The organism is Waltera intestinalis (genome assembly GCF_009695995.1).
In the GTDB taxonomy this organism is placed as follows: domain Bacteria; phylum Bacillota; class Clostridia; order Lachnospirales; family Lachnospiraceae; genus Acetatifactor; species Acetatifactor intestinalis.
On the sequence record NZ_VUMU01000021.1, the window covers coordinates 1 to 47231 of the forward strand.

The window sequence follows — 47231 nt, forward strand, 5'->3', positions numbered from 1 at the left end:
CAAACATCCTGATATCCATGATTTTGGGCCTAGGGGAATGGCATAGACTTAGATAACATCTCTATGAAAAAAAGAAAATGTAAGAAAAAGCGAGTTAACAAGAGAAAAACAAAGATTATTATGGGAGGAAGGATATGCATTATGTTATCGGGGATATACATAACGACCTGAAGAAGTTGAAACAGATCCTAAAGCAGATCAACATCACCAAGGACGATGAGCTGATCGTTCTTGGTGATGTTTTCGACAGGGGAGGGGGAAACGCCGATCCTTTCGGGGTATATTGTGCCCTTGCCGGCTTGCAGGGAAAGTGCTCCTGGATCCGAGGCAACCACGATGACTGGCTGGCAAATTACACTTATGAGTATTTTAATACTCCGGAGAAAAAACGGCACAAATTAGCTCCTTACGGTTACAACAGTTTTGAACTGTTGCGACAGCGCATTACCGAAGTAGACATGATGAACATTGCTGATCTGATCAAGGGACTGCCGCTACAGAAGGAACTGGAGCTGGAGGGAAAGAAATATCTGTTTGCTCATGCCATGACTTCCTATCCGGATGTCCGGGAAGATGACCGGTATTACATACGGGGGACGATGGATATAGACTGCTTTTTCTTTGAGGGTATCGATGGATATATCTCCATGTGCGGTCATACGCCCACGGACAGCATTGTGTGGAAGAAGGACAGAAGATATCTGGACGAGCCGGGCAATTCCATCTGGCACAACGACAGACATAACGTATATCTCTTAGATTGTGGATGTGGCTTTGCCGGTGGAAGACTTGCCTGTCTCTGTCTGGAGACGAAAGAGCGATTTTACGCCTGAAAACGGGAGGATATTATGCGCAGAAATTATTTCTACAGAGAGGATCTTCAGGTAGAACTGACACAGTTACAGTTGGAAGAAGAGGATGAAAAAGAGCGGTTTCTTGAGGGAAGCGCTCTTTTTGAACAGAAGCCGGAGAATCTGTTTGAAATTGGTCTGGATTACAGAATTTCGGAAAACCTGGGAAGTAAACATAAGAGGTTGGTGCCCGGTTATGTTGTGTTGGAAATCACAGGAAATATCTGTAGGATATCTCCGATACTGTATCCGGAGTTTCGGGGGAAGGGATACTGGAAAGAAGCCAGAGAACTTTTGTTGGAAAGAATCTTTAAAGGAAGCTTTTTCACAGAAGAAAACGGAAGACGTGTCCCTTACCGGATCGACCGGGTGGAGATCGGTACAACAGTGGTCACAAAGGAGGAATTTCTACAGACCTATTACAAGGATGATATTTATGTTGTCATGTATGCTTATTATAGTGACTGGACGATATACGGATATTTTACAAGGAAAAGCGACGCGGAAAAATACTGCACCGCCCATCCGGAGATGGACCTGACGGTGGAAACATTACATTGTCTGGATCACAAACAGGACCTGTCAAAAGTTTCAGTGAAATATCAATATCTGGTCAGGTTTCGCCTGCATGACAAAACCTGGTGCCTGGATCCGTCATTCCAGTCGGAAGAAGCAGGTGAACCGGAAGCGGTTGGAGAGAAAACGAGCCGTTATGTTATAGAGATGGGACCGGACCCGGAAAATCCCCGGTGGATCAGAATAAAAGTCACATTAGAGAGAGCAGACCGGTCCATTGCGGAGAAAACAGCGCAGGATTTATTCTATCAATATCTGAATTTCTGCGAAAACCATCCGAATCATAAGAGTGCGGCCGATTTTCTGAGTCAATTGTAATGAGTAACAATGTAACTGTGGTCAACGAATCGATACGAGGGAGAAAACGAATGAAAATTTATTGCATGAGTGATATTCACGGATGTTTGGCAGAGTTTGAAGAGGCACTGAGCCGCATAGAGGATCGTCTGGAAAGCGAGGATACCCGTCTGGTACTTCTGGGGGACTACATTCACGGCAGACAGGATGGTCGGTACGTGCTGGATAAGATTATGGAGCTGCAATACAAGTATGGCAGAGACAAGGTCGTTGCATTGATGGGAAATCATGAGGAATTTGTACTGCTGGGATACTCCACGATTGCCGAAATGAATCCTACTTACAGTGAGGAGCAGGAGGCGGACGACGATAAATACGTCCGGTGGATAGAAAATCTGCCCAGGTACTATACAGAAGGCAATACGATTTTTGTACACGCCGGTATTGATGAAGAGGCCGGGGATTTGTGGGAATGGGGAACCGGAGAGGAGACTTTTGTAGGAAAATTCCCTGCACAGACCGGAAAAATAGAAGGAATCGAAAGCAAGGTCGTAGCCGGACATGTGGGTACTTCCGATATTTCGGGAGATCCCGGATATCATGATATCTATTATGACGGAGCTTCCCACTACTACATCGACGGAACGGTGTTGAGCAGCGGCGTGATCCCCATACTGATGGTAGATACCGACACGGATAAATATTACAGAGTCACGGAATCGGGGAACTGGCTGATCCTTCCTTATGATGAGGAAAATTAGTAAATCTTTTATAACGGTGAGAGGAGGCCACAACTATGGCAATTGGTTTTGAAGAGATCAGAAAGTACATTGCTCGTGACGTGAGGATATCCGTATGTTTTCAAGATGGTTACTATCATAATTATCTAATGATTTCGGATATTCCGGAACATAAATATGATGGTCTTTATGTATATGGTATAGGTATGGTGAATGTGGAGTTTTCCCGGGATGTTTATTCAGTGCCGAAGGAACAGGAGGGAATTATCAGAGGAACGGAGGATGATATTCTGGCATCGGCGTTGGAAATTGTGCTGTATCCCCAACCAAGAGAGATTGCACGGAGTACGGAAGAAGCTCTTTTGTTCAGGGATCTGAAACCATATTTACAGATATTCGGAAATATCTCTGTGGTAAACAGGGAGGATTGGTCTTTTAAAACTTACGAGTACAGAGACGACATTCCGGGGGAATATGACGAAAACTATGTGTATGGTGTGGGAATGGAAGACAACCCGGATGTGAAGGCATCATTAAAAAATCTGGAATATGACACATGTCTTAAAAAGCGAATGGTGGTCGTTCTGTCAAAGGACGATTTAAAAAAGAAGGAGACAAAAATGTGATCGAACTGCTGATCCATTATCCGGGAGATCGGAGATTTCTGAGTTCTCCGATCTGCGGATGCGACGAGAATCAGATTTAGAATCCTTCCTTCTTACGAACTAATCTTAACTCTCTTCTCTTAATGGCATTATCCCACTCCATGCGCTCCCCCTCGTTCTCTAAGATGAGACCGGGAACCGGGGTGGGTTTTCCATTGTCTCCCATAGCGACCATGACAAAATAAGCCCGGTTGATGGGGTGCCTGGTGCCGTCCTGCTCTTCGCGGTAGGTATCCACGCGTACTTCCATAGAGGTATGTCCCACATGGGTGACTTTACCGATCAGCACAATAATGTCATTCAGATAGGCACCAGATTTGAAATACAGGTTGTCGATGGCTACGGTGGTGGCGTCTCTGCCGCAGTGACGTCTGGCGGTGGCACCGGCTACTTCGTCGATCCACTCTAACAGTCGTCCGCCGAACAGGCGCCCGAAACCGTTGATATCCGGATGAATGACCACATGCAGCTGATGTGTCTCGGAATCTGAGACTTTTTTCGCGGGAAGTGCACTCGTCTTTTTTTCTGTATTTTCAGTCGTATCTGCTGTATTCATAGTTGTAAAACCTCACATATATTTTGAAATCTAAAATTCTTCACTCAAAACGGCGCAAACAGTAAGTGGGGCAGCGTCTGCACATATATAAAGATAGTATAGCACATTTTGGAAAAAAGTGCCATCCGTATATGATTTTCTGTTTTGGGATATTCTATTGTGTGCAGAAAAAGATCATTTGCAGATCCTTTGCTAACTGCCGGAAGCGAAACTTTACGAAAGGGGAACGGGAATGCTGATCAGACAATTATTGCTTATAGCAGCAGGAGCCAGTTACGGTCTGCTGTCGGCGGCGGGAGTGTTTACGGTGCTGGTGGCGGTGGGACTGATTCCAAGATTTGCAGGGAAAACGCACACGGCCCGTTATGTATTGTTGTATGAAGAAATGGTGATCTTCGGGACGCTGGCAGGGTGTTTCGCTACTGTTTTTCCGGAATACAGTCAGTGGGGGAGCTTTTTGCAGGAGCGGTTTCCGGAGAAAATGAGGCTGTGGATGGCAACGGGGGTAGCGGCACAGGCAGTCTTCGGATTTTTTTCCGGGATGTTTATCGGATGCCTGGCACTGGCTATCGCGGAGATGCTGGACAGTATTCCTATTTTTGCGAGAAGGATTTCGTTCCGGCATGGTCTGGGATGGGCAATCTTAGGTATGGCTGCGGGGAAATTATGCGGTTCCCTGCTGTATTTTGCAACAGAATTTTACAGGACGGTGCAATAAGTATGAAACAGCAGTTGGTTTATCTGAAATGTGACAGAAATGCGGAGGTTCAGGCACAGGATGTATTGCTGAAGGATGTAGCGGAGGTCCGTTGCCGGGACAAAGTACTGTCGGCAAAATTAAATGCCATCAAGGTCTGCCATTTTCCGAAAGAAGGCGAAAAACGCTGCGTGATCAGCTGCCTGAAGCTGGTGCGTCTCATGGAGGAACTCTGTCCGGAAATAGATGTGCAGGTGGTAGGAGAGACAGATGTACTGGTGGAATGGATCAGTGTGGATCGGTACAAAGGCTGGTGGCAGTGGAGTAAGGCTGCGTTCGTGTGCCTGATCAGCTTCTTCGGGACGGCATTTACTATTATGGCATACCATAATGATGTGGGGATCAACGAAGTATTTACCGGGGTGTACCGAATGTGCATGGGTGCGGAACCCGGAGGAATGAATACGCTGGAAGTGGCATATTCTGTGGGACTGGCGGCAGGTATCATTGTGTTCTTCAATCATATCGGAGGCAGGCGGTTGACGAAGGATCCGACACCCGTGGAAGTGTCTATTAAAAATTATGAGACCGATGTGGAGAAGACGCTGATCGAGCAGGCGGGAAGAGAAGGCAGGGAGATCGAGGGAGATAGTTAGGGAAGCTATAAGAGCAAAAGGAAGATATAGGAAATGTCCGGAATGGGTTGACATAGTAAGAGGTGGAGGCTATAATCAATATCGTGATGTAATAAATTTGTAACAAATTCGTAAAAGGAATTTAACTGAAAGGTTTTTATGATAAAAAATAAGAAAAACAGACAGATAAGAATAATTGCAATGGGAATGGCACTTTGTGTACTGGTATCTCCGATACCGGCATCGGCGGCAGAAAGCAGCGCTCTGATGGCATCCGGTGGTGTGGCGTCGGTTTTGGAAATGGAACGTTCCCTGGAAGAATACATTCAGATCGCCCAGGATGCGCAGGGAGCTTCCTGGGGATATACGAATATCGGTGTAGCCAATGTAGAGTCCGGCAATCTGAATATCAGAGCAGTGCCCTCTACAGACGGTAAGCTGGTGGGTAAGCTGCCCAAGGATGCTGCATGTGAAGTCATCGAGACGAAGGACGGCTGGTGCCATATCAAGTCCGGTGAAGTGGAAGGCTATGTAAGCCGGGAGTTCTTACACACAGGACCGGAGGCTACGATCCGTGCGGCACAGCTGGTACATACGGTGGCAATTGCCAATACGGACGGACTGAATGTACGTCAGGAACCCAACACCTCCAGCGAGATCGTGACGCAGGTAGGACAGGGCGAGGAAATGGAATATGTGGAGACCGGTGCAGACGGTTGGGTGAAGATCTCCATCGATGGCGAGGATGCTTATGTGTCCCAGGAATTTGTCACAGTGGAGGAGAAGCTGGATACCGCTATTACCATGACGGAACTGCTCTACGGCCAGGGTGTATCCGATGTGCGCGTAGACCTGGTGGAATATGCGAAACAATTCGTGGGTAACCCTTATGTCTGGGGAGGGACCAGCCTGACCAAGGGTGCTGACTGCTCCGGTTTTGTACTGGCAGTGTTCAAAAAATATGGTATTACCCTAAGTCATTCTTCCAGAGCGCAGGCGAATGAAGGAACGAAGATCAGCGCTTCGGATTTAAAGCCCGGAGATCTGATCTTCTACGGTAACGGCAAAGGTAACATCAACCATGTAGCAATCTATATCGGCGGAGGACAGGTCATCCATGCCAGCAGTCCGAAGACCGGTATCAAGATCAGCAGCTATAAATACCGTACTCCCGTGAAATGTGTCCGCGTAATTCAGGATTGATATAGGGAAAAATTTAAAGTGTAAAGGCATTGTGCGTCTGGTGGCGGGCAATGCCTTTTTGGTATCCCGAAGATGGATATCCGGAAGCGCTTTTATAATTGCGTTTCCATGGGAACTGTGATACTATTTTTATGTGTCATAGATGATGCTGAATTGGATATAACAGCAAATAGAATGAAACTAATTGGGTGATGGGTATGCGTAAAGTAGCTTTGATCACGGACGGTTGGAGACGTTTGTTCACATATGCATGGCCGGCGGGAATTCTGCAGAGGATTCAGGAGACCGGAGAGGATGTCAATCTGTACATTTTCAATAGTACAGGTAACTGGAGCCGGGATGCCGGATACAATAGGGCAGAGTACAATATTTACAATCTGCCGGAGCTGTCCGATTTTGACGGAATTATTCTGGAATTAAATAATATCAGTTCTTCGGCGGTACTTGCAGAAGTGATCAGCAATGCAAAGCGATCGGGACGTCCGGTGGTATCTATTGCCAATGAACTGGAAGATTTTTATTATGTGGGGATCGATAATTATTCTGCCATGAAGCAGGTTATCGCACATCTTCATGAGGTGCATGACTGCAAAAAGTTCTGGCTGCTAGTGGGAGCACAGAATAATTATGAAAGCAGCTGCCGTCTGCAGGGAATGCTGGATTATGCCAAAGAACATAAGATAAAGATCGGCAAGGACGATATCTGGTACGGTTCCTTTGATTATAGGAGCGGACTGGAAGGTTATAAACATCTATGGAATCTGCACAAGGAGCTTCCGGATGCTATAATCTGCATTAATGACAATGTGGCGGTCGCGGTATGTGAAGCCGCGGCACAGATGGGATTTCATGCACCGGATGATTTTTGTATCACCGGATTTGATAATTTTGACAAGGCTGGCTTCTACACACCCAGCATTACAACTGTGGGACATATCCGGGAAGAAGCTGCTTACCAGGGGATGGATATACTCCTACGGCTCTGGGCTGGGGAGAATGTACCAAAATACAATTTTACCGAAACGGAAATGCTGTGGCAGGAGAGCTGCGGCTGTGGAAAGGGCAGCAGCCGGGATGCCAGGGGGCATCTGAAGGATCAGATCATGTACAGTGTGGAGAGCGAAGAATTCGATGAGGAAGTACTCTCCATGGAAGCGGAAATGATGCAATGCAATACGGTGGAGGAGATGATGTATTGTATCCCTCAATGCATTCCTTCCCTGAAATGCGATGCTATGTATCTTGTATTGGATGATCATCTGAATGCTTATAAGAAAGAGGCGGAGAAGAGTATTCACCTGGATGCGGCACCTTCTGACGAAGGCTTTTATATACACGGTTATCCGAGACAGATGCAGATGACCTTTGCCTATGAGAGAGACCAGAGGCTGGATCTGGACAGACAGGAAGTGGACGGAATCTTCCCCACATTTGACTATCCGAAGCCGGGACAGGATTTTCTGTTCCTGCCGCTGCATTTCGGAGAGCGTACGGTGGGCTATGTGGTCATCCGTAATGCGGTCTATCTTATGGAGAAGCAGTATTTGTTCCAGATCATGAACGCATTGACCCGTTCCATGGAGAACCTTCATAAAAAAGAAATGCTCGAATATATGAATAAAAAATTATCCTCGCTGTATATCATGGATACCCTGACCGGTATATACAATCGAATGGGATACCAACAGTTAGGAGAGAAAGCCTTCCGGATCTCAAAACGGAATCATCGGAAACTGCTGATACTGTTTGTGGATCTGGACAGGCTGAAATATATCAATGATACGTTCGGTCATGAATATGGCGATATGGCTATCTGTGCGGCAGCCAGGGCACTGATGCAGTGCAGTAGCCGTGATGCGGTGCCTGCCAGAACCGGCGGCGATGAATTCGTCGTGGTGCAGACGCATCAGTCCGATGAAGCCTCGAGAGATCTGGTCCATAGGATCCGCAGAACACTGGAGGCGGAGGGAAAAGCACAGAATCTGCCATTCCCGCTGACCATGAGTATCGGAACTGTAGTGACGGATCCGGACAGCAATCTGACCTTTGCGGATTATGTAAAACAGGCCGACAGCCTGATGTACGAAGAAAAAGTACAGAAACGTGCTGCCAGAAAATAAAAAGTGTATTTACAACAGAAGATTATTGTGCTATATTGAAACAGTATGATTAGCCGATGCTCAGATTACGGACACTCCGACCTTAGTCTTAGTATCAGGCGGTTAAAAAACAGGAGGAAAAAGAAATGATTTCTAAGGAAAAGAAAACAGCCATCATGAACGAGTATGCAAGAACCCCCGGTGACACCGGTTCACCTGAGGTACAGGTAGCAGTCCTGACTGCAAGAATCCAGGAGCTTACCGATCATCTGAAGGAGAACCCCAAGGATCATCATTCTCGTCGTGGTATGCTGAAGATGGTAGGTCAGAGACGTGGTCTTCTGGATTACCTGAAGAAGAAGGATATCGAGAGATATCGTGCATTAATCGAGAAGCTTGGCTTAAGAAAATAATGCTGACTGGTGAGCGGGGTCTGCCGATTACATCGGCGCTCCGCTTTCTCTGTGTATGTGATGATAGATACTCTGTCATTGCTTTGGGTAACAAGCGGTATGGAAGTGAGCCCCGAGACCGCTGAAAAGGGTATGTTGGGAGCAACAACATGAATTTTTCAGTAGTTTCGGTAATCCTCCAGACCGTGGAAATATTTATTAAATTATTTATATCGTAGAGTGATAAGAGTGTCCCATGAGGAACACAAAAGATAAAGTCACGTACGATGGATAGGAGGAATTTATGTATCAAAGTTACAAGATGGATCTTGCAGGCAGACCTCTGGTGGTTGATATCAACCGTGTAGGTAAGCAGGCAAACGGATGTGCATTCATGCACTATGGTGATACCACTGTTCTCTGTACTGCAACCGCTTCCGAGAAGCCCAGAGACGGTATCGATTTCTTCCCTCTGAGTGTAGAGTACGAAGAGAAAATGTACGCTGTGGGTAAGATCCCCGGCGGCTTCAATAAGAGAGAGGGCAAGGCAAGCGAGAACGCTATTCTGACCAGCCGTGTCATCGACAGACCTATGCGTCCCCTGTTCCCCAAGGATTACCGTAACGACGTAACCCTGAACAACATGGTAATGAGCGTAGATCCCGAGTGTCGTCCCGAGCTGGTAGCAATGATCGGTGCTGCTATCGCTACCTGCATTTCTGATATTCCTTTTGATGGTCCCTGCGCTATGACCCAGGTAGGCATGATCGATGGCGAGTTCATCATCAATCCCAGCCAGGAGCAGTGGAAGAAGGGCGATCTGAACCTGACCGTTGCTTCTACCAGAGAGAAAGTGATCATGATCGAAGCAGGTGCTAATGAGATTCCTGAGGCTACCATGATCGAAGCTATCTACAAGGCTCACGAAGTGAACCAGACCATCATCGCTTTCATTGACAAGATTGTAGCAGAAGTCGGCAAGAAGAAGCACGAGTACACCAGCTGTGCTGTTCCCGCTGAAATGTTCGAGGCTATGAAGGAGATCGTATCTCCTGCGGAGATGGAAGAGGCAGTATTTACCGATGACAAGCAGACCCGTGAGGAGAACATCCGCGTGATCACTGACAAGCTGACCGAGGCTTTCGCTGAGAACGAAGAGTGGCTGGCTATCTTAGGTGAGGCTGTATATCAGTATGAGAAGAAGACCGTTCGTAAGATGATCCTGAAGGATCACAAGCGTCCCGATGGCCGTGCGATCACCCAGATCCGTCCTCTGGCAGCAGAGGTAGATATCATCCCCCGTGTACATGGTTCCGCTATGTTCACCCGTGGACAGACCCAGATCTGTAATGTATGTACTTTGGCACCTCTGTCCGAGCAGCAGAAGATCGATGGTCTGGATGAGAACGAAGTAAGCAAGAGATATATGCATCATTATAACTTCCCTTCCTATTCCGTAGGTGAGACCAAGCCTTCCCGCGGACCCGGAAGACGTGAGATCGGTCACGGTGCTCTGGCTGAGAGAGCCCTGATCCCCGTACTGCCCAGTGAGGACGAGTTCCCTTATGCAATTCGTACCGTATCTGAGACTTTTGAATCCAACGGATCTACCTCCATGGCTTCCACCTGTGCTTCCTGCATGTCCCTGATGGCAGCAGGTGTACCCATCAAGAAGATGGTAGCAGGTATCTCCTGTGGTCTGGTAACCGGCGAGACCGATGACGATTTCGTACTGTTGACCGATATCCAGGGACTGGAAGACTTCTTCGGAGATATGGACTTTAAGGTAACCGGTACTACCGAAGGTATTACCGCTATTCAGATGGATATTAAGATCCACGGTCTGACCAGACCTATCGTAGAAGGTGCTATCGCAAGATGCCGTGATGCAAGACTGTTCATCATGGATACCTGCATGAAGCCTGCAATCTCTGCTCCCAGAACAGAGGTTGGCAAGTACGCTCCCAAGATCATCTCCATTCAGATCGATCCCGACAGAATCGGTGATGTAGTAGGTCAGCGTGGTAAGACCATCAATGAGATCATTGCACGTACCGGTGTGAAGATCGATATCACCGATGACGGTAAGGTATCTATCTGCGGTACCGATAAGGAAATGATGGATAAGGCTCTGGAGATGGTGAAGATCATCACAACTGACTTCGAGGAAGGTCAGATCTTCAAGGGCAAGGTAGTAAGCATCAAGGAATTCGGTGCATTCATCGAGTTCGCACCCGGTAAGGAAGGCATGGTACACATCTCCAAGATCGCTAAGGAGAGAATCAACCATGTAGAAGATGTCCTGACCCTGGGAGACGTAGTAACAGTAGTATGCCTGGGCAAGGATAAGATGGGAAGAATCAGCTTCTCCATGAAGGATGTGGCTCAGCAGTAAGCTGAGAGAAATAAAACCGCTGTGGGCGCAAGCCTGCAGCGGTTTTTGCGTGGTAACTTTCAATTTACCTTACTTCTTCCGTGATCAATTCTGCCCACGCCACAGCGAATCCGGCGCGGTGTGCTACCCGTTGGGAAGCAATGTGGGACATGCTTGTTCCATAATAAGGAATTGTACCTTGAGCCAAAATATCCTGAGCCAGAAGTCTTACTAATGTCGATCCCACATGCATTTCTCTGGCGTGGGGAGCTACATTGATCCCAATCTGCCAGAACAGGGGACTGTCAGCGCTGGCGCCAGCCATACCGAGAATCTCACCGTCCTTTACCGCAGCCATGCCCAAAACATCCGGTGCATCCGGATCGAAAGCAAATGCTTGATCAAAACGATCATCACCACGAAATTGTAGAATAGCATCCTGATCATATCGTATCAGTTCAAAATCCCGGGCATCAGGTAGCAAAGCCGAAGGAAGGTCAGAAGAAGCTATGCCACCAGACTCCGGCAGAAAAAAAGGATGTACCTGTGCAATATGGGCACCGAAGGGAGCCAGCAATTCCTCCAATTCCCGAAGCCGCTTCATGTCAAAAAACCATTCTCCCGTCACATCAGCATAACGTTTCCGACATTCTGCCACAATTTCTTCGGAACCGGTAACTAATAATTTCCCATTGACGACAGCAATCTTTAACCTGCAAACCGTCTGTTCCTGAAAACGGCGGCGTCCCTCCTGCGGTACATAAATTGTAAAATGATTTTTTGAATCTGCCACATCAGCAGGACTGCAACAGTAGTCCAGTGCCAGCTGGCGGGACAATGCTTCCTGATACATAGATGTCGGAACTCCTTTCACAACGGATTACATCAAACTCTGTGGTTCCCATCCTTTCATTACATGTTTCACGGTATACTCCGCAGCCTCCGCATCCGTCAGCTGGTGGGAAAAGTCAGCGCGGGTAGCAGGGGAAGCACCGGGACCGTAGGAAGCGTATTCTCCGTAATAGAAATGTCCATGGGGTTTCTTCCAGTCCTGCCAGCCGACGGGATGGATGTGTGCCCCCAGTTCACAGTGTAAGAATACGGTCTTCGCCCATTCTCTCCAGGGACGTCCCAGGTAGATGGAATGGGGAGGACAGTCGCTCTCCAGGCTGCATTCATGGAAGACATAGCCGTAGGGTTCTTCCATGGGAGTGGAGGCTGCGGTCACATAGCCGTAGATCACTTCATCCTCCGGACTTTCCGGAGGGACCCGGTCTCCGGGAAGCTTCGAGTAGATCGTACAATGCTCAAACCAGGCGATGCCGCTGCCGAAGATGAAATCCACATCTCCCTGAATAAAACAGTTTTCATAATAATGACGTCCAATCGTGCGGGGCTTGAATTCTCCGGGCCCCTTGAAGCCTCCGGGCTGCGCCTCTTTTAACGGCAGAGGTGCATCGAAGACCGTGTCCTGGCTGCCAAGAAAACGGCAGTCATAAAAAGCATTGCGGTCACCGTCTACATAGACCGCCAGCGCCTGCCCTACGGTATGTCCGAAACCGGAATCATTCTGAAAAGTCAGATGTTTTGCAGTAAAATCATGGGTGTCGATCCGGACGGAAGCGGTGCGGAAGGTTCCGCGTTTATCTCCCTCAGGCATAAGATCAAAGGCGGCATCTCCGTAGACGAGAATAGTCTTGTCTGCACCGGCCCCTTCGAAGGTGACATTTGGTCTGGTGATGATTAATTTTTCCCGATAAATACCCTCCCCGATGTGTACGATCACAGGAGGCAGATCAGAAACGGGAGCCGGGAACTGCTTTTCGCATGATAAGCAGGATGAATCCGTCAGGGCGGTCAGTGCTTCAGTAATAGTAGAAAAAGAAGTGCCCGGAAGGGTATTTCCGGGCATATTGACATAATAATGCAAGGAAGTCTTGTCTGACATAAATAACTCCATTCTGTAGATGCTGCTTTTATGGAAAGAAACGCTGCATGCGACATCTACAACACAATGCAGCCTAAAGTCCTGTATGGCTGATACCTGAATAACTTAAAGCAGACGCACAATCTCTAAATCCGGCTGGTCCGCCAGGTTCACATACTCTCCGCCACATTGTACGACAGGCCGGGAGAGCTTGTCTTTGTTGATATAAATGATCGTCCCTTTCCGCCCATCGCTTAACAGACAATGGTTCTGCAGACAGGAATTGACCACATTTTCCAGAAAAGGAAGCAGGATGGAGACATCGTATTTCTGGAAGCCTTCTGCCTCGAACATCTCGATGACACGGAATGGACACAAAGGTCCTCTGTAACAGCGGGCAGCGGTCATGGCATCGTAGACATCGGCAATAGCCACGATTCTTGCATAAGGGTCGATCTGATTGCCTTTTAATTTCAAAGGATAACCGCTGCCGTCGCTACGTTCGTGATGCATGAGAGCAGCATTTTTCACATGATCATCCACATCCTGGGACAGGAGAAGCTGGTAACCCAGGGTGGGATGCTTTTTGATCGTTGCAAATTCTTCCTCGGACAGCTTTCCCGGTTTTGAAATGATAGAATAAGGTATCAGCAGTTTGCCGATATCATGGAACAGACCACAGGCAGTGGCCAGCTCAACTTTCTCGTCAGACAGCTTCAGCCATCCGGCCAGTATGTTGCAGATCAGGGCAACATTCAGACTGTGAGTGTAGGTGGAATCATCATATTCACGCATGTTCTGAAGCATGTCCAGAATGCTGATGCTGCCGGAATGATTAGCCACGATGGCCATGGTGTTCTTCAATAGGGTATTCACATCTAAAGAGGTATTTTTTTGAATCACGAGATTCATATTTTCCCGGAACAGTTCAACATCATTTTCAAAATCTGTCTTGAACAGTTGAAATTCCGGAGAACTCTTAATGCGCTCGGAGTAAGAGAGCTCAGTGTCAGTGGAATCCTCAGCAGGCCGCACGGGTTGTATGATATCCTCGGCAAAAATGGTGAGGATACCGTACAGATCCAGCTTGGTGATCAGTTTATCCGTAAGGATGGTCCCTTTTTGTATCAGAAGCTCATGGTCCAGATCATAGACGTCTTCGGCGACGGTCATGCCGGGAACCAGTTGGGTGATAGACAGCCTTTTCATAAGTATTACGCTCCTTGTCATGAAAAGAAATTAACTGAATTCATTATAATAATTTTCAGCAATACTGTCAATTTTGGCAGTCAATGCGCAGCCCACATCCTGTTCATAAAATTTTTACAGTCTTTTCACGCCTATGGGCACATTGAAAGGTTGAAACATAGAGGAAAATCTGCTACAATAACCTTTGAATTATGCGAAGACCCATGGACATTTTATTGTCAAAAGGGTGTGGAAACGAGGAAAAAATGAGCGTTATTGAGAAGATATTTGGCACGCACAGTTCCAGAGAACTGAAGCGTATTGAACCTCTGGTAGACAAGATCGAGGCACTCCGCCCTACAATGCAGGCACTTTCCGATGAGGAACTGCGGGGTAAGACCGAGGAGTATAAGAAGCGTCTGACCGAGGGAGAGACTCTGGACGATCTGCTTCCGGAGGCTTATGCAACCGTAAGAGAGGCTGCAAAGCGTGTTCTGAACATGGAGCACTACAGAGTACAGCTGATCGGTGGTATCATCCTGCATCAGGGACGTATCGCAGAGATGCGTACCGGTGAAGGTAAGACACTGGTGTCTACCCTTCCTGCTTATCTGAATGCTTTGGAAGGCAAGGGGGTCCATGTCGTTACCGTCAATGACTATCTGGCGAAGCGTGACGCGGAGTGGATGGGGCAGGTACATGAGTTCCTGGGACTGAAGGTCGGTGTGGTACTCAACAGCATGACCTCCGAGGAGAGACAGGAAGCTTACAAGTGTGATATCACTTATGTTACCAACAACGAGCTGGGATTTGATTATCTGCGTGATAACATGGTTATTTACAAGGAACAGCTGGTTCTGCGTGGACTGCATTATGCCATTATCGATGAGGTGGACTCCGTACTGATCGATGAAGCGAGAACCCCTCTGATCATTTCCGGACAGAGCGGCAAGTCCACAGCTCTGTACGAGATGTGTGATCTGCTGGCACGTCAGATGAAGCGCGGTGATGATGTACAGGAACTGACCAAGATGGATGCCATTATGGGTGTGGTACAGGAAGAGACCGGAGACTTCGTCGTTAACGAAAAGGATAAGATCATCAACCTGACCGCAGCAGGTATGGAGAAGGTTGAGAGATTCTTCCACATTGATAACTTCGCTGATCCCGAGAACCTGGAGATCCAGCATAATATCATTCTGGCATTGCGTGCCCATAATCTGATGTTCCGTGATAAGGATTACGTGGTAAAAGATGACCAGGTACTGATCGTCGATGAATTTACCGGACGTATCATGCCGGGACGCCGTTATTCCGACGGTCTGCATCAGGCAATCGAAGCAAAAGAGCATGTAAAGGTGAAGAGAGAAAGTAAGACGCTTGCATCCATTACCTTCCAGAACTTCTTTAATTTATTCGATAAAAAGTGTGGTATGACCGGTACAGCTCTCACTGAGGAGACCGAGTTCCGTGAGATCTACGGCATGGATGTTGTTGTGATCCCTACGAACCGTCCCGTTATCCGTAAGGATCTGCAGGATGCTGTATACAAGACGAAGAGAGAGAAGCTGAACGCTATCGTGAATGCGGTAGAGGAAGCACATGCCACAGGACAGCCTGTACTGGTAGGTACTATCACTATCGAAGCCAGTGAGGAACTGAGCAGAATGCTGACTAAGCGCGGCATCCAGCACAAGGTCCTGAATGCAAAATTCCATGAACTGGAAGCAGAGATCGTAGCCGATGCCGGTGTACACGGTGCGGTAACCATCGCTACCAACATGGCAGGTCGTGGTACGGATATCAAGCTGGATGATGAAGCGAGAGCCGCCGGCGGACTGAAGATCATCGGTACCGAGCGTCATGAGTCCAGACGTATTGATAATCAGCTGCGTGGTCGTTCCGGACGTCAGGGAGATCCCGGTGAGTCCAAGTTCTACATCTCTCTGGAAGACGATCTGATGAGACTGTTCGGTTCCGAGCGCCTGATCAGTATGTTCAATACCTTAGGTATCCCCGAAGGACAGGAGATCGAGCACAAGGCATTGACCAATGCCATCGAATCCGCACAGAAAAAGATCGAGAGCAATAACTACGGTATCCGTAAGAATCTGTTAGAGTATGACCGTGTCATGAGTGAACAGAGAGAGATCATCTACGAGGAGCGTCTGCGGGTACTGAACGGCGAGAGCATGCGCGATGTGATCTACAAGATGATCACCGATATTACCGAGAACTGTGTAGATATCTGTATCAATGACGACGCAGATATCTCCGACTGGGATTTCAATGAGTTAAATACCCTGCTCATTCCTACGATCCCGTTACAGCCTCTGACACCGGAGCGTGTGAAGAAGCCCAAGAAGAACAGCTTGAAGCAGCAGTTAAAGGAAGAAGCTGTGAAGCTGTACGAAGCAAAAGAGGCCGAGTTCCCCGAACCCGAAGCCATCCGTGAGCTGGAGCGTGTGGTTCTGCTGAAGGTTATCGACCGTAAGTGGATGGATCATATCGACGACATGGAGCAGCTGCGTCAGGGCGTGGGCTTACAGGCATACGGACAGAGAGATCCTCTGGTAGAGTACAAGATGAGCGGTTACGAGATGTTCGATGAGATGACCCAGAACATCCGGGAAGAGACTGTGAGACTTCTGTTCCATATCAAGATCGAACAGAAGGTAGAGCGTGAGCAGCAGGCGAAGATCACCGGCACGAACAAGGACGATTCCTTACCGAAGGGACCTGTAAAGCGTGAAAATGCAAAGGTGTACCCGAATGATCCCTGCCCCTGCGGAAGCGGTAAAAAATACAAGAACTGCTGCGGACGGAAGGCCTAATGTTTTCTGACGACAGCGGAAGACAGTGCGGCAGCGCGGACAGACGGTGTGCCTGCCGTAAAAAGTGAGAATTACGATAATAGAAAATAATAGAATAAGAAAGTAGGTGACGTTAAGTGGTTGAATTAGATCAGATGAAGACAGAAATTCTGTCCTACGAAACACCTTTAGCGGAAGTGAGGGATTCACTTTGACCTTGCTAACAAGGCAAAGCGGATCGAAGAAATGGAACGTGAGATGGAGGCTCCCGGATTCTGGGATGACCCGGAGCGTTCCAACCAGAAAATGAAAGAACTGAAGAACCTGAAGGATACGGTGGGAGAGTGTGATAAGCTTTCTACACAGTACGATGATATTCTGACTCTGATCGACATGGGATATGAGGAGAACGATGAGTCTCTGATCCCGGAAATCCGCGGAGAACTGGATGAATTCATCAGGGAATTCGACGAACTTAGGATCGGTACCCTATTGTCCGGAGAATATGATAAGAACAATGCGATCTTAAAGCTCAATGCCGGTGCCGGCGGTACCGAGAGCTGTGACTGGTGCGGTATGCTGTATCGTATGTATACCCGTTGGGCGGAGCGCAAGGGCTTTACCATTGAAGTACTGGACTACCTGGATGGTGATGAGGCCGGGATCAAGTCAGTGACTTTCCAGGTCAATGGTCAGAATGCCTATGGCTATCTGAAGTCGGAGAAGGGGGTACACCGTCTGGTGCGTATCTCTCCTTTCAATGCCCAGGGCAAGCGTCAGACATCCTTTGTATCTCTGGATGTTATGCCGGATATCGAAGGAGATCTGGATGTGGATATTGATGAGAAGGATCTGCGCATTGATACTTATCGAAGCAGTGGTGCCGGTGGTCAGCACATAAACAAGACATCATCTGCTATCCGTATCACCCATATCCCGACGGGAACAGTAGTGCAGTGTCAGAACGAACGAAGCCAGTTCCAGAACAAGGATAAGGCTATGCAGATGCTGAAAGCCAAGCTGTATCTGTTAAAAAAGGAAGCAAATGCCGAGAAGCTGTCGGATATCCGCGGCGAAGTCAAGGAGATCGGCTGGGGCAACCAGATCCGTTCCTATGTATTACAGCCGTACACACTGGTCAAGGATCACCGTACCGATGTGGAGACAGGTAATGTGGACGCTGTGTTGGACGGCGGACTGGATATCTTCATCAATGGCTATCTGAAATGGCTCAGTGTGCAGGGAGATAAGAAGACAGAGAATTCATAGTAGACAAAATATAAAACACATTCCATAGGCGTTTGACTTATGGAATGTGTTTTTGCATACATTATAATCATAATAAATATCCGTTATTGGCGTTCGTTCTGCATCAGATCCAGAAAATATAAGGTCTGGGTCATGTTCATATATGGCACCAGCCATAGGCTCCCGATACCAAAGCTCAGCAAACACAGAAATCCCAGTGGCAGGAAACTCATTTGTAAGCAGAACAGCTCCCATTTATGTCCCTTCATAATGCGGAAGCTTAATTTCATCAGCTCCATGGCATTATACTGGGGGAAATCCAACAGTAAATAGTAAGCCTGGGATAAACCAAGGGATAACGGAATATAGATACACATACCGATGACCATAAGCACAATGTACAGGATTGCCATGGTTATGGTATCAAAGCCTTTCCCTGACCGCAGGAGAAAATAGCAAATATCAAAAGGAAGTGTACATGCCGTATTCAGCAGGATCAGTACTGCGGAGATCCCAAGCGATTTTTTGAATAAGTATTTGAAGCCGTAGAATAGATTGGCGGTTACAGCAGGCCTGTTGCAGGCAGTATTCAGATAGAATAATGTAATGCCGGTCTGAAACACTCCGGCAAAGATCGACAATAAAGTCGTAGTCGCCGTCAAAAGCAGATATTCCGTCAGAGATGTCTCTGCGCTTCCTCCCATAATTGTCCGTACGGTAAGGATCATAGTGAAGGTCATGCTGACGGTAAAGGTGAGGGAAAATACGATCAGACTCCGGCAGATGGACAGCAGGATGGCATTGCCGTAATGCCCTGCCATCTGATCTCTGGCTTTTTCTTTGAGTTGGGCTCTGGATGTATATTGTGTCATAGAAATCCTCTTTTCTTTTTATTATTTCGTTCTATTGGTTATTCCGGCTGGTCCGGGGTCCGATTTCGTAACCACAGAATCCATCGGAAAATACCGGCATGTCTTACAGGTACGACTGCCAGAATCCTTCCATATCGACACCGTACATCTGCTGGTACATCTGATCCAGCATATTCCTATAAGAAGGATCGGTAAATACCGTGACAATGCTGCTGATCGTGATGAAGATACCGAGCGCCAGTCCCACACAGGACAGCCAGATCCCGGCGACACACATACTGCTCATACGCTGTCCCTTTTTTCTGGTAAGCATTGCGAAGAGAATGCCAAGAGCACCGGCAGGGATGGACAGCAGTCCTGTGCAGCATAATATCAGGGAACAGATGCCGCAGACCATAGAAGCGATCGATAAACCCCTGTATTTCGGATCGATCTGCGGTATATTTTGATTCATTTCGTTGTTCTGATTCTGATAATAATCCATAGAAAGCCTCATTTCCGGGCGGCATGTGGTGAATTTGTCTGCCGCGCTTATATTAAGTACTGTACCATTTTTTCCTGTAATAAGCAAATGAAATAAAAATGAAAAGATTGAGAAAACTTCCGATTTCCAGTATAATATACCCATGCGCAAAACAAAATGGCAACAGGCCATCAGGAGGAACTATGGATATTATACAGAAAATCAAAGAAGAACTTCAGGTAGAAAAATGGCAGGTGGAAGCTGCGGTGAAGCTGATCGATGAGGGAAATACCATCCCTTTCATCTCCCGTTATCGTAAGGAGGTCACCGGGTCTCTGAACGACGAGCAGCTGCGTAATCTCGATGAGAGACTGACCTATCTGAGAAGTCTGGAAGATAAAAAGGAGCAGGTGCTGAAGAGCATCGAGGAACAGGGAAAACTTACCGATGAGTTAAAGGAGAAGATTCTGGCAGCTCAGACGCTGGTAGTGGTAGAGGATCTGTACCGACCCTATCGGCCCAAAAGAAAGACCCGTGCCAGTATTGCAAAGGAGAAGGGACTGGAACCTCTGGCAGAATACATTCTGCGCCAGGAGGCAACAGAACCGGTGCTTAACGAGGCGGCCAAGTATGTTTCCGAAGAAAAAGAAGTAAAGACTCCGGAGGAAGCATTGCAGGGAGCACAGGATATTATTGCCGAGATGATCTCCGACGATGCGGATCATCGTCTTTACATCCGTAATATCACCGTAGAGGAAGGCATTGTGACCGGTACTGCGAAGGATGAGAAGGCTCAGAGCGTCTACGAGATGTATTACAATTTTGAAGAGCCTGTGAAGAAGATTGCAGGTCACAGAGTACTGGCATTGAACCGTGGAGAGGCAGAAAAAGTACTGACTGTAAAAGTCAATGCGCCGGAAGAGCGTATTCTGCGTTATCTGGAGAAAAAGCTGATCACGAAGGAAAATGAGTATACCACACCGGTAATCTGTGCTGCAGTGGAAGACAGCTATGATCGTTTAATAGCACCCGCTATTGAAAGAGAGATCCGTAACGATCTGACAGAAAAGGCAGAGGACGGAGCTATCAATGTCTTCGGCAAAAATTTAGAGCAGCTGCTGTTGCAGCCACCTATCGCAGGAAAAGTGGTCTTAGGCTGGGATCCGGCGTTCCGTACCGGCTGTAAACTGGCAGTGGTAGATGCTACCGGAAAAGTGTTGGATACAAAAGTGATCTTCCCTACAGCACCTCAGAATAAGGTGGAGGAGTCAAAAGCCGAGCTGAAGAAACTGATCAAAAAATATAATGTGGATTTAATTTCTGTAGGAAACGGTACAGCTTCCAGAGAGTCCGAGCAGGTAATCGTAGAGCTGTTGAAGGAACTGGATCGCCCGGTACAGTATGTGATCGTCAACGAAGCAGGTGCTTCCGTATACTCCGCAAGTAAGCTGGCGACAGAAGAATTTCCTAATTTTGACGTGGGACAGAGAAGTGCTGCATCCATCGCCAGAAGATTACAGGATCCCCTGGCAGAACTGGTGAAGATCGATCCCAAGTCCATCGGTGTCGGTCAGTACCAGCATGATATGAATCAGAAAAAGTTAAGCGATGCCTTAAGCGGCGTGGTAGAGGACAGCGTTAATAAAGTCGGCGTGGATCTGAATACCGCATCCGCATCTTTACTCGAATATGTCTCCGGTATTAACAAGACGATTGCGAAGAATATCGTGGATTATAGAGAAAATAACGGACGTTTTGTAAACAGAAAACAGCTGTTAAAGGTACCGAAGCTGGGGCCTAAGGCGTATGAGCAGTGTGCCGGTTTCCTGAGGATCCCGGATGGCAAGAATCCGCTGGATGCCACAAGTGTCCATCCCGAGTCCTATGAAGCTGCAGAACAGTTGATGGAGAAGCTGGGACTGACCATGGAAGATATTAAGGAAGCCCAGAAGCAGGCGGCTGCAAAAAAAGCTTCCGGCAGGAGCAGCGCTGCGCAGGCAGACGGACAGAAGAATGGTAACGGCACAGTCAATGCACCGAAGAAGCGGGAAGAACAGAAAGGTAAAGCAGTTCGGGTACACAATACCAATACCGCTATGGGCAAGGCTCTCGCAGCGGCCATGGGCGGTGTGACTTTTGACAATTCTGCGCAGACCTCTGCAAAGCAGACGGCACCTGTAGCTAAAAATGCAGTAAATGATGCAAAGGATATGTCCGGTCTGGAGAAGCGTATTAAAAATAAGAAGCTTTTAGCAGAGGAACTGGGCATTGGTGAGATCACGTTGACAGATATTCTGAAGGAACTGGAGAAGCCGGGCAGAGATCCCAGAGACGATATGCCGAAACCGATCCTGCGCAGTGATGTCCTGGATATGAAGGATTTAAAACCCGGTATGATCTTAAAGGGAACCGTGCGTAATGTCATTGACTTCGGTGTGTTCGTGGATATCGGTGTCCATCAGGACGGACTGGTGCATATCTCCCAGATCACAGATCGTTACATCAAGCATCCGTTGGAAGCTGTCAGCGTCGGAGATATCGTGGATGTGCAGGTACTCACCGTAGATATGGCAAAGAAACGTATCGGTCTGACCATGAAGATCCAGAAGCAGTAAGAATATAGAATGATGCCAGGGGGCTATATGCCAGTGGTACATGTCTGGTACGGAGCATCCGTAGGTATTAAAAAACAGGGACAGCAGATAACGGCTGTCCCTGTTTTGATTTCATCAATTATGCTTTTTATGCTTTGTGACCGGTCTTGATGATGGGGCTTAACGGTTTGTAGATCAGCAGTGTTACGACAGACACCAGCGTTCCCTTGATGAGATTCATGGGAGCCACACATGCCACCACGAAGCTTACAATGCTACCTTCCTTTGCCAGTGGATTGACCTCGGCTCCCATTGCCAGAATGGCATCCAGAGGCATTCCGTAGAATTTGGAGAACGCGGGAAGCAGATATACGGCATTGAATGCGGTGCCAAATACGGTCATGACCAGAGTACCCACAATGCAGGCGATGATTGCGCTTTTCTTTGTCTTCTTAAAAGAGTACACAGCGGAAGCGGGGATGATCAGGCTGCAGCCCACCACGAAGTTCGCCAGATCGCCGATGAAGGCGGTAGAGGTACCTTTTATGCATAGCTTCAACAGTATCTTCACGAATTCCATCATGACACCTGCTACAGGACCGAAAGCAAAGGAACCGACTAAGACCGGCAGCTCACTGAAGTCCATTTTATAGAAGCCGGGGGCAAAAAAGATGGGGAAGTCCAGCACATGCAGGATCATGGCGATGGCGGAAAACATACCGATCATGGCAAGCTTTCTCGTATTGAAGATCGGCTCCGAGATGCCGTTTTTCTTCTGTGAGCCCTTTTCCAGCACCACAGCCACCAGGAAACAGCCCACGATGACCGTCAGGAAGATGACTACATAGGCCACATTTTCAGTTACAGTTTGCATTAATTTGTTCATTTCAGAACTCCTTTCCTATGAGAAAAATCAAGGAAAGCCTTCAAAAAAAGCCCCGGAATACAAGCTTCCGGGGCATGGGTATCACAAAAAAATATAAGTGATACGTCTTCTTCCATCCAGACTGTACTGTTGGTCCCGGATTCACACCGGATCAGCCGCAGAATTGCATCTGCGGGTCGCGGACTTAAGGATGACCTATTACCGCCAGTAGGGAATTACACCCAACCCTGAAGAACTTTACCTTATGGATGGAATATATCACTTTGTGAAATAAAAGTCAATATAGAAAATCTTTAGAATTTTCCCAACATTTTTTTGGGATTTCCCTGTTATAGTAGCTGTAATAACTATTCAGAACCGCATGCGCAAAAACGCCCTTCCAGAGTTTTCCTTTTGCATGGCTCTGAATAGTTGCAAATACTTATAAAAATGTGTTGACACTCAAAAAATATTATTGTATTATGCAAACAGTACAGTAACACAAAGATGAATACACAAAAATGTAACAGAAAATGGGAGTATGTGAGGAATGAGTGCATTAGTAGAGATTAAAGATGTGTGCAAGGTTTACAATCCCGGGGAAAATGAAGTGCGCGCCCTGGATCATGTCAGTCTGACCATCGACGAGCAGGAATTTGTGGCTATCATCGGGCATTCCGGAAGCGGAAAGTCTACACTGATGAATATGCTGGGCTGTCTGGATGTGCCTACCAGTGGGGAATATTGGCTGCATGGACAGGACGTGTCCGCATTATCTGACAATGAATTGTCCGACATCCGGAACCGAGAGATCGGGTTTATCTTTCAGGGTTTTAATCTGATCCCTAATCTGACGGCATTGGAAAATGTGGAGCTGCCTCTGATCTATAGGGGAGTATCCAAAAGTGTGCGGGAAGAGCTGTCCGTGGAGGCCTTGAAAAAGGTAGGTCTCGAACATCGTATGGATCATAAGCCTTCGGAGATGTCCGGCGGTCAGCAGCAGAGAGTGGCGATAGCCAGGGCCATAGCCCAGGCACCTCCGGTGATCCTGGCGGATGAGCCAACGGGTAATCTGGACTCCAATTCCACGAAAGAGATCATGGATATTCTAAAAGGATTACATAAAGAGGGAAGAACCGTCATACTGATCACACATGATAATGAGATCGCAGCACAGGCGAAGCGAGTGATAAAGATCAAGGACGGCAAAGTAGAATCCGATTCCGGACAGATCGTTCCGGTGGAGGAACTGCAGACGGCAGGAGCCTGATGCGGAAAACAGATTTTTCACATGCAGCGAATGAAAAGACATAAGTATAAAATAGAAAGGATCATGAGTGAGAGATCATGGAACAGCAGGAAAAAACAGAACAGGCACTGAGTGCAAAAGAAATCAAAAAGAAAGAAAAGAGAAAGCGTAAAAAAGCACCTGTTATCATTGCGGTGATCATCATCGTACTGATCATAATCCGTCTGGTAAGCTGTGCGTTTTTCGGTAATGTTGGAGTGCAGGTAAGCACGACCAATGCGTTTCGTGGAGATATCGAAGAAAGTGTCAGCACCAGCGGCAAGGTAGTCAGTGAGGAGAAAGTGGTTCTCTTTGCGCCGGTAAGCGGCAGATTAAACGAAGTCAATGTGGCAGCCGGAGATGCTGTGAAGGCAGGGGATGTGCTGATGACCTATGACATGGAGCAGATGGAGGAGCGTCTGCAGGAGGCAACCTTGCAGCAGACCAAGAGCAATGCTTCCTATAACAGTACCATGACAGAGAACAGCAAGAGTCAGGCCAAATTAAACGAAGCCAACACGAACCTGGCAGTGTTGGACCAGCAGTTGACGGATTACAAGGCTTATCTGAAAGAACTGCAGGATAAACTTGCCAAGAGTCAGAGAGAAACCCAGAGACAGTTATCCGAAGAAAGCTATGAATTATCCAGAAAATCCGCTGATTTGAGCAAGGAACTGCAGGATTCCGCTACCAGTGCAGACCGTGCGAAAGAAATCAATAAGGAACTCCAGGATATCAGCGCCAGCCAGGCGAGAAATTCTTATGTGCAGTCCATTGCAGGATCCAGCGATTACGTGGTAAATATGCAGAATGAGATTGCTTCCGTACAGGAACATATTGAGGAATGTGAAAATTATAAAGCGAAGATGCAGGCACAGAAGGATGCCGGTGAAGGATCAATCCTCAACGGTTATCAGTCCAAAGGGTACGCTGCTGACAGAGATCTGGCACAGCTGACCTACAAAGAGGCGGAGGAACAGTATTATTCTGCGAAGAAAGGCATTGTAGCTGATTTTGACGGTATCGTAACGGAATGCACCGGTGTATCCGGAGCCAGTGTGGCGGAGGGCGCACAGCTGATCACACTGGAGAGCAGCCAGAATGTGAAGGTTTCCTTTGATGCTTCCAAGTCCGATGTGGCAAAACTTGCCATCGGGCAGAAAGTAGATATTACCATCTCCGGCAATAAATACGAAGGCGAGATCAGTAAGATCAATCGTATGGCAACACTGAACGCATCCAATACGCCCATGGTAGGGGTAGAAGTACATATGACTAACCCGGATGACAAGATCATTCTGGGACTGGATGCAAAGCTGACCGTACATACCAACAGTGCACAGGATACATTGTTGATCCCGGTAGAAGCGATCAATGCGGATAAAAACGGAGATTTCCTCTATGTGATCGAGAACGGCATGGTAGTTAAGAGGGCAATTACCTGCGGAATCTCCTCCGATGAATACACAGAGGTCCTGGATGGCATTACCGAGGAAGACCAGATCATTTTGAACAGCCTCACAGGTATCAGCCTGGAGGAGGGCATGGCAGTAACGGCTGTGCCCATGGAACAGTAGGAGGCGGATCCATGACACAAGTATGGGAATACATCAAAATTGCATTGATGAATATCCGCAGTAATAAGGGACGTTCGATCCTGACCATGCTGGGCATTATCATAGGAATCTCTTCGGTGATCATGATCATCTCCATAGGTAATGGTGTGAAAAGTGGGATCAACGGAGAACTGAATTCTATGGCGGGCGGTCAGATCGCCGTTTATAGCAGCAATACCGCGGAAAACGGAACAGAGGTGGTATTCACGGAAGAGGATATGGATGCCATTCTGGAGAAAGTTCCAAATGTCAGGGCGGTAACACCGTCCTGGAGTTTCAGCGGAAGCGCCACCGGCAGAAAGGGAACCTTTGATGCTGCTGCAACTTTCGGCAAAGCAGGATTGGAATATTGCAGCCAGGATCCGATCATCAAAGGACGTTATTTTACAGATTCCGATTACTATACGGCGAACAAAGTCTGCGTCATTACGGAGAGCAGTGCGAAAACGCTGTTTGGTAATACCAATGTGATCGGAATGAGCTTTGATTATACGTTGTATGGAGTGACACAGGAATTTACGATTGTTGGTATCCGTAAGGACAACGCATCGAAGCTGTTCGGAATGGGAGGAGACGGTACGGTGACCATGGAGGCACCTATCTCCACGATATCGGACGGATATGGATTCTATGTGGAGTATACGGATCTGCTGATCGTCAGTGATGGTGCGGAAAATGCCGCTCAGGTGGCGAAGGATGTGGTGAGATTGTTGGAGAACCGCCACGGTGTCAGAGGACAGAACGCCATCTTAGTACAGAACTTTAATGATATTATGAGTCAGATGGATCAGATCTTAAGCTATATCACTATCTTTGTGGTGTTCGTAGCAGCCATCTCCCTGCTGGTAGGCGGTATCGGTGTTATGAACATCATGCTGGTATCTGTCACGGAGCGTACCAGAGAGATCGGTATCCGGAAAGCACTGGGAGCGAGAACCGGATCCATTCTGCTACAGTTTTTGTCGGAGTCGGCTATCATCACCCTGCTGGGAGGTCTGATCGGTATTACCATCGGAGTGGCAGGAGCTTTTGGCATCTGCAGTCTGATCGGTTTTACCGCAAAAGTAAGCGCAGGAACGGTACTGGGAGCCAGCCTGTTCTCCTCCGCCGTGGGCATCTTTTTCGGTATCTATCCGGCGAAAAAAGCGGCAAAACTAAGTCCTATCGAAGCTTTACGGCATGAATAATCATAAAAATTAAATCATAATTAAATAAAATACATAAATAAAGAACCGCAGGTGACAGATTATAAATCCCTGCGGTTCTTTACTTGCTTTTTCATGGGAAAAAATTTATAATGTTTTCTATAGTATGCAGTTTTATGCGCAGACGGAGCCCGGGGCCTTTTAACCGCCTATGAGCAGGCTCATGTGGGGTTAGCCCTTTTGCCCCTGGCATCATATATTATTATAGAGGAAAGAACACGTTATGGTAGAATTGGATGTGAAGATTACATCGGGGGACTTATATGATTTTTTATTACGGCACAGCTATAACAGCGTGTCCGGACTTTTGGGAGCGGTGATCGGAGCACTGGGTGTTATTGTGGGAATTTCCAGACAGTACTGGATCTATCTGATCCTGGGAGTGGTGATCCTGTTATATCTCCCCTGGACGCTTTTTATCAAAAGCAAACAGCAGGTAGCGAACAATCCGGTCTTCAGGGAACCACTGCATTATGTCCTGGATGAGAACGGAATTACTATTTCTCAGGGAGACAGTTCGACCTGCCAGGCATGGGCGGATTGTCTGAAAGCAGTCTCCACCGGGCGCAGCATCATTGTCTATACGGCAAAGAATAATGCAACGATATTTCCCAAAAGCCAGATGCAGGATAAGACAACGGATGTTATCGAAATGATTTCCACGCATATGCCCCCTGCAAAGGTGAAGATCCGCAGCTAGAAATGCCATAGAGCAGAGAGCTTTTCCGGAAAGTAACAACGGCCATTACGGTGTCTATAGAAAGCGTAAGAAAAATGACAACAGGTGATTCAACAGCAAACAAAGAATTTAAAAAAGAAATTATAGAGACTCACAGTGCGCAGGAGACTTTTGCACTGGGACAGCGGATCGGCTTAGAAGCACTTCCCGGGCAGGTCTATACCCTGATCGGTGATCTGGGTGTGGGCAAGACAGTATTTACCCAGGGAGTGGCAGACGGTCTTGGAATTACGGAACCGGTCAACAGCCCCACCTTTACCATTGTGCAGATCTATGAGGAAGGCCGCATGCCTTTTTATCATTTTGATGTGTACCGCATCGGAGATGTGGAGGAGATGGAAGAGATCGGCTACGAGGACTGTTTTTACGGTGAGGGATTGTGCCTGATCGAGTGGGCGAATCTGATCGAAGAGATCCTGCCGGAGCACTACAAACAGGTGACCATAGAAAAGGATCTGGAGAAGGGCTTCGATTATCGCCGGATCACGATTGAGGAGATGACTACAGTATGAAAATATTAGCTTTGGACAGTTCCGGACTGGTGGCAAGTGCAGCCGTCGTGGAAGACGATGTCCTGATTGCAGAGTATACCACAGATTATAAGAAAACACATTCCCAGACATTACTTCCGATGTTGGACGAGATCCGGCAGATGATCGACCTGGATCTTCACACCATTGATGCCATTGCTATCTCCGCAGGTCCCGGATCCTTTACCGGACTGAGAATTGGGGCAGCAACCGCGAAGGGACTTGGTCTGGCACTGAATCTGCCGTTGGTAGAGGTGCCGACACTGGAAGGACTTGCATTTAATCTTTGGGGGACGGACAAGCTGGTCTGCCCCATTATGGATGCCAGAAGGAATCAGGTATACACCGGGATCTATGAATTTTGTAAGGCAGAAGCAGAGGCTGGAAGTTGTGAACAGCAGCTTGTGATGCATTGTGTTAAGGATCAGTGCGCATCTCCTGTGGACGAACTGGTGGACGAACTGAACCGCCTGGGACGTGAAGTGATCTTTTTGGGAGACGGCGTGCCGGTATACCGGAGGCAGATCACAGAAGGAATGAAGGTGCCGTTTTCCTTTGCTCCCGCAGCCAATAACAGACAGCGGGCAGCCAGTGTGGCTTCTCTCGGAGCCATTTATTATGCACAGGGTAAGACAGTGAGCGCCGCGGAGCATGAACCCGAATATCTGCGTAAGAGCCAGGCAGAGCGGGAACGGGAAGAGCAGGAGCGAGACGCAAAAGAGGCACAGGTATGAAGATAGAGGTTCGTCCCCTGCGGGATACAGATATCGAAGAACTGAGCCGTATCGAAGCTGCATCCTTCAGCATGCCCTGGTCTGCGGAGGATTTCAGAGGATTGCTTCTAAGAGACTATTGCCTGTATGTGGTGGCGGAGACTGATGGAAATATCGCCGGCTGTGCCGGACTGACGGACAGTTTTCATGAGGGTAATATCGACAACGTGGTAACGGCACCGGAGTACCGGAATCTGGGAGTGGGAAGCAAAATGCTCGAAGAACTGCTCCGACTGGGGGCAGAGCGCGGCATTACGGCATATACTTTGGAAGTCAGAGTGAGCAATGCACCGGCGATCCGTTTATATGAAAAGTTTGGTTTCGTCTCGGAAGGGATTCGTCCCGGATTTTATGAGAAACCTACCGAAGATGCCATGATCATGTGGCGCCGTTAACAAGTATTACCACCACCATCCGGCGATTTATTTGCTATGATAGTGAAAGAGGAAACTGTTTTTACGATCAGAAAGGTGGAAGGTAAGATGCGAAAGTCAGAAAACGGTAAATTAACACAGATAATATGTAACGCCTGCGGCAGAGAATTAAAAGCAGAAAAGGAAATCATCCGGGAGGGATATTTCACCGCAGATGTCCGCTTTGGATATTTTAGCAGGAAAGACGGTATGAGACATGCCTTTGATCTGTGTGAGGACTGCTACGACAGTTGGATCGGCAGATTTGTCATTCCGGTGGAAGAAGTACCGGAGACAGAATTATTATAGATAGAACAACAGATGCTGTGAAGGCAAGATTGCGAGGAAGAATGTTAGACGTTTGCTTATTGGGAACAGGAGGAATGATGCCGCTGCCTTACAGATGGCTGACTTCCCTGATGATGCGATATAATGGAAAAAGTATTCTGATCGACTGTGGAGAGGGAACCCAGATCGCCATGCGGGAAAAAGGCTGGAGTCCCAATCCTATTGATATTATCTGCTTTACTCATTTCCATGCGGATCACATCAGCGGTCTGCCGGGGATGCTTCTGACCATGGGAAATGCAGAGCGGACAGAGCCTCTGCTCCTGATCGGCCCCAGGGGGCTTACCAAAGTGGTGGCTTCGTTGAGGGTGATCGCACCGGAACTTCCCTTTGAAGTGAAATGCATTGAGATTACAGAAAATGCCCAGACTTTTTCTTTTGAAGGTTTTCGGCTGGAAGCTTTCAGGGTCAACCATAATGTACTCTGTTATGGGTACAGTATGGTGATTGACCGGGCGGGTCGATTTGATAAGGACAGAGCCATGGAGCAGGAAATCCCCATGAAATTCTGGAGCCGTCTGCAAAAAGGAGAGACCCTGGAAGAGAACGGCAGAGTATTTACACCGGATATGGTATTGGGAGCGGAGCGCAAGGGCCTGAAAGTAACCTACAGTACCGATACCCGACCTACGGAGAGCATCCGACAGAATTCCAAAGGATCGGATCTGCTGATCCTGGAAGGTATGTACGGAGAGCCGGATAAACTGGTGAAAGCCAGAGAACACAAGCACATGACCATGTATGAGGCGGCGAAGATTGCAAAAGAAGCGGAAGTACCGAAATTATGGCTGACCCACTACAGCCCGTCCATGACCAGACCGGAGGAATTCATGGAGGATGTGCGGAAGATATTTCCGGCGACTTATGCGGCGAAGGATGGTTGGACCATGGAACTGAAATTTGATGAGGGAGAGTGAACGATCTTATGAAGAAAACCAACACATCCGTGACTAAGATTACAGTCTTTTTCATCTTCTTACTCGTGCTGGTGGTAGGATATTATGCGTATCTGTCCGGAACGCATCGCACCGAGCAACAGGAAGCGGTGATGTCGGAAATCGACACCGCACTTTCCCGAAACCTCGAGAACAATTATCCTTCGACACCGAAGGAAGTGGTCAAATATTATAACGATCTGATGAAATGTTTTTATAATGAAGACTGCACGGAGGAAGAACTTCAGGAACTGGGGAAAAAGTCACTGCAATTATTTGATGAGAAACTCAGGGAGAACAACGAAGAAGAATCCTACCTCATCCGTCTGCAGGGAGAAGTGCAGAATTATAAAAACAATAAGAGAAAAATAACGAGTGTTTCTCTTGCATCAAGCACAAATGTGGACTATTATACAGCGGATGGATATTCCTTTGCACGAATATCCTGCGGTTACACGATGACGGAAAATGGCAAAAAAAGTTCTACCGCCATGGTATATCTGTTACGCAGAGATGACAATCGCAGATGGAAGATATACGGTTGGGAAACGGCGGATCAGTTGAACAGTAAGCTGGAACAGACAGACAATAATTAGAACAAAGCAGGCAGAAAAATGACAGAGACAGAAAAACAAAAAGACATTTATATTTTGGGAATTGAGAGCTCCTGTGATGAGACAGCGGCATCGGTGGTAAAAAACGGCAGAGAGGTACTTTCCAACGTGATCTCCTCTCAGATTGCCTTACATACGTTGTACGGCGGCGTGGTGCCGGAGATCGCATCCCGGAAGCACATCGAGAAGATCAACCAGGTCATTGAGCAGGCACTTGCCGATGCCCATGTGACACTTGACGATATCACGGCGATTGCGGTGACCTACGGACCGGGACTGGTGGGAGCACTTCTGGTGGGGGTATCCGAAGCCAAAGCCATCAGCTTTGCTACCGGTATTCCTCTGGTAGGTGTTCATCACATTGAGGGACATATCAGTGCTAATTTTATAGAAAATAAGGAATTGGAGCCTCCTTTTATCTGTCTGGTGGCTTCCGGCGGACATTCGCATCTGGTGGTGGTCAAGGATTACGGAGAATATGAGATCATCGGCCGGACCAGGGATGATGCAGCGGGTGAGGCTTTTGACAAGGTGGCGCGTGCCATCGGGCTGGGCTATCCCGGTGGACCTAAGATCGATAAGGTATCGAAGGATGGCAATCCCGATGCGATTCATTTTCCCAGAGCGGCAGTGGCGGAAAATGAGTATGACTTCAGCTTCAGTGGTCTGAAATCAGCGGTGCTGAATTACTTAAACGGCTGCCAGATGAAGGGAGAAAGCTACAATCAGGCAGATGTGGCTGCTTCTTTCCAAAAAGCAGTGGTAGATGTGCTGGTAAGTCATTCACTGCATGCTGTAAAAGCCTATGGCCTGAATAAATTTGCCATTGCCGGCGGCGTGGCATCTAATTCCTCTCTGCGGGCAGCCTTTGAAGAAGAGTGCGGCAAACGAAATATTGCATTTTATCATCCTTCTCCGATCTTCTGCACTGACAATGCAGCGATGATCGGTGTGGCGGGTTATTATGAATATATCAAGGGTGTCCGCAGCGGCTATGACCTGAATGCGGTCCCGAATTTAAAATTGGGAGAACGCTAAGGAGTATTAAAATGATGTCGGGGACAAAAGCCCCCGACTTTGATACCTACGGATTGCTTCGTGCTACGCGCTACTGCAATCCTACCCAATATTCGCATATCGTGGGATTATCATCCCACTTTTATGCTCATATCGGGGCGGGCCCCAAGGCCTTTCACCCACTTATGAGCAAGCTCATGTGGGCTTAGACCTTTTGCCCCTGGTATCTTAACATAGAAGACATTATAGAAAGACTGACATGAATATGATAGACAGAGTAACAGAAGAGTATTTCACAGAAGATTTTGCGGCATATAAAACAGAAAAAGAGGATGGAAACAAGGAAAAACCGCGTTGTACTGCCATTATCCTGGCAGCGGGCAGCGGAAGCAGGATGCACTCCGCAGTGGCGAAACAGTTCCTTCCGTTAAAGGGCAGACCTCTGATCTGGTATGCATTGCATGCGGTAGAAGAGTCAAAGATCATTGATGACTGTATTCTGGTGACTTCGGAACAGGATATTCCCTATGTCCGGGAAGAAATCGTGCAGAAATACCATTTTATGAAGGTGAATATCATTACTTCCGGCGGAGCGGAACGGTATCTCTCTGTGAGCAGGGCATTGCAGCTGATCGCGGACGGACGCCTTAAGTGTCCGAATGAGCATGGTTATGTGTTTATCCATGACGGCGCAAGACCTTTCCTGACGGAGAAAATTCTGGAAGACACCTATGCGGCTGCTGTACAGTATCAGGCGTGTGTGGCTGCGGTACAGAGTAAGGATACCGTGAAGATCAGCGATGGCAATGGCTTTGCACTTTCCACACCGGACCGCAGGAGCGTCTGGAATATTCAGACACCGCAGGTATTTGAGACCAGCCTGATCCTGCAGGCGTATGAGCGACTGAAAAACAGGCTTCCAAAGCTGCAGGAGCAGGGCATTCAGGTAACAGACGATGCCAGCGTGGTGGAGATGTTTACCGAGTCCCGGGTGAAGCTGGTGGAAGCATCCTATCAGAATATTAAGATCACAACACCGGAAGATATGAAGACAGCCGAGGCATTTCTGGAGGATTAATTCCTTCGTGCCCCGGCTGTTTTATTATTATTCTATTTCTCCCGCATGGCACTGGGAGTTACTCCGTATACTTTCTTGAATGCACGTCGGAAAGTATTGGAATTATTATATCCCACAGCGATATACAGCTCATTTAAGCTGATATCGGTCTCCTGGATCAGTCTGGCAGCCTCCGCCATACGGATATTCTCCAGATAAGTGGAGAAGTTGACCCCGGTCTTTTCCTTGAACATATGGGAAAAATAACTCTCGGAGATCTGAAATTCATCTGAAATCTTGTTTAATCCCAACGAAGGATCTTTATAATTGTCTTTAATATATTTCTCGATGGTAGAGGATAAGGTGTTGTCGTCCTCTTTATTACTGAAGAGATTGCATAGGGATAATGCAAGATCTTCGCACAATTTGAAGGTAAGGTGCTCATTGAAACGTTCATCCAGTACCTTTACAGCTTCGGGATCCGCATCCTGAGGCAGTGCAAATCTTGCTTTTAATAAAGTGTTACGGATATCTGACAGCAGGTACTTTAACAGGTTGACCGGCAGGGTACGTTCCTCGATATTTTCCTGATGGATCAGGTTGAACATCTCCAATACCTGCGGCGTATTGCCCGTGGAGATGAAGTGGATCAGCTTCGTTGAGATCTCCGGCGGATAATAGAACACGTTGGAATCCTTCTTGATAAATTCATACGGGAAGAAAATATAGTTCTTCGTCGTATAACTTACGGCTTCGGAGGCCTGCTGGTAGCATTCCCATACATTCATCAGGGAATCCGTATTGCGACCGATACCGGCGAAGAGCCAGATGTCGTAAGTATCCAGCAGATAATCATGAAGTCGTAAAATACAATTGTTGATCTTCAGGATCAGATCATTTCCCTCTTCTTCGGAACAGTGCAGCAGAACGGAATAGGTCCGGTCCGAAGGGCTGAAGTAGAAAAGTGGTGTACCGAAGAAATTCTCCAGTGCGGACTCGATGATCTTCTCCAGCTCCTCGACAGATTCCACGCCGCCGGGAAGAGCGTTTTCTACATTATCGCCAAAGTTATTATAGTACACAATATATAACACATTATAATAAGAAGAAGCAGTGATTCCCAGATAGTTTTCCATATAAGCCACCTCATCTTCGGATGTGGCGGTACCGGACAAAAGCTGTCTGACATAAGAGGTACAGATAATCGGACGCTGGCTGTCTACTACCTCCTGCAGATTCTTCTGGACTTCCACAGCAGTCTGCAGCTCCTGACCGAGTTCAATAATAGGCTGCACATTCCGACGGGAAAAATAATATACCAGAGAACCGCCGATCACCAGTGCAGACATTGCCAGTAAGATGAAAAATAACTGTGTGCCTCCAAGCCCCCCGGCCACTTTATAGGGAGGAAAACTAAAATAATAAGAATAATTGGTATTATCAGAAGTATATTTCCCTAAAGTAAAAGTCTGTCCATTCAGACGGATCTGGGCATATCCTTTATTAAAGTCCAGGGAATCCAGCATTTCTGCGGAAATGCTGTCCGGGGTATTTATCGTAAGCACAGTGGAATCATCTTCCGCGGTTACCACCAGAAAATTATCACCATCCATCTGTACACAGTCGAACAGATCTGCCATTTTATCCTGTTCGAAGATAAAGCAGACCTTCGCGTTGGCATCCATATAGTAGAGATCGTTCAGGTCGATGATATACATATAGTATTTTTCACTGTAATTTGGCATGAACTGATCCATAGGAAGAAAGCGGTTCTTGTATTCCGGTTCCGTCATGTAGGAGTGCCACAGTTCCTTTTCGGTAGAAGGGTATTTCTGAATCCAGTTATAGAACCGCTTTGCGGATATGAAATAAGTAGGATTCAATACATAGTCCGTCTCCGGAAAATAGACAAAGGACTCTTTTAAAGGAAGAAGTGCTTCCGCATACACATTTGTTGCCAGAGAATTCTGTAATTCATTCCCCATCTCCGTAAAAGGATAGTAGGTATTATGATAATTCATGACCTTACGGAAGGTGTCGTTCTGCAAAAGCTGCCGGCAATACACCTCCATAATGTTCAGATCGCTTTCAAACAGCTCTGCATTGCTGATCAGGGTTGTCTCGTTCTGCTGATCATAAGAATCACGCGCGTTATTTATCGTAGAACGGTATAAAAAGATGAACAAAACCAGAATGATCATCAGGAAAATACTGTAAGAGGTTACCATTTTCAGCATTAATGTATTGTTGTGGCTTGTATAATTTGTATCATTAGGGGCTTCTTTTTTATTAAAAATCATTCATGATCACTCCCATGTCTCAATTTTTTTAGATAATATACCGAATAAATCATGTCTATTGTATCAGTTACTTACAAAGGAAGCAAGATGTAACCCCTTTCAAATTTAAAAATACCAAATGTAAGTGCTTTCAAAGAATGCAGTAAAATCAAGGGTTTGCAGAACCGGTGGTCAAAATTTGCACCCGAACGCAAAAATTGTAACTTGTTTTTCCCGGTGACGGATGGTAAGGTGAGGGCAAGTCAAGGGAATGACCCCATGACAAATCATGATTCCAAATTTTTAGGGAGGAACAAAATGAAGAGAAAAGTATTATCCGTACTTTTAGCGTCTGCTATGGTAGCTTCCTTAGCAGCATGCGGAAGCAGCAACGATGCTCCTGCACAGAGCGCAGCAGCAACTGACAGCGCAGCAGCTTCTACCGAGGCTTCCACCGAAGCTTACAATCTGGAGGAGATTAACGTAGTAGTTAATGGTACTCTGACCGCAACCGTTGATAACGGCCAGGCTGAATTCGTTCAGCAGTGGGATGATGCAGTATCCGAAGCAATCGGTCATCCTATTAAGATGAACATCCAGCAGTTAGACCACTCCGGTTATACCGATGCAGTAGGTCGTCTGTTCGCAGGCGGTGACTATCCTGATGTTATGATCATGAGTGCAGATATGTTCAAGCAGTATGCACCTACCGGTCTGCTGTGGGATATGTCTGAAGCATATGCAAACGCTAAGTTCCAGTCTCATATGATTCTGCCTGAGATCAACGAGAACCTGAAGGATGAGGAAGGTCATCTGTATGGTTTCGCTCCTACTTATGGTAACGGATGTGTTACTTATGTTAAGCAGGCATGGTTAGATGCAGTTGGCCTGAAGGCTGAAGACATCAAGACCTATGATGATTACTACAACATGCTGTTAAAGTTCCACAACGAAGATCCCGATGGTAACGGCGTAACCGGTGATACTTATGGTGTTATCGCAGCTGGTTTCGTTGGTAACGAAGCTCCTTACGTAAACTATCTGCCTGAGTTCTGGCAGGATGCTTATCCCGCAATCCTGCAGGATGACAACGGTACCTGGTACGATGGATTCCAGACCGATGCTACCAAGGCAGCTCTGTTAAGATTACAGCAGGCTTACAAGGATGGCGCTATCGATCCTGAGACCCTGACCGCTTCCACCAAGATCGCCCGTGAGAAATGGTTCTCCAACGATCAGACCGGTTCTTCAGGTGTATTCACTTACTGGGCAGGTTCCTGGTATCAGACTCTGACCGATAACCTGATCAAGAACGGTGTTGACGAGAAGCTGGTTGAGCTGGCTCCTATCGCTGAGGTTGGCGCTTACCTGAACAGAGAAGCTCCTGTATGGGTTATCATTGATGACGGTGACGGAGACAACTCCCGTGAGCAGGCTATCTTCGATGCATTCATCGAGACCATGATGGATGGCGATAAGGTTCAGACTCTGTGGACCTATGGTGCAGAGGATGTTCACTGGTCTACCAAGGCTGAAAGCTTCACCATCAATGCAGGTACTGACAAAGAGAAGTCTTACGAGTACGAAGACGGTACGTTCCACTTAAAGCAGTCTCCTAACGATCCTAACTCCGTATGGAAGAAGAATGCTATGGATCCCGCTCTGGTTATCTGCTCTCTGGACAACGGCTTTAACGATATTTCCAGCCTGGCTGCAGAAGGTAACAAGTTCTTCACCGAGAACTGTAAGGATGCTCCTCAGTCTCCTACCTCTGAGACCTACACCAACGAGTCCGGTACCATCTATGATGCTAAGCTGGCAGCTATCACTGCTGTAGTAGTTGACGGTGGTGATGTAGATGCAGCTATGCAGACCTACGTTGACACAGTTGGATCCATTGTCGATCAGTGCTTAGCTGAGCTGAATCAGTAATAATATCTGCAATATCGTAGTAGAAGCTACAAAAACATGATATCATTATCCTGTCCCGCCGGGATGCAAAAACCCATGGGACAGGATATTTTAGAGAGAAAAGAATGTGTGAGATGAAGTCGAAAGGAAGAGGGATGGTATGAGCAAGAAAAAGAAAATCACCACATCCACCGGCGTAGAAGTACGTCACAAGCCTCTTGGTCTCCGGATCTGGAATAACAGAGGTTATTATTTGATGTTCCTGCCTGTATTTGTGTTCATTTTGATCATGTATTACTGGCCCATGCTTGGTATTCGTTATGCATTCTACGATTACAAGCCCGTAGGTGCACCCACTTTTGTAGGATTGAAGCATTTTTACAGTATGTTTAAGACCGATGCGTTCTGGAGTGCATTCAGGAACACATTGGAACTGAGTATTATGAAGTTATTGATCACAACCTTCACTGCGGTCATCGTATCAATCTTCTTAAATGAAATGGGAAATCTCTTTGCAAAGAAAACTTTGCAGACTATCATATATCTGCCCCACTTTATGTCATGGGCAGTAGTTGCATCTATCTTCAGCCTGTTTCTGTCGCCTTCCTCTACCGGTCTGGTAAATGGATTGCTGCGTGACTGGGGCATTCTGGCACCGGATGCCAAGGGAATTTATTTCCTGGCAAGCACTGCATGGTGGAGACCGATCTTCTACCTTATCAATATCTGGAAAGAGACCGGTTGGGGAACCATTATCTTCCTGGCTACTCTGGCAGGTATCAACCCGGAGCTGTATGAAGCAGCCGATATCGACGGTGCAACCCGTATGCAGAAGATGCGTTTTGTAACGCTGCCTGCACTGTCCAATACTATTATCACTGTATTGATCCTGAACCTTGCTAAGGTTATGAATATGTTTGAGTCCGTATTCGTATTGTACAACAATGCGGTATACAGTGTGTCTGATGTTATTTCTACTTATATTTACCGTCAGACATTCGCGATCGCTCTGCCGAACTATGGTTACTCTACAGCAGTTGGTCTCTTCAAGTCCCTGGTTGGCTGTGCCCTGGTACTGATATGTAACTGGGCTAGTAAGAAGACCCGTGGCCGTGGCATTGTATAGGAGGTGTTAAACGTGGCAAAGACAGCTTATCGTAAACCTAAGAAAAAGGTTCATGTATTCGATATTGTAAACTACATCGTATTTATTCTGATCGGCCTCCTGGTACTGGTACCTATCTGGAAGGTAGTAGTAGACTCCTTCAATGCTGTGGGTGTATATCAGTTCAGACTGTGGCCGGAGGATTTTACCTTAGATGGCTATAAGACCATCATTCATACCCAGAGACTGTACAGACCTTTCATCAACTCCGTTATCACTACGGTGCTCGGTACTTTCCTTGGGCTGCTCCTGTCCACCCTGGGTGGCTATGTACTGATCCAGTTTGATATGCCCGGACGTAACTTCTTCGCATATTTCCTTCTGTTTACCATGATCTTCTCCGGTGGTATGATCCCCGAGTACCTGGTAATGAAGCAGTTACACCTGGTTAACAGCATGTGGATCCTGGTGGTGAAGCACGGTATGAACGTGTACAACCTGGTACTGATGCGTAACTTCTTTGAAGGAATACCTGCCAGCCTGTTCGAGGCGGCTGAGATCGACGGATGCTCCCCTATGGGAATCTTCTTCAAGATCGTGCTTCCTCTGTCCAAAGCAGCGTTGGCTTCCATCGGTCTGATGTTCGCAGTTACCGTATGGAATGACTATTCTACCGTTAAGATCTATATTACCAATCCTGATCAGGTTAACTTCCAGTATCAGTTACGTAATATGATCATGGATGGTGATACCCCTACTACACAGTATTCGGTATCCCAGAACACTCTGTACTATGCAGCGATCGTATGTGCAATCCTTCCTTTCATGGCACTGTATCCTTTTCTGCAGAAATACTTTGTAAAGGGTGTTAATATCGGTGCTGTTAAGGAGTGATTTTCTTCTCGCACGTACTTAGACTTAGACAAGGGAAACTTCGGTTTCCCTTGTGTTGTATATGCAGGTAAATTCCGCGAGAAAAGATGCGCAGGGGAAGCGCAGAAATGAGGGCAGAAATGAACAGAATTTTTTGGGCTGCAGATTCCACGGTCCAGACCAATGACTACACGACTTATCCGCAGACAGGTATTGGTCAGGTATTTCCTTTATTTGTAAAGCCGGAATATCAGGTATGCAATCATGCCAAGAACGGCAGAAGCACCAAGAGCTTTATGGACGAGGGGAGACTGAAAGCCATAGAGGAGAGAATTGGTGCAGGAGATTTCCTGTTTATCCAGTTTGGACACAATGACGAGAAAAAAGAGGATCCCACCAGATATACAGAGCCTTTTTCCACTTACATGGAGAATCTTGAAACCTTTATCCGTGTGGCAAAAGATCATAGCGCCTATCCGGTGCTGATCACTCCCTTAGAGCGCAGATGCTTTATGGATGAGAAACACTTGGGGATCGGAGCACATTCCGATTATGTGGCTGCTATGAAGCAGACCGCGGAGAAAAATAATGTTCCTCTGGTGGATCTCTACAGCATGAGCCGTATGGAGTTAAAAAAAGCCGGAGAGAAGAACAGCAGAAGATGGTATATGTTCTTCCCGGAGGGCGAGTATAAGAATCACCCGGAGAAATCAGAGGACAATACCCACCTTCGTTATGACGGTGCTGTGAATTTTGCATCTCTGATCGCCAGAGGATTGAGAGAACTTGGCGGTATCTATGCAGACATGTTGTTAGATGATATGAATCTGTAAAAATTAAAAAATAAAATCCTATTCCGAACGACAGAAAAGCCGCCGGAACAGGATTTTTTGTTTTATAAAGATTAGGAAGTGTATTTGTTCAGAACCGCTGCCACGGCACCGGGACCGGCAATCAACCCTTGGAAATACCGACAGACTATGGTATCCATACCGAGGGCTTTCAGGTCTACGCCCCAGATGGAAGCATCCGACAGCACATTATCAAGAACTGCTTCTACATCAGTGGAAGCTCCCAGAGAAATACCACTGACTATAGCAGTTAACTCCTGCAGGCGGGGATCGGAGCTTAAAGTAAATGCCTTGCCGTTATCATCTACTCCCATGAGATATCTTAACCACCCGGCAAATACCAGGGGAATGAACTTCAGATCCCCTACATTCAGCTTCGGATCCGCAGCGTAGGCTTTGATGGTCTCTCCAAAACGGATCGCCAGCTTCTGTGAGGTGTCTGTGGCAATTCTCTGGGGAGTATCCGGCATGAAGGGATTGGGGATACGTACATTTAATACGGTATCCAGGAATTCCTTAGGGTCTAAGATGCCGGGATTTACAACTACAGGTAATCCTTCGGTATATCCGATCTGCTCTACCAGCTTCTTCAGACTCGGATTTTTCATTTCCTCTGAGATCAGAGTATATCCCATAAGGCATCCGAACACAGCCAGAGCAGTATGTAGCGGGTTGAGACAGGTGCAGACCTTCATCTTTTCCACTTTGTCCACAGTCTCTCTGGTCGTGAAGATAAGACCGCCTTTTTCTAATGCCGGACGACCATTCGGAAAATTATCCTCAATGACCAGATATTGACATTCCTCCGCATTAACAAAAGGTGCCACGTAAGTATGTTTACCGGTGATGACTGGATCTAATTCCTCCACACCATCTTTTTTCAGGAGTGCTTCGATAGAAGCATCCGGTCGGGGGGTGATCTTATCGATCATGGTCCAAGGGAAAGAGACCTTGCCGCTTGTCTTGATATAGCTTTCGAAATCTTTATCTGCCAGACCGTTCCGAGACCAACCATCAGCAAAAGCACCGATGGCTGCTGCAAGTTTATCACCGTTATGAGAGCAGTTATCCATGCTTACCATGGCAATCGGCTTTTCTCCTGCAAGAAATCTTGCATATAATAGAGATGCTACTTTTCCAATATAACTGATGGGAGCCTCAGGACCAGCAGCCAGATCTGTAGCGACCAGGGGAGTAAACTTACCATCTGCACCATAGAGATTATATCCTTTTTCTGTAATGGTGAAGGAAGCCATCTGTAAACTGTCAGCGGAAAAAATCTCCTTCAGACGCTGAAACTGTTCTGCGTTATCAGAATCCAGTGCCAGAGACTCTACAACACTGCCGATGATCGTCTTTTCCACCGTACCGTTAGCTTTTAATGTCACAAGGATACTATAATCATCATGTGGATGATTCATTTTTTGAATAATCTCATAATCATAGCCTTCCGCTACCACCAGACCTCTGTCGAGGACTCCCTGATTCAACAGATCCTGAACGACATTAGCCTGAAATGCGCGGAAGATGTTACCGGCACCGAAATGAATCCAGAAAGGGTTCTCGCTGGTTGCTTTTGTAACGGTTTCACGATCATACTCCGGCAGAGAATAACCTGCGTTTTCCCAGGACTTTCTATCTTTTAAACCTTCATTATTTAGTCTCATAGCGAGCAGCTCCTTTCTCAATAGCCTCCCACAGACCGTTCAGATAAGTTGCACCAAGGGCACGATCGTACAGACCGTAACCGGGCATTGCCACCTCACCCCAGATCATACGACCGTGGTCGGGACGGATGGGACCGTCGAAACCGATCTCATACAGAGCACGCATGATCTCGTACATATCGAAGGTGCCGTCAGAGGACAGATGCGCCGCTTCCTCGAAATCAGTGGGACTGTTGAACTTCAGGTTGCGGACATGGGCAAAATGAATGCGCCCCTTCAGGGAACGGATCATATCCGGCAGGTCATTTCCCAGATTGGTGCCGTAGGAACCGGAACAGAAGGTGACACCGTTATGAGGATTGTCTACCATCTGCATCATACGCAGGATGTTTTTCTTATTAATAATGATACGAGGCAGACCGAACACACTCCAGGCGGGATCATCGGGATGAATTGCCATGTTAATATTGTATTTATCGCATACCGGCATGATCCGCTCCAGGAAGTACTTCAGATTCTCGAATAATTTTTCATCATCGATATCCTCATACATTGCAAAAAGCTCTTTGATATGCGCCATGCGCTCCGGTTCCCAGCCGGGCATTATGGTACCGTTGGTATCTCCGGCGATGGAAGCGAACATTTCTTCAGGATTAATAGCGTCTACCGCTTCTTGGGTATAAGCTAAGACTGTGGAACCATCAGGACGTTTTCTGGCAAGCTCGGTTCTCGTCCAGTCAAAGACCGGCATGAAATTATAGCAGACCAGGTGAATATCTTCTTTTCCCAGATTTTCCAAAGTCTGAATATAGTTGTCAATGTAGAGATCACGGTCGGGAGCACCTGTTTTGATCGCATCATGTACATTGACGCTTTCGATTCCGGAGATATGCAGTCCGGCAGCGGCTACCTCCGCTTTCAGAGCGGCGATACGTTCTCTGCTCCAGACCTCTCCGGGGGCAGTATCGTATAAAGTAGTGATAACTCCGGTGACTCCCGGAATCTGTCTGATCTGAGATAAGGTTACGGTATCGAATTTGGATCCGTACCATCGTAAAGTCATTTCCATAAGGGGAATTACCTCCATTCATTTAATAATTTTATTATATTTTTTTCATGGAAAAAACAAAGTGAAAGAATTGTTACATATATTGCAAAAGTTGCTGTGCTGATTTATTATGAGATAAAAGGATGCTGCTCCAATATGCAATTCTGTCAGAAACTGAGGTCCGGTATGAAGAAAAAATTGCAGACTGCCTTTACCACAAGACAATACATGCTTTCCAAAGACTTTGAAATCTACTATTATAATGAAAAATATACCTCCAAGATCGAGATACATACCCATAATTATTATGAATTTTATTTTTTCATAGAAGGGGATGTCCAAATTCAGATTGAGAACGAGATCTATCCGTTAAAATGTGGAGACATGGTGATCATACCTCCGGGACGCAGGCACAGAGCCGTTGTGGAGCAGTCAAACTGTCCCTATCGCCGTTTTGTATTCTGGGTCAGCAGGGAATACGCAGGAAACCTGATGGAACAGTCTGCGGAATACGGTTTCCTGATGCAGCAGGCCCAGGTGCAGGGCAAGCTGATCTATTCTCATGACGTGGTGGAATTTAATACGATACAGTATAAAATTTTCCAGCTGATTGAAGAGACCCAGATGGAACGATACGGAAGAGAAGCCAGGATACCGCTTTTAGTGAGTGATCTGATCCTTCATCTTAACCGCGAGATCTACGAAAAGGAACATCCGGTAAAAATCAAGGAGGAAAACCTATATCAGAATCTGATCTATTATATAGAACAGAACCTGGAGGAGGATCTCTCCCTGGAAAAACTGTCTTCCGTATTTTTTGTGAGTCGATACTATATCGCACATATTTTCAAGGAACAGGCAGGAATTTCCGTACACCAGTACATCCTGAAGAAAAGAATGCAGGCATGCAGGGAAGCAATCCTGGGCGGTGAAAATATCAGTAAGGTTTACGAGCGCTACGGATTTCAGGACTATTCCAGCTTCTACCGTGCATTCCGGAAGGAATACGGGATGTCACCCAAGGAGTATCGGGAGGAACAAAAAGTTATTTTTAAATGATAATCGTTAAAATGAGAGAAAACGGAACCCGGAAGAAAAACGAGGTGGCATAATGTCGGGGAAAAACTTTATTTTACATCAGACAACCAGTCTGCAGCGCGAAATACAAAATACAAAAGCGGTAGAATGTGCCTGCGCCAGATTTAAGAGAGATATGGAAATGACACTGGAGGCTTCCGCCCAGGAGGGCGGTACTGTGATATTGCGACAGAAGAAACTGGAGCCGGAGGCATATGAGATGGAAGTATCCGAAGATACGGTCGTAATCTATGGAAGTAATGACCGCTCTTTTATCTATGCACTCAATGAACTCAGTGAAAAATATCTGGGGATTCTGCCGTTCTGGTTTTGGAATGACCAGGAAATCAAAGTAAAACCTTATGTAAAAATTCCGTGTGGACATTATCAGTCGGAAGAAAACAGAATCCGTTATCGCGGCTGGTTTATCAATGATGAAGTGCTGATCAGTCACTGGACAGCAGGCGTGTCGAAGGAATATCCCTGGGAAATGGTATTTGAAGCGCTGCTTCGCTGCGGTGGTAATCTGGTGATTCCCGGAACGGATAAAAATTCAAAAATTTATGCTCCCATTGCATTGGATATGGGACTGATAATCACGCATCATCATGCGGAACCTTTGGGGGCGGAAATGTTCCTGCGAGCTTATCCGGATCTGGAGCCTTCCTATCTGAAATACAAGGATTTATTTGAAGGGCTGTGGAAGGATGCCATAGAGAGACAGAAGAATGAGGAAGTCATCTGGAACATCGGATTTAGAGGACAGGGAGATGTCCCTTTTTGGGAGAATGACCCTGCCTATGATACTCCTGAAAAACGTGGAAATCTCATCAGCAGCATCATGCAGGAACAATATGACATGATCAGAGAGCAGATCCCGGGGGCAGTGTGCTGTACTAACCTGTATGGGGAGATTTTGGAATTGTATCGCGACGGTCATCTGCAGATCCCTGAAGATGTGATCATGATCTGGGCAGATAATGGTTATGGCAAGATGGTCTCCAGACGTCAGGGTAATCATAATCCAAGAGTGCCAGCGTTGCCGGAAAAAGGCGACAAAGGTCTGCAGGGAATCTATTATCATGTATCGTTCTATGATCTGCAGGCAGCCAACCATATCACCATGCTGCCAAACTCTATGGAATTTGTGGAAAAAGAATTGAACGATGCCATGGATCATGGAATTACAGATCTGTGGGTTATCAATGCTTCCAATATTAAGCCTCATGTATATCCGCTTTCTTTTATAGCCAACTTGTGGAAAAAGAAGGCACTGACAGCCGGAGAACACAGAAAAATTTATATCCGGGAGTACTATGGAGCGGATTGCACGGAGGATCAGCTGACATGCATGGAGCAATGCATTAGCAGATATCCGGATGCTATGCTGTCCTTTGGTGAAAGAGAAGACGAACATGCAGGAGAACAATTCTATAATTATGTCGTCCGGGATTTTATCTATGGATGGATGAGGGACGGAGCAGCCGCACCGGTAGAAGAATTGTTCTGGTGTACCGGAGAATCTGCATTTGATAAGCAGATGGACTGGTTTGAATCAAAATGCAATGCGACCTGTGATAAAATAGAGCAATTGTATCATCATTGCGCTGTGGTCAAAGGCAGTGAACTGTGGAAGGATTCTGTATTACTGCAGACGGAGATTCATAAATATTGTCTGAAGGGAAGTATACTGTTTGCGGAAAGCTTCCGGACTTATCAGAAGAAGGAGTATAAAAAGTGTTTCTTTTTGTTGGGAAATGCTATAGAGGCATATAATGCGGCTGCCAGTGCCATGAGAGAGAGGGAACATGGAAAATGGACAGGTTTCTATGCGAATGACTGCCTGACAGATGTGAAGGAGACGGCTTATTGTCTGAAACGGCTGATGGGTTATGTAAGGAATCTGGGAGATGGACCGGATTTCAATAAATGGCAGAGAGAAGTGACCTATTCCGAGAATGACGCTAAAGTCGTTCTGATTACAAATATGGAAAACCATATGACTGACTGGGAGTTATACCTTGCCGGAAAAAACATGCAAGGGTAGAGGGGATACAAAAAACAAATAGTAGAAATAGTTGTAACAATTAAATGATTTTAAACACAATTTTGGAAGAAAACTGTATTCAATGCAAATGAGAAAAAGCCCGGAACCATGATAAAATGGGCTTTTTCTCATCTGAAAAAAATATAATAAAAATTGTGTAAAAATGTGTTGACAATAGTAATCCTTTTTGTTAGAATAGCTTTTGTCGTCAGGTAAACGACAGAGATGACAAGAAAATGGACACACATTCGGAGAGATATCGAAGTGGTCATAACGAGGCGGTCTTGAAAACCGTTTGTCCGAAAGGGCGCGTGGGTTCGAATCCCACTCTCTCCGCTAGGCATTCGTGCCGCCGATCATTATATAGATTATCAGAATCAACTATCTGGAGAAGTACCCAAGAGGTTGAAGGGACACCCCTGGAAAGGGTGCAGGTCGTTAATAGCGGCGCGAGGGTTCAAATCCCTCCTTCTCCGTTAGCTGTTGGTGAATGTCAAAAACACTTGAAAAAAAGTAGTTGACAAACAGAGATTGCTGTGATAAACTATCAAAGCTGTCGCTGAAACAACAGCAAAGCTTCTCATAAAAGAGAGGTTATGATCTTTGACAAATAAACAGTAATGCAACCCTGAAAATTCCAAGATTTTCAGAGAAATTCATGAACAAGCAGATCGATCGAAAGATCGAGAAGCTACCCGAATTAACAGTAAACAATGCCAGATAAAACTGGCAGGAAAAAACTTTTTAACATGAGAGTTTGATCCTGGCTCAGGATGAACGCTG

General features: G+C 46.8%; 41 protein-coding genes, 2 tRNA genes and 1 riboswitch. Of the genes, 33 read left to right on the forward strand and 10 right to left on the reverse strand.

The genetic code is table 11. The features are described 5' to 3' along the window. Nucleotides 1-134: 134 nt before the first annotated feature. The 4 genes from FYJ59_RS13095 to FYJ59_RS13110 are packed head-to-tail and all read left to right on the forward strand — an operon-like array spanning nucleotide 135 to nucleotide 3090. Nucleotides 135-833: a metallophosphoesterase gene (locus FYJ59_RS13095; protein ID WP_154498582.1), complete on the forward strand. Its 699-nt coding sequence runs from the start codon at nucleotides 135-137 to the stop codon at nucleotides 831-833. 15 nt (nucleotides 834-848) lie between these two features. Further along, nucleotides 849-1745, forward strand: coding sequence for a hypothetical protein (locus tag FYJ59_RS13100; RefSeq protein WP_154498585.1), 897 nt, complete (start codon nucleotides 849-851; stop codon nucleotides 1743-1745). Between the two features lie 50 nt (nucleotides 1746-1795). After that, nucleotides 1796-2485: a metallophosphoesterase gene (locus FYJ59_RS13105; protein WP_154498588.1), complete on the forward strand. Its 690-nt coding sequence runs from the start codon at nucleotides 1796-1798 to the stop codon at nucleotides 2483-2485. A 35-nt stretch (nucleotides 2486-2520) separates the two neighbouring features. After that, on the forward strand, nucleotides 2521-3090 hold the full coding sequence (locus FYJ59_RS13110; RefSeq protein WP_154498591.1) for a hypothetical protein: 570 nt from the start codon (nucleotides 2521-2523) through the stop codon (nucleotides 3088-3090). Between the two features lie 76 nt (nucleotides 3091-3166). On the opposite strand, the gene FYJ59_RS13115 is transcribed toward FYJ59_RS13110, so the two are convergent. Continuing rightward, a complete protein-coding gene (locus FYJ59_RS13115) occupies nucleotides 3167-3685 on the reverse strand; it encodes an acyl-CoA thioesterase (RefSeq protein ID WP_117464814.1) in 519 nt (172 codons plus the stop codon). Nucleotides 3686-3917: 232 nt separating this feature from the next. On the opposite strand from FYJ59_RS13115, the gene FYJ59_RS13120 reads away from it, so the two are divergent. The 6 genes from FYJ59_RS13120 (at nucleotide 3918) to FYJ59_RS13145 (ending at nucleotide 11106) form a co-directional block, all read left to right on the forward strand. Further along, the gene (locus FYJ59_RS13120) at nucleotides 3918-4403 is read left to right on the forward strand and encodes a stage V sporulation protein AB (RefSeq protein ID WP_154498593.1); all 486 of its coding nucleotides are present in this window, start codon (nucleotides 3918-3920) and stop codon (nucleotides 4401-4403) included. 2 nt (nucleotides 4404-4405) lie between these two features. Next, the gene (locus FYJ59_RS13125; RefSeq protein WP_154498595.1) at nucleotides 4406-5038 is read left to right on the forward strand and encodes a stage V sporulation protein AA; all 633 of its coding nucleotides are present in this window, start codon (nucleotides 4406-4408) and stop codon (nucleotides 5036-5038) included. Between the two features lie 138 nt (nucleotides 5039-5176). Continuing rightward, nucleotides 5177-6220, forward strand: coding sequence for a C40 family peptidase (locus FYJ59_RS13130; protein WP_154498597.1), 1044 nt, complete (start codon nucleotides 5177-5179; stop codon nucleotides 6218-6220). A 197-nt stretch (nucleotides 6221-6417) separates the two neighbouring features. Next, a complete protein-coding gene (locus FYJ59_RS13135; protein ID WP_154498599.1) occupies nucleotides 6418-8340 on the forward strand; it encodes a GGDEF domain-containing protein in 1923 nt (640 codons plus the stop codon). Between the two features lie 125 nt (nucleotides 8341-8465). After that, complete coding sequence (gene rpsO / locus FYJ59_RS13140; RefSeq protein ID WP_022153975.1) at nucleotides 8466-8732, forward strand: 30S ribosomal protein S15; 267 nt, start codon at nucleotides 8466-8468, stop codon at nucleotides 8730-8732. A 283-nt stretch (nucleotides 8733-9015) separates the two neighbouring features. Further along, entirely contained in the window at nucleotides 9016-11106 is a 2091-nt protein-coding gene (locus FYJ59_RS13145; protein ID WP_154498601.1) for a polyribonucleotide nucleotidyltransferase, read from the forward strand. Between the two features lie 64 nt (nucleotides 11107-11170). Here FYJ59_RS13145 and FYJ59_RS13150 read toward each other — a convergent pair whose 3' ends face one another. From FYJ59_RS13150 to FYJ59_RS13160, 3 genes are all read right to left on the reverse strand, one after another. Further along, on the reverse strand, nucleotides 11171-11938 hold the full coding sequence (locus FYJ59_RS13150; protein WP_154498603.1) for a GNAT family N-acetyltransferase: 768 nt from the start codon (nucleotides 11936-11938) through the stop codon (nucleotides 11171-11173). Nucleotides 11939-11965: 27 nt separating this feature from the next. Next, nucleotides 11966-13045 (reverse strand): pectinesterase family protein, encoded by a 1080-nt coding sequence (locus FYJ59_RS13155; protein ID WP_235898050.1) that lies wholly within the window; start codon nucleotides 13043-13045, stop codon nucleotides 11966-11968. Nucleotides 13046-13138: 93 nt separating this feature from the next. Next, the gene (locus FYJ59_RS13160; protein ID WP_205839551.1) at nucleotides 13139-14221 is read right to left on the reverse strand and encodes an HD-GYP domain-containing protein; all 1083 of its coding nucleotides are present in this window, start codon (nucleotides 14219-14221) and stop codon (nucleotides 13139-13141) included. Between the two features lie 245 nt (nucleotides 14222-14466). On the opposite strand from FYJ59_RS13160, the gene secA reads away from it, so the two are divergent. Continuing rightward, nucleotides 14467-17034 carry a preprotein translocase subunit SecA gene (gene secA, locus FYJ59_RS13165; protein ID WP_022152927.1) on the forward strand — a complete coding sequence of 856 codons (2568 nt, stop codon included), beginning with the start codon at nucleotides 14467-14469 and terminating at the stop codon, nucleotides 17032-17034. Nucleotides 17035-17150: 116 nt separating this feature from the next. Then, a protein-coding gene (gene prfB / locus FYJ59_RS13170) for a peptide chain release factor 2 (RefSeq protein ID WP_328597245.1) occupies nucleotides 17151-18282 on the forward strand; the annotation gives its coding sequence in 2 pieces (ribosomal slippage) (nucleotides 17151-17225 and nucleotides 17227-18282; 1131 coding nt in all). Nucleotides 18283-18365: 83 nt separating this feature from the next. On the opposite strand, the gene FYJ59_RS13175 is transcribed toward prfB, so the two are convergent. After that, entirely contained in the window at nucleotides 18366-19133 is a 768-nt protein-coding gene (locus FYJ59_RS13175; RefSeq protein ID WP_154498608.1) for a DUF975 family protein, read from the reverse strand. A 103-nt stretch (nucleotides 19134-19236) separates the two neighbouring features. After that, the gene (locus tag FYJ59_RS13180) at nucleotides 19237-19617 is read right to left on the reverse strand and encodes a DUF4190 domain-containing protein (RefSeq protein ID WP_022152923.1); all 381 of its coding nucleotides are present in this window, start codon (nucleotides 19615-19617) and stop codon (nucleotides 19237-19239) included. Between the two features lie 182 nt (nucleotides 19618-19799). On the opposite strand from FYJ59_RS13180, the gene FYJ59_RS13185 reads away from it, so the two are divergent. Further along, nucleotides 19800-22211, forward strand: a complete 2412-nt coding sequence (locus FYJ59_RS13185; RefSeq protein ID WP_154498610.1) for a Tex family protein — start codon at nucleotides 19800-19802, stop codon at nucleotides 22209-22211. A 127-nt stretch (nucleotides 22212-22338) separates the two neighbouring features. On the opposite strand, the gene FYJ59_RS13190 is transcribed toward FYJ59_RS13185, so the two are convergent. Continuing rightward, nucleotides 22339-23076, reverse strand: coding sequence for an ECF transporter S component (locus FYJ59_RS13190; protein WP_154498612.1), 738 nt, complete (start codon nucleotides 23074-23076; stop codon nucleotides 22339-22341). A 100-nt stretch (nucleotides 23077-23176) separates the two neighbouring features. Further along, nucleotides 23177-23315, reverse strand: a riboswitch (FMN riboswitch). A 290-nt stretch (nucleotides 23316-23605) separates the two neighbouring features. Between FYJ59_RS13190 and FYJ59_RS13195 the strand changes: the two genes are divergently transcribed. The 12 genes from FYJ59_RS13195 (at nucleotide 23606) to ispD (ending at nucleotide 33611) form a co-directional block, all read left to right on the forward strand. Next, nucleotides 23606-24325, forward strand: coding sequence for an ABC transporter ATP-binding protein (locus FYJ59_RS13195; protein WP_154498615.1), 720 nt, complete (start codon nucleotides 23606-23608; stop codon nucleotides 24323-24325). Between the two features lie 77 nt (nucleotides 24326-24402). Continuing rightward, nucleotides 24403-25920, forward strand: a complete 1518-nt coding sequence (locus FYJ59_RS13200; RefSeq protein WP_154498617.1) for an efflux RND transporter periplasmic adaptor subunit — start codon at nucleotides 24403-24405, stop codon at nucleotides 25918-25920. Nucleotides 25921-25931: 11 nt separating this feature from the next. Next, nucleotides 25932-27146 carry an ABC transporter permease gene (locus FYJ59_RS13205; protein ID WP_154498619.1) on the forward strand — a complete coding sequence of 405 codons (1215 nt, stop codon included), beginning with the start codon at nucleotides 25932-25934 and terminating at the stop codon, nucleotides 27144-27146. A 241-nt stretch (nucleotides 27147-27387) separates the two neighbouring features. Next, nucleotides 27388-27864 (forward strand): YcxB family protein, encoded by a 477-nt coding sequence (locus FYJ59_RS13210; protein WP_154498621.1) that lies wholly within the window; start codon nucleotides 27388-27390, stop codon nucleotides 27862-27864. 74 nt (nucleotides 27865-27938) lie between these two features. Then, a complete protein-coding gene (tsaE, locus tag FYJ59_RS13215) occupies nucleotides 27939-28415 on the forward strand; it encodes a tRNA (adenosine(37)-N6)-threonylcarbamoyltransferase complex ATPase subunit type 1 TsaE (protein ID WP_154498632.1) in 477 nt (158 codons plus the stop codon). Beyond that, on the forward strand, nucleotides 28412-29167 hold the full coding sequence (gene tsaB, locus FYJ59_RS13220) for a tRNA (adenosine(37)-N6)-threonylcarbamoyltransferase complex dimerization subunit type 1 TsaB (RefSeq protein ID WP_154498634.1): 756 nt from the start codon (nucleotides 28412-28414) through the stop codon (nucleotides 29165-29167). Before tsaE ends, tsaB begins: the two co-directional genes overlap by 4 nt. Continuing rightward, nucleotides 29164-29601: a ribosomal protein S18-alanine N-acetyltransferase gene (rimI, locus tag FYJ59_RS13225; protein ID WP_154498646.1), complete on the forward strand. Its 438-nt coding sequence runs from the start codon at nucleotides 29164-29166 to the stop codon at nucleotides 29599-29601. The genes tsaB and rimI overlap by 4 nt, the downstream gene beginning before the upstream one ends. Nucleotides 29602-29688: 87 nt before the next feature. Then, a complete protein-coding gene (locus FYJ59_RS13230) occupies nucleotides 29689-29928 on the forward strand; it encodes a hypothetical protein (protein WP_154498649.1) in 240 nt (79 codons plus the stop codon). A gap of 41 nt (nucleotides 29929-29969) precedes the next feature. Beyond that, nucleotides 29970-30884, forward strand: a complete 915-nt coding sequence (locus tag FYJ59_RS13235) for a ribonuclease Z (RefSeq protein ID WP_118547693.1) — start codon at nucleotides 29970-29972, stop codon at nucleotides 30882-30884. Between the two features lie 8 nt (nucleotides 30885-30892). After that, on the forward strand, nucleotides 30893-31498 hold the full coding sequence (locus FYJ59_RS13240; protein ID WP_154498652.1) for a DUF6715 family protein: 606 nt from the start codon (nucleotides 30893-30895) through the stop codon (nucleotides 31496-31498). A gap of 18 nt (nucleotides 31499-31516) precedes the next feature. Further along, nucleotides 31517-32554: a tRNA (adenosine(37)-N6)-threonylcarbamoyltransferase complex transferase subunit TsaD gene (tsaD, locus tag FYJ59_RS13245; protein ID WP_154498666.1), complete on the forward strand. Its 1038-nt coding sequence runs from the start codon at nucleotides 31517-31519 to the stop codon at nucleotides 32552-32554. A 244-nt stretch (nucleotides 32555-32798) separates the two neighbouring features. After that, the gene (gene ispD / locus FYJ59_RS13250; RefSeq protein ID WP_154498668.1) at nucleotides 32799-33611 is read left to right on the forward strand and encodes a 2-C-methyl-D-erythritol 4-phosphate cytidylyltransferase; all 813 of its coding nucleotides are present in this window, start codon (nucleotides 32799-32801) and stop codon (nucleotides 33609-33611) included. 32 nt (nucleotides 33612-33643) lie between these two features. Here the strand turns inward: ispD and FYJ59_RS13255 are convergent, their stop codons facing one another. Then, nucleotides 33644-35890: a helix-turn-helix domain-containing protein gene (locus FYJ59_RS13255; protein ID WP_154498670.1), complete on the reverse strand. Its 2247-nt coding sequence runs from the start codon at nucleotides 35888-35890 to the stop codon at nucleotides 33644-33646. A gap of 297 nt (nucleotides 35891-36187) precedes the next feature. Here FYJ59_RS13255 and FYJ59_RS13260 point away from each other — a divergent pair, with 297 nt between their 5' ends. From FYJ59_RS13260 to FYJ59_RS13275, 4 genes are all read left to right on the forward strand, one after another. Further along, nucleotides 36188-37801 (forward strand): type 2 periplasmic-binding domain-containing protein, encoded by a 1614-nt coding sequence (locus tag FYJ59_RS13260; RefSeq protein WP_154498674.1) that lies wholly within the window; start codon nucleotides 36188-36190, stop codon nucleotides 37799-37801. 139 nt (nucleotides 37802-37940) lie between these two features. Then, the gene (locus FYJ59_RS13265) at nucleotides 37941-38906 is read left to right on the forward strand and encodes an ABC transporter permease (RefSeq protein WP_154498676.1); all 966 of its coding nucleotides are present in this window, start codon (nucleotides 37941-37943) and stop codon (nucleotides 38904-38906) included. A gap of 12 nt (nucleotides 38907-38918) precedes the next feature. Further along, nucleotides 38919-39779 carry a carbohydrate ABC transporter permease gene (locus FYJ59_RS13270; RefSeq protein ID WP_328597246.1) on the forward strand — a complete coding sequence of 287 codons (861 nt, stop codon included), beginning with the start codon at nucleotides 38919-38921 and terminating at the stop codon, nucleotides 39777-39779. A 119-nt stretch (nucleotides 39780-39898) separates the two neighbouring features. Continuing rightward, entirely contained in the window at nucleotides 39899-40591 is a 693-nt protein-coding gene (locus FYJ59_RS13275) for a rhamnogalacturonan acetylesterase (RefSeq protein WP_154498679.1), read from the forward strand. Between the two features lie 71 nt (nucleotides 40592-40662). Here FYJ59_RS13275 and FYJ59_RS13280 read toward each other — a convergent pair whose 3' ends face one another. Both FYJ59_RS13280 and uxuA read right to left on the reverse strand, forming a co-directional pair. Further along, entirely contained in the window at nucleotides 40663-42276 is a 1614-nt protein-coding gene (locus FYJ59_RS13280; protein ID WP_154498683.1) for a mannitol dehydrogenase family protein, read from the reverse strand. After that, nucleotides 42263-43345, reverse strand: coding sequence for a mannonate dehydratase (uxuA, locus tag FYJ59_RS13285; protein ID WP_154498695.1), 1083 nt, complete (start codon nucleotides 43343-43345; stop codon nucleotides 42263-42265). The genes FYJ59_RS13280 and uxuA overlap by 14 nt, the downstream gene beginning before the upstream one ends. Nucleotides 43346-43510: 165 nt before the next feature. Between uxuA and FYJ59_RS13290 the strand changes: the two genes are divergently transcribed. From FYJ59_RS13290 to FYJ59_RS13305, 4 genes are all read left to right on the forward strand, one after another. Further along, nucleotides 43511-44383 (forward strand): helix-turn-helix domain-containing protein, encoded by an 873-nt coding sequence (locus FYJ59_RS13290; protein WP_154498697.1) that lies wholly within the window; start codon nucleotides 43511-43513, stop codon nucleotides 44381-44383. 52 nt (nucleotides 44384-44435) lie between these two features. Beyond that, nucleotides 44436-46448 carry a glycosyl hydrolase 115 family protein gene (locus FYJ59_RS13295; protein WP_154498699.1) on the forward strand — a complete coding sequence of 671 codons (2013 nt, stop codon included), beginning with the start codon at nucleotides 44436-44438 and terminating at the stop codon, nucleotides 46446-46448. A gap of 250 nt (nucleotides 46449-46698) precedes the next feature. Then, nucleotides 46699-46784, forward strand: a tRNA-Ser gene (locus FYJ59_RS13300). Nucleotides 46785-46835: 51 nt separating this feature from the next. Next, nucleotides 46836-46924, forward strand: a tRNA-Ser gene (locus FYJ59_RS13305). Nucleotides 46925-47231 lie beyond the last annotated feature (307 nt).

What these genes read in the sequence shown, in the direction of transcription:
- FYJ59_RS13255 (WP_154498670.1), bottom strand. Translation starts at nt 35,890, where the DNA reads ATGATTTTTAATAAAAAAGAAGCCCCTAATGATACAAATTATACAAGC.
- rpsO (WP_022153975.1), top strand. Translation starts at nt 8,466, where the DNA reads ATGATTTCTAAGGAAAAGAAAACAGCCATCATGAACGAGTATGCAAGA.
- uxuA (WP_154498695.1), bottom strand. Translation starts at nt 43,345, where the DNA reads ATGGAAATGACTTTACGATGGTACGGATCCAAATTCGATACCGTAACC.
- FYJ59_RS13110 (WP_154498591.1), top strand. Translation starts at nt 2,521, where the DNA reads ATGGCAATTGGTTTTGAAGAGATCAGAAAGTACATTGCTCGTGACGTG.
- FYJ59_RS13120 (WP_154498593.1), top strand. Translation starts at nt 3,918, where the DNA reads ATGCTGATCAGACAATTATTGCTTATAGCAGCAGGAGCCAGTTACGGT.
- FYJ59_RS13185 (WP_154498610.1), top strand. Translation starts at nt 19,800, where the DNA reads ATGGATATTATACAGAAAATCAAAGAAGAACTTCAGGTAGAAAAATGG.
- FYJ59_RS13235 (WP_118547693.1), top strand. Translation starts at nt 29,970, where the DNA reads ATGTTAGACGTTTGCTTATTGGGAACAGGAGGAATGATGCCGCTGCCT.
- tsaD (WP_154498666.1), top strand. Translation starts at nt 31,517, where the DNA reads ATGACAGAGACAGAAAAACAAAAAGACATTTATATTTTGGGAATTGAG.
- FYJ59_RS13210 (WP_154498621.1), top strand. Translation starts at nt 27,388, where the DNA reads ATGGTAGAATTGGATGTGAAGATTACATCGGGGGACTTATATGATTTT.
- FYJ59_RS13200 (WP_154498617.1), top strand. Translation starts at nt 24,403, where the DNA reads ATGGAACAGCAGGAAAAAACAGAACAGGCACTGAGTGCAAAAGAAATC.
- secA (WP_022152927.1), top strand. Translation starts at nt 14,467, where the DNA reads ATGAGCGTTATTGAGAAGATATTTGGCACGCACAGTTCCAGAGAACTG.
- FYJ59_RS13155 (WP_235898050.1), bottom strand. Translation starts at nt 13,045, where the DNA reads ATGGAGTTATTTATGTCAGACAAGACTTCCTTGCATTATTATGTCAAT.
- FYJ59_RS13295 (WP_154498699.1), top strand. Translation starts at nt 44,436, where the DNA reads ATGTCGGGGAAAAACTTTATTTTACATCAGACAACCAGTCTGCAGCGC.
- FYJ59_RS13125 (WP_154498595.1), top strand. Translation starts at nt 4,406, where the DNA reads ATGAAACAGCAGTTGGTTTATCTGAAATGTGACAGAAATGCGGAGGTT.
- FYJ59_RS13105 (WP_154498588.1), top strand. Translation starts at nt 1,796, where the DNA reads ATGAAAATTTATTGCATGAGTGATATTCACGGATGTTTGGCAGAGTTT.
- FYJ59_RS13145 (WP_154498601.1), top strand. Translation starts at nt 9,016, where the DNA reads ATGTATCAAAGTTACAAGATGGATCTTGCAGGCAGACCTCTGGTGGTT.
- rimI (WP_154498646.1), top strand. Translation starts at nt 29,164, where the DNA reads ATGAAGATAGAGGTTCGTCCCCTGCGGGATACAGATATCGAAGAACTG.
- FYJ59_RS13265 (WP_154498676.1), top strand. Translation starts at nt 37,941, where the DNA reads ATGAGCAAGAAAAAGAAAATCACCACATCCACCGGCGTAGAAGTACGT.
- FYJ59_RS13175 (WP_154498608.1), bottom strand. Translation starts at nt 19,133, where the DNA reads ATGACACAATATACATCCAGAGCCCAACTCAAAGAAAAAGCCAGAGAT.
- tsaE (WP_154498632.1), top strand. Translation starts at nt 27,939, where the DNA reads ATGACAACAGGTGATTCAACAGCAAACAAAGAATTTAAAAAAGAAATT.
- FYJ59_RS13130 (WP_154498597.1), top strand. Translation starts at nt 5,177, where the DNA reads ATGATAAAAAATAAGAAAAACAGACAGATAAGAATAATTGCAATGGGA.
- FYJ59_RS13260 (WP_154498674.1), top strand. Translation starts at nt 36,188, where the DNA reads ATGAAGAGAAAAGTATTATCCGTACTTTTAGCGTCTGCTATGGTAGCT.
- FYJ59_RS13195 (WP_154498615.1), top strand. Translation starts at nt 23,606, where the DNA reads ATGAGTGCATTAGTAGAGATTAAAGATGTGTGCAAGGTTTACAATCCC.
- FYJ59_RS13180 (WP_022152923.1), bottom strand. Translation starts at nt 19,617, where the DNA reads ATGGATTATTATCAGAATCAGAACAACGAAATGAATCAAAATATACCG.
- FYJ59_RS13205 (WP_154498619.1), top strand. Translation starts at nt 25,932, where the DNA reads ATGACACAAGTATGGGAATACATCAAAATTGCATTGATGAATATCCGC.
- ispD (WP_154498668.1), top strand. Translation starts at nt 32,799, where the DNA reads ATGATAGACAGAGTAACAGAAGAGTATTTCACAGAAGATTTTGCGGCA.
- FYJ59_RS13095 (WP_154498582.1), top strand. Translation starts at nt 135, where the DNA reads ATGCATTATGTTATCGGGGATATACATAACGACCTGAAGAAGTTGAAA.
- FYJ59_RS13115 (WP_117464814.1), bottom strand. Translation starts at nt 3,685, where the DNA reads ATGAATACAGCAGATACGACTGAAAATACAGAAAAAAAGACGAGTGCA.
- FYJ59_RS13275 (WP_154498679.1), top strand. Translation starts at nt 39,899, where the DNA reads ATGAACAGAATTTTTTGGGCTGCAGATTCCACGGTCCAGACCAATGAC.
- FYJ59_RS13240 (WP_154498652.1), top strand. Translation starts at nt 30,893, where the DNA reads ATGAAGAAAACCAACACATCCGTGACTAAGATTACAGTCTTTTTCATC.
- FYJ59_RS13280 (WP_154498683.1), bottom strand. Translation starts at nt 42,276, where the DNA reads ATGAGACTAAATAATGAAGGTTTAAAAGATAGAAAGTCCTGGGAAAAC.
- FYJ59_RS13290 (WP_154498697.1), top strand. Translation starts at nt 43,511, where the DNA reads ATGAAGAAAAAATTGCAGACTGCCTTTACCACAAGACAATACATGCTT.
- FYJ59_RS13135 (WP_154498599.1), top strand. Translation starts at nt 6,418, where the DNA reads ATGCGTAAAGTAGCTTTGATCACGGACGGTTGGAGACGTTTGTTCACA.
- FYJ59_RS13100 (WP_154498585.1), top strand. Translation starts at nt 849, where the DNA reads ATGCGCAGAAATTATTTCTACAGAGAGGATCTTCAGGTAGAACTGACA.
- FYJ59_RS13190 (WP_154498612.1), bottom strand. Translation starts at nt 23,076, where the DNA reads ATGAACAAATTAATGCAAACTGTAACTGAAAATGTGGCCTATGTAGTC.
- FYJ59_RS13160 (WP_205839551.1), bottom strand. Translation starts at nt 14,221, where the DNA reads ATGAAAAGGCTGTCTATCACCCAACTGGTTCCCGGCATGACCGTCGCC.
- FYJ59_RS13150 (WP_154498603.1), bottom strand. Translation starts at nt 11,938, where the DNA reads ATGTATCAGGAAGCATTGTCCCGCCAGCTGGCACTGGACTACTGTTGC.
- FYJ59_RS13230 (WP_154498649.1), top strand. Translation starts at nt 29,689, where the DNA reads ATGCGAAAGTCAGAAAACGGTAAATTAACACAGATAATATGTAACGCC.
- tsaB (WP_154498634.1), top strand. Translation starts at nt 28,412, where the DNA reads ATGAAAATATTAGCTTTGGACAGTTCCGGACTGGTGGCAAGTGCAGCC.